This window comes from Flavobacterium sp. GCM10023249 (assembly GCF_042653365.1).
Classification (GTDB): Bacteria; Bacteroidota; Bacteroidia; order Flavobacteriales; family Flavobacteriaceae; genus Flavobacterium.
Genome location: NZ_JBHSHZ010000015.1, coordinates 1 through 55700, shown reverse-complemented (window position 1 = coordinate 55700; position 55700 = coordinate 1). Strand labels below are relative to the sequence as shown.

65 protein-coding genes and 2 tRNA genes (1 of these 67 running past the window's edge) are annotated in these 55700 nt (G+C 34.4%); 36 read left to right on the top strand and 31 right to left on the bottom strand.

Annotation, left to right across the window (positions count from 1 at the left end; genetic code table 11):
- A protein-coding gene (locus ACFO7M_RS13250) for a cell division protein ZapA (RefSeq protein ID WP_379715704.1) crosses the window boundary here: on the bottom strand, window positions 1-227 show its 5' portion. Its footprint begins 67 nt before the window's first position; the window shows 227 of its 294 coding nt (coding positions 1-227); it begins with the start codon at window positions 225-227; the stop codon falls past the left edge of the window.
- A gap of 8 nt (window positions 228-235) precedes the next feature.
- On the bottom strand, window positions 236-526 hold the full coding sequence (locus tag ACFO7M_RS13245) for a hypothetical protein (protein ID WP_379715701.1): 291 nt from the start codon (window positions 524-526) through the stop codon (window positions 236-238).
- A 188-nt stretch (window positions 527-714) separates the two neighbouring features.
- Between ACFO7M_RS13245 and ACFO7M_RS13240 the strand changes: the two genes are divergently transcribed.
- From ACFO7M_RS13240 to ACFO7M_RS13225, 4 genes are read left to right on the top strand one after another with little or no spacing between them, the layout of a single operon-like run.
- Complete coding sequence (locus tag ACFO7M_RS13240; protein WP_379736124.1) at window positions 715-2406, top strand: M23 family metallopeptidase; 1692 nt, start codon at window positions 715-717, stop codon at window positions 2404-2406.
- Between the two features lie 6 nt (window positions 2407-2412).
- Window positions 2413-4872, top strand: a complete 2460-nt coding sequence (locus tag ACFO7M_RS13235) for a TonB-dependent receptor (protein ID WP_379736122.1) — start codon at window positions 2413-2415, stop codon at window positions 4870-4872.
- A gap of 40 nt (window positions 4873-4912) precedes the next feature.
- Complete coding sequence (locus ACFO7M_RS13230) at window positions 4913-5623, top strand: hypothetical protein (RefSeq protein WP_379736120.1); 711 nt, start codon at window positions 4913-4915, stop codon at window positions 5621-5623.
- 20 nt (window positions 5624-5643) lie between these two features.
- The gene (locus tag ACFO7M_RS13225; RefSeq protein ID WP_379736118.1) at window positions 5644-6078 is read left to right on the top strand and encodes a hypothetical protein; all 435 of its coding nucleotides are present in this window, start codon (window positions 5644-5646) and stop codon (window positions 6076-6078) included.
- On the opposite strand, the gene ACFO7M_RS13220 is transcribed toward ACFO7M_RS13225, so the two are convergent.
- The 5 genes from ACFO7M_RS13220 to ACFO7M_RS13200 form a co-directional block, all read right to left on the bottom strand.
- Window positions 6071-6772: a hypothetical protein gene (locus ACFO7M_RS13220; protein WP_379715686.1), complete on the bottom strand. Its 702-nt coding sequence runs from the start codon at window positions 6770-6772 to the stop codon at window positions 6071-6073. The genes ACFO7M_RS13225 and ACFO7M_RS13220 overlap by 8 nt on opposite strands.
- Before the next feature lie 63 nt (window positions 6773-6835).
- Window positions 6836-8665, bottom strand: coding sequence for an ABC transporter ATP-binding protein (locus ACFO7M_RS13215; RefSeq protein ID WP_379736117.1), 1830 nt, complete (start codon window positions 8663-8665; stop codon window positions 6836-6838).
- Entirely contained in the window at window positions 8665-10392 is a 1728-nt protein-coding gene (locus ACFO7M_RS13210) for a phospho-sugar mutase (protein WP_379736115.1), read from the bottom strand. The genes ACFO7M_RS13215 and ACFO7M_RS13210 overlap by 1 nt, the downstream gene beginning before the upstream one ends.
- A gap of 29 nt (window positions 10393-10421) precedes the next feature.
- On the bottom strand, window positions 10422-11381 hold the full coding sequence (locus ACFO7M_RS13205) for a glycosyltransferase family 2 protein (RefSeq protein WP_379736113.1): 960 nt from the start codon (window positions 11379-11381) through the stop codon (window positions 10422-10424).
- Complete coding sequence (locus ACFO7M_RS13200) at window positions 11381-11902, bottom strand: DUF4199 family protein (RefSeq protein WP_379715674.1); 522 nt, start codon at window positions 11900-11902, stop codon at window positions 11381-11383. The genes ACFO7M_RS13205 and ACFO7M_RS13200 overlap by 1 nt, the downstream gene beginning before the upstream one ends.
- 218 nt (window positions 11903-12120) lie before the next feature.
- On the opposite strand from ACFO7M_RS13200, the gene ACFO7M_RS13195 reads away from it, so the two are divergent.
- The 3 genes from ACFO7M_RS13195 to mtaB all read left to right on the top strand — a co-directional run bounded on the left by ACFO7M_RS13195 (window position 12121) and on the right by mtaB (window position 15226).
- Window positions 12121-12372, top strand: coding sequence for a type B 50S ribosomal protein L31 (locus ACFO7M_RS13195; RefSeq protein ID WP_379715671.1), 252 nt, complete (start codon window positions 12121-12123; stop codon window positions 12370-12372).
- A gap of 120 nt (window positions 12373-12492) precedes the next feature.
- Entirely contained in the window at window positions 12493-13665 is a 1173-nt protein-coding gene (locus ACFO7M_RS13190; protein WP_379715668.1) for a GlmU family protein, read from the top strand.
- A gap of 232 nt (window positions 13666-13897) precedes the next feature.
- Entirely contained in the window at window positions 13898-15226 is a 1329-nt protein-coding gene (gene mtaB, locus ACFO7M_RS13185) for a tRNA (N(6)-L-threonylcarbamoyladenosine(37)-C(2))-methylthiotransferase MtaB (protein WP_379736111.1), read from the top strand.
- 72 nt (window positions 15227-15298) lie between these two features.
- Here the strand turns inward: mtaB and ACFO7M_RS13180 are convergent, their stop codons facing one another.
- Complete coding sequence (locus ACFO7M_RS13180; RefSeq protein ID WP_379715662.1) at window positions 15299-15640, bottom strand: hypothetical protein; 342 nt, start codon at window positions 15638-15640, stop codon at window positions 15299-15301.
- Between the two features lie 44 nt (window positions 15641-15684).
- Complete coding sequence (locus ACFO7M_RS13175) at window positions 15685-15969, bottom strand: GNAT family N-acetyltransferase (RefSeq protein ID WP_379715659.1); 285 nt, start codon at window positions 15967-15969, stop codon at window positions 15685-15687.
- A gap of 133 nt (window positions 15970-16102) precedes the next feature.
- On the opposite strand from ACFO7M_RS13175, the gene ACFO7M_RS13170 reads away from it, so the two are divergent.
- Genes ACFO7M_RS13170 through ACFO7M_RS13160 form a run of 3 tightly spaced genes read left to right on the top strand, consistent with a single transcriptional unit; the run spans window position 16103 to window position 18001 of the window.
- A complete protein-coding gene (locus tag ACFO7M_RS13170) occupies window positions 16103-16762 on the top strand; it encodes an alpha/beta hydrolase (protein ID WP_379736109.1) in 660 nt (219 codons plus the stop codon).
- Between the two features lie 10 nt (window positions 16763-16772).
- Entirely contained in the window at window positions 16773-17618 is an 846-nt protein-coding gene (locus ACFO7M_RS13165; RefSeq protein ID WP_379736107.1) for a lytic transglycosylase domain-containing protein, read from the top strand.
- Between the two features lie 11 nt (window positions 17619-17629).
- Complete coding sequence (locus tag ACFO7M_RS13160; protein WP_379736105.1) at window positions 17630-18001, top strand: sulfite exporter TauE/SafE family protein; 372 nt, start codon at window positions 17630-17632, stop codon at window positions 17999-18001.
- On the opposite strand, the gene ACFO7M_RS13155 is transcribed toward ACFO7M_RS13160, so the two are convergent.
- Entirely contained in the window at window positions 17998-18693 is a 696-nt protein-coding gene (locus tag ACFO7M_RS13155; RefSeq protein ID WP_379715647.1) for a TlpA family protein disulfide reductase, read from the bottom strand. The two genes, ACFO7M_RS13160 and ACFO7M_RS13155, sit on opposite strands and share 4 nt — an antisense overlap.
- Window positions 18694-18844: 151 nt before the next feature.
- The gene (locus ACFO7M_RS13150; protein WP_379715644.1) at window positions 18845-19360 is read right to left on the bottom strand and encodes a DUF2892 domain-containing protein; all 516 of its coding nucleotides are present in this window, start codon (window positions 19358-19360) and stop codon (window positions 18845-18847) included.
- A gap of 250 nt (window positions 19361-19610) precedes the next feature.
- Between ACFO7M_RS13150 and rpmH the strand changes: the two genes are divergently transcribed.
- Window positions 19611-19772: a 50S ribosomal protein L34 gene (gene rpmH, locus ACFO7M_RS13145; protein ID WP_007136275.1), complete on the top strand. Its 162-nt coding sequence runs from the start codon at window positions 19611-19613 to the stop codon at window positions 19770-19772.
- 187 nt (window positions 19773-19959) lie between these two features.
- Window positions 19960-22812, top strand: coding sequence for a carbamoyl-phosphate synthase large subunit (carB, locus tag ACFO7M_RS13140; RefSeq protein WP_379718974.1), 2853 nt, complete (start codon window positions 19960-19962; stop codon window positions 22810-22812).
- A 51-nt stretch (window positions 22813-22863) separates the two neighbouring features.
- Here the strand turns inward: carB and ACFO7M_RS13135 are convergent, their stop codons facing one another.
- Window positions 22864-23241 (bottom strand): hypothetical protein, encoded by a 378-nt coding sequence (locus ACFO7M_RS13135; RefSeq protein WP_379715634.1) that lies wholly within the window; start codon window positions 23239-23241, stop codon window positions 22864-22866.
- A 190-nt stretch (window positions 23242-23431) separates the two neighbouring features.
- Between ACFO7M_RS13135 and idi the strand changes: the two genes are divergently transcribed.
- The 7 genes from idi (at window position 23432) to ACFO7M_RS13100 (ending at window position 26366) form a co-directional block, all read left to right on the top strand.
- The gene (gene idi / locus ACFO7M_RS13130) at window positions 23432-23959 is read left to right on the top strand and encodes an isopentenyl-diphosphate Delta-isomerase (RefSeq protein WP_379715631.1); all 528 of its coding nucleotides are present in this window, start codon (window positions 23432-23434) and stop codon (window positions 23957-23959) included.
- The gene (locus ACFO7M_RS13125; protein WP_379715629.1) at window positions 23956-24366 is read left to right on the top strand and encodes a 6-pyruvoyl trahydropterin synthase family protein; all 411 of its coding nucleotides are present in this window, start codon (window positions 23956-23958) and stop codon (window positions 24364-24366) included. Before idi ends, ACFO7M_RS13125 begins: the two co-directional genes overlap by 4 nt.
- A complete protein-coding gene (locus ACFO7M_RS13120; protein ID WP_379715626.1) occupies window positions 24366-24827 on the top strand; it encodes a peroxiredoxin in 462 nt (153 codons plus the stop codon). The genes ACFO7M_RS13125 and ACFO7M_RS13120 overlap by 1 nt, the downstream gene beginning before the upstream one ends.
- Window positions 24827-25789 carry a type I phosphomannose isomerase catalytic subunit gene (locus tag ACFO7M_RS13115; protein WP_379715623.1) on the top strand — a complete coding sequence of 321 codons (963 nt, stop codon included), beginning with the start codon at window positions 24827-24829 and terminating at the stop codon, window positions 25787-25789. Before ACFO7M_RS13120 ends, ACFO7M_RS13115 begins: the two co-directional genes overlap by 1 nt.
- A 52-nt stretch (window positions 25790-25841) precedes the next feature.
- Window positions 25842-26108 carry a hypothetical protein gene (locus ACFO7M_RS13110; protein WP_379715620.1) on the top strand — a complete coding sequence of 89 codons (267 nt, stop codon included), beginning with the start codon at window positions 25842-25844 and terminating at the stop codon, window positions 26106-26108.
- Between the two features lie 79 nt (window positions 26109-26187).
- Window positions 26188-26261: transfer RNA gene (locus tag ACFO7M_RS13105), tRNA-Thr, on the top strand.
- A gap of 31 nt (window positions 26262-26292) precedes the next feature.
- Window positions 26293-26366, top strand: a tRNA-Thr gene (locus ACFO7M_RS13100).
- 94 nt (window positions 26367-26460) lie between these two features.
- Here the strand turns inward: ACFO7M_RS13100 and ACFO7M_RS13095 are convergent.
- Genes ACFO7M_RS13095 through ACFO7M_RS13085 form a run of 3 tightly spaced genes read right to left on the bottom strand, consistent with a single transcriptional unit; the run spans window position 26461 to window position 28401 of the window.
- Window positions 26461-27054 carry a hypothetical protein gene (locus ACFO7M_RS13095; protein ID WP_379715617.1) on the bottom strand — a complete coding sequence of 198 codons (594 nt, stop codon included), beginning with the start codon at window positions 27052-27054 and terminating at the stop codon, window positions 26461-26463.
- Window positions 27041-27535: an RNA polymerase sigma factor gene (locus ACFO7M_RS13090; protein ID WP_379715614.1), complete on the bottom strand. Its 495-nt coding sequence runs from the start codon at window positions 27533-27535 to the stop codon at window positions 27041-27043. Before ACFO7M_RS13090 ends, ACFO7M_RS13095 begins: the two co-directional genes overlap by 14 nt.
- Before the next feature lie 8 nt (window positions 27536-27543).
- The gene (locus ACFO7M_RS13085; protein WP_379715611.1) at window positions 27544-28401 is read right to left on the bottom strand and encodes an alpha/beta fold hydrolase; all 858 of its coding nucleotides are present in this window, start codon (window positions 28399-28401) and stop codon (window positions 27544-27546) included.
- Window positions 28402-28661: 260 nt separating this feature from the next.
- Between ACFO7M_RS13085 and ACFO7M_RS13080 the strand changes: the two genes are divergently transcribed.
- Entirely contained in the window at window positions 28662-29165 is a 504-nt protein-coding gene (locus ACFO7M_RS13080; protein WP_379715608.1) for a CAP domain-containing protein, read from the top strand.
- A gap of 76 nt (window positions 29166-29241) precedes the next feature.
- On the opposite strand, the gene ACFO7M_RS13075 is transcribed toward ACFO7M_RS13080, so the two are convergent.
- Window positions 29242-29685: a DUF4268 domain-containing protein gene (locus ACFO7M_RS13075; protein ID WP_379715605.1), complete on the bottom strand. Its 444-nt coding sequence runs from the start codon at window positions 29683-29685 to the stop codon at window positions 29242-29244.
- A 107-nt stretch (window positions 29686-29792) separates the two neighbouring features.
- Between ACFO7M_RS13075 and ACFO7M_RS13070 the strand changes: the two genes are divergently transcribed.
- Both ACFO7M_RS13070 and ACFO7M_RS13065 read left to right on the top strand, forming a co-directional pair.
- Window positions 29793-30431 carry an NUDIX hydrolase gene (locus ACFO7M_RS13070; protein WP_379715602.1) on the top strand — a complete coding sequence of 213 codons (639 nt, stop codon included), beginning with the start codon at window positions 29793-29795 and terminating at the stop codon, window positions 30429-30431.
- Window positions 30432-30470: 39 nt separating this feature from the next.
- Window positions 30471-31289, top strand: a complete 819-nt coding sequence (locus ACFO7M_RS13065) for a lysophospholipid acyltransferase family protein (RefSeq protein WP_379715599.1) — start codon at window positions 30471-30473, stop codon at window positions 31287-31289.
- A gap of 32 nt (window positions 31290-31321) precedes the next feature.
- Here ACFO7M_RS13065 and ACFO7M_RS13060 read toward each other — a convergent pair whose 3' ends face one another.
- Window positions 31322-31963 carry a hypothetical protein gene (locus tag ACFO7M_RS13060; protein WP_379715596.1) on the bottom strand — a complete coding sequence of 214 codons (642 nt, stop codon included), beginning with the start codon at window positions 31961-31963 and terminating at the stop codon, window positions 31322-31324.
- A 15-nt stretch (window positions 31964-31978) separates the two neighbouring features.
- On the bottom strand, window positions 31979-32473 hold the full coding sequence (locus tag ACFO7M_RS13055) for an RNA polymerase sigma factor (protein WP_379715593.1): 495 nt from the start codon (window positions 32471-32473) through the stop codon (window positions 31979-31981).
- Window positions 32474-32686: 213 nt separating this feature from the next.
- On the opposite strand from ACFO7M_RS13055, the gene ACFO7M_RS13050 reads away from it, so the two are divergent.
- Window positions 32687-33991, top strand: coding sequence for an NAD(P)/FAD-dependent oxidoreductase (locus ACFO7M_RS13050; RefSeq protein WP_379736104.1), 1305 nt, complete (start codon window positions 32687-32689; stop codon window positions 33989-33991).
- A 223-nt stretch (window positions 33992-34214) separates the two neighbouring features.
- Window positions 34215-34580, top strand: coding sequence for a cupin domain-containing protein (locus tag ACFO7M_RS13045; RefSeq protein WP_379715587.1), 366 nt, complete (start codon window positions 34215-34217; stop codon window positions 34578-34580).
- 14 nt (window positions 34581-34594) lie between these two features.
- Here the strand turns inward: ACFO7M_RS13045 and ACFO7M_RS13040 are convergent, their stop codons facing one another.
- Window positions 34595-35650, bottom strand: a complete 1056-nt coding sequence (locus ACFO7M_RS13040; RefSeq protein WP_379736102.1) for a DUF3810 domain-containing protein — start codon at window positions 35648-35650, stop codon at window positions 34595-34597.
- A gap of 131 nt (window positions 35651-35781) precedes the next feature.
- Between ACFO7M_RS13040 and ACFO7M_RS13035 the strand changes: the two genes are divergently transcribed.
- Both ACFO7M_RS13035 and ACFO7M_RS13030 read left to right on the top strand, forming a co-directional pair.
- Window positions 35782-37248: an aminoacyl-histidine dipeptidase gene (locus tag ACFO7M_RS13035; RefSeq protein ID WP_379715581.1), complete on the top strand. Its 1467-nt coding sequence runs from the start codon at window positions 35782-35784 to the stop codon at window positions 37246-37248.
- Window positions 37249-37406: 158 nt separating this feature from the next.
- The gene (locus tag ACFO7M_RS13030; RefSeq protein WP_379715578.1) at window positions 37407-37553 is read left to right on the top strand and encodes a hypothetical protein; all 147 of its coding nucleotides are present in this window, start codon (window positions 37407-37409) and stop codon (window positions 37551-37553) included.
- 110 nt (window positions 37554-37663) lie between these two features.
- Here the strand turns inward: ACFO7M_RS13030 and ACFO7M_RS13025 are convergent, their stop codons facing one another.
- From ACFO7M_RS13025 to ACFO7M_RS12970, 12 genes are all read right to left on the bottom strand, one after another.
- Window positions 37664-38392 carry a DUF4369 domain-containing protein gene (locus ACFO7M_RS13025; protein WP_379715575.1) on the bottom strand — a complete coding sequence of 243 codons (729 nt, stop codon included), beginning with the start codon at window positions 38390-38392 and terminating at the stop codon, window positions 37664-37666.
- 99 nt (window positions 38393-38491) lie between these two features.
- Window positions 38492-40351, bottom strand: a complete 1860-nt coding sequence (locus ACFO7M_RS13020) for a peptidase M61 (RefSeq protein ID WP_379736100.1) — start codon at window positions 40349-40351, stop codon at window positions 38492-38494.
- An 84-nt stretch (window positions 40352-40435) separates the two neighbouring features.
- Entirely contained in the window at window positions 40436-40714 is a 279-nt protein-coding gene (locus ACFO7M_RS13015; RefSeq protein WP_379715569.1) for a TIGR03643 family protein, read from the bottom strand.
- 77 nt (window positions 40715-40791) lie between these two features.
- A complete protein-coding gene (locus tag ACFO7M_RS13010; RefSeq protein ID WP_379718971.1) occupies window positions 40792-41616 on the bottom strand; it encodes a sterol desaturase family protein in 825 nt (274 codons plus the stop codon).
- Between the two features lie 39 nt (window positions 41617-41655).
- Window positions 41656-42252, bottom strand: a complete 597-nt coding sequence (locus ACFO7M_RS13005) for an alpha-ketoglutarate-dependent dioxygenase AlkB family protein (protein ID WP_379736098.1) — start codon at window positions 42250-42252, stop codon at window positions 41656-41658.
- A gap of 56 nt (window positions 42253-42308) precedes the next feature.
- Window positions 42309-43013: an aquaporin Z gene (gene aqpZ / locus ACFO7M_RS13000; protein WP_379736096.1), complete on the bottom strand. Its 705-nt coding sequence runs from the start codon at window positions 43011-43013 to the stop codon at window positions 42309-42311.
- A 22-nt stretch (window positions 43014-43035) separates the two neighbouring features.
- Complete coding sequence (locus tag ACFO7M_RS12995; protein WP_379715559.1) at window positions 43036-43389, bottom strand: MauE/DoxX family redox-associated membrane protein; 354 nt, start codon at window positions 43387-43389, stop codon at window positions 43036-43038.
- Window positions 43390-43444: 55 nt separating this feature from the next.
- Window positions 43445-44338 carry an EamA family transporter gene (locus ACFO7M_RS12990; RefSeq protein WP_379736094.1) on the bottom strand — a complete coding sequence of 298 codons (894 nt, stop codon included), beginning with the start codon at window positions 44336-44338 and terminating at the stop codon, window positions 43445-43447.
- Window positions 44339-44408: 70 nt separating this feature from the next.
- A complete protein-coding gene (locus tag ACFO7M_RS12985; protein ID WP_379736092.1) occupies window positions 44409-45575 on the bottom strand; it encodes a DUF1501 domain-containing protein in 1167 nt (388 codons plus the stop codon).
- An 11-nt stretch (window positions 45576-45586) separates the two neighbouring features.
- Entirely contained in the window at window positions 45587-46969 is a 1383-nt protein-coding gene (locus tag ACFO7M_RS12980; protein ID WP_379736090.1) for a DUF1800 domain-containing protein, read from the bottom strand.
- 143 nt (window positions 46970-47112) lie between these two features.
- Window positions 47113-47907 carry a hypothetical protein gene (locus ACFO7M_RS12975; RefSeq protein ID WP_379736088.1) on the bottom strand — a complete coding sequence of 265 codons (795 nt, stop codon included), beginning with the start codon at window positions 47905-47907 and terminating at the stop codon, window positions 47113-47115.
- 102 nt (window positions 47908-48009) lie between these two features.
- Window positions 48010-48414, bottom strand: coding sequence for a DUF2721 domain-containing protein (locus tag ACFO7M_RS12970; protein ID WP_379736086.1), 405 nt, complete (start codon window positions 48412-48414; stop codon window positions 48010-48012).
- A gap of 684 nt (window positions 48415-49098) precedes the next feature.
- Here ACFO7M_RS12970 and ACFO7M_RS12965 point away from each other — a divergent pair.
- The 10 genes from ACFO7M_RS12965 (at window position 49099) to ACFO7M_RS12920 (ending at window position 55630) form a co-directional block, all read left to right on the top strand.
- The gene (locus ACFO7M_RS12965; RefSeq protein WP_379736084.1) at window positions 49099-49569 is read left to right on the top strand and encodes a hypothetical protein; all 471 of its coding nucleotides are present in this window, start codon (window positions 49099-49101) and stop codon (window positions 49567-49569) included.
- A gap of 317 nt (window positions 49570-49886) precedes the next feature.
- Complete coding sequence (locus ACFO7M_RS12960; RefSeq protein ID WP_379736082.1) at window positions 49887-50390, top strand: hypothetical protein; 504 nt, start codon at window positions 49887-49889, stop codon at window positions 50388-50390.
- 340 nt (window positions 50391-50730) lie between these two features.
- Window positions 50731-51285, top strand: coding sequence for a hypothetical protein (locus tag ACFO7M_RS12955; protein WP_379736080.1), 555 nt, complete (start codon window positions 50731-50733; stop codon window positions 51283-51285).
- Between the two features lie 376 nt (window positions 51286-51661).
- Window positions 51662-52099 carry a hypothetical protein gene (locus ACFO7M_RS12950; RefSeq protein ID WP_379736078.1) on the top strand — a complete coding sequence of 146 codons (438 nt, stop codon included), beginning with the start codon at window positions 51662-51664 and terminating at the stop codon, window positions 52097-52099.
- A gap of 272 nt (window positions 52100-52371) precedes the next feature.
- Window positions 52372-52680, top strand: a complete 309-nt coding sequence (locus tag ACFO7M_RS12945; protein WP_379736076.1) for a hypothetical protein — start codon at window positions 52372-52374, stop codon at window positions 52678-52680.
- A 143-nt stretch (window positions 52681-52823) separates the two neighbouring features.
- Window positions 52824-53366: a hypothetical protein gene (locus tag ACFO7M_RS12940; protein ID WP_379736074.1), complete on the top strand. Its 543-nt coding sequence runs from the start codon at window positions 52824-52826 to the stop codon at window positions 53364-53366.
- Between the two features lie 398 nt (window positions 53367-53764).
- Window positions 53765-54325 (top strand): hypothetical protein, encoded by a 561-nt coding sequence (locus tag ACFO7M_RS12935; RefSeq protein WP_379736072.1) that lies wholly within the window; start codon window positions 53765-53767, stop codon window positions 54323-54325.
- A 153-nt stretch (window positions 54326-54478) separates the two neighbouring features.
- A complete protein-coding gene (locus ACFO7M_RS12930; protein ID WP_379736070.1) occupies window positions 54479-55033 on the top strand; it encodes an REP-associated tyrosine transposase in 555 nt (184 codons plus the stop codon).
- 1 nt (window position 55034) lies between these two features.
- Entirely contained in the window at window positions 55035-55268 is a 234-nt protein-coding gene (locus ACFO7M_RS12925) for a hypothetical protein (protein ID WP_379736068.1), read from the top strand.
- On the top strand, window positions 55268-55630 hold the full coding sequence (locus ACFO7M_RS12920; RefSeq protein WP_379736066.1) for a hypothetical protein: 363 nt from the start codon (window positions 55268-55270) through the stop codon (window positions 55628-55630). Before ACFO7M_RS12925 ends, ACFO7M_RS12920 begins: the two co-directional genes overlap by 1 nt.
- Window positions 55631-55700 lie beyond the last annotated feature (70 nt).

Sequence of the window (55700 nt, the reverse complement as noted above, 5' to 3'; positions counted from 1 at the left end):
ATTGTTGATTTATCGATTTGTTTTTGTTCAACCTGAGCCGCAAATTGTAAAGCACACATCGCTAGAACGTCTTGTTTGTCGCGAACGGCATAATTTTGTTCAAACTGCTTGATCATTGCATCAATCTTTTTAGAAGCACTTCGCAATCCTTCTTCTTGACTTGGATCTACTGTTAAAGGGTAGATTCTGTCTGCAATTGATATTTTAATTTTTAGTTTCTCACTCATTATGCTTTCTAATCAGAAAGTTGGGCAATACAATAGTCTATTTCTCTTATTAATGAATTTATTTTCAGCTTTGTATCTCGTTTGTATTCGTCACTACCAAGTAATGAATTTGTGATTTTTATTGAGTCGAAATCCGCTTTCAATGTCTTGATTTCCTGACTTTGGCTATGTATTATTTTCTCTGACTGGCTCAGTTTTATCAGCAAACCTTCGTTAGTATGCTGCAGACTTTCCAGCTTTTTGATAAGTTTTTGAAACTTAACTTCAAGAGAATCAACCATTCCTCCAATGTCACTCATGGCAATAAAAAATTCATTACGTACTTTACAAAGTTAGTATTCCTATTTAATTATACCAATATGTTTCTTAAAAAAATTGATTTTTATCATTTTTATTTCATAATCGCTTAAATTTTAATAAGTTATCAATAAGTGTTGTGCGTAATTATTTATTAAACAATTTCGTTATATTAGCACAAATGTTTTTTATGAGATTTTTAGGTTTCTTTTTATTGTTTATAACTTCGGTTTTTAGCCAAGATAAGTACCCCAAAGACTATTTCGGTTCTCCTTTAGATATTTCTTTGAGTATTGCGGGTTCTTTCGGAGAATTAAGGCCCAATCATTTTCATACGGGCATCGATTTTAGAACGCAGAAAAAAGAAGGCTTTCCAGTATATGCTACCGCTGACGGTTTTATTTCGAGAATAAACATTTCCACTTATGGATATGGGAAATGCATTTACATCGATCACCCCAATGGTTATACCACTGTTTATGCTCACCTACAGTCATTATCGCCTGCCGTGCATAAGTTAGTCAATGAAGAGCAGTATATTCAAAAAAAATATACAGTTGAAATTAGACCCAATTCAGATGTTTTACCTGTAAAAAAAGGTGAGTTAATCGGCTATTCAGGGAATACCGGTGGTTCATCTGGTCCGCATTTGCATTTTGAAATTCGTGATACTAAAACCGAGTTTGCTATCAACCCGTTTTTTTTTGGATATGATGAAAAAGTTAAAGATACTAAAGCGCCTATAGTAAATGGACTTTTAGTATATCCCATTGGTAATGATTCTAGTGTAAATGGTTCTGAAAATCCTTTGAACGTAGCATTGACGCTACAAAAAGACGGAACCTATCTGGCCAATAGAGTGGAAGGTAAGGGAAAAATTGGTTTTGGATTGAATGCTCATGATATTTCCGATTTTAATTATGGAAAGAACGGGATTTTTAAAGCCGATGTTTTTTTGAATGGAATGCCTCATTATAGCTATGAGTTTGATTCTTTTTCTTTTGATGAAATGCATCATGTCAACTGTTTTATAGATTATCCGAGATACAAATTGACGCATCAACGTTTTCAAAAATTGTTCATAGGAAGTGTATATCCTACAAATATTGTCAAATTGATGCGGGAAGAAGGTATTGTTAATCTGGCTTTAAATTTTACTTTGAACTATAAAATTGTACTTCAGGATTTTCATGGTAATAAAACCATAATTAACGTTCCGATTTCCTATAAAAATACTCCCGTTACACAGCCTGTTAAGGAATATAAAACACCTTATTTTCTGAAAGCTCGAAATGATAATAGTTATGCGAAAGATGCTATTTCGGTCTTTTTTCCTGAAAATACGTTTTATGATGATTTTTATTTGAAGTTTGAAGTTGTGAATAATGAATTACTTTTGCACAGCGAATCCATTGCAGTCAACAATCCTTTTCAGATTACTTTTGATGTTTCCAAAATACCGGTAGCTGAACGTGAAAAAATGTTTATTGCGAATCTGGATGGCAATCAAACGGAATACAATTCGACCTTTAAAAAAGACGACATATTCTCTATACGTACTAAAAAGCTAGGGAAATTCTTTTTAAAGAAAGATGATGTAATGCCAAAGATTTTCAATCCTAATTTTAAAGAAGGTGATACGCTTGATGTACAAAAACATCTAAGAATATCGATATCCGATGATATGTCAGGGATTAAAGAATATAACGCTTATCTCAATGGAAAATGGATTTTGATGGAATATGAAACAAAATCGAATCGTTTGACGCATCATTTTTCTGATGATAAGTTTGATAACGGACGAAATGATTTTAAAATAGAAGTGAAAGACAATATGGGGAATATTGCAGCATTTGAATCGCATTTTTATAAAACCAAATAATACATTTTGAAAACTAATTTTTTTATACTTTTTTTCTTTTTTTCTCTTTTTACGTTCGCTCAAACAGCCAGAGTTAAGGGGATTGTGTTTGATGAAAACAAAAAGCCGGTTGAAGGAGTAAACGTTTCCTTTCAAGATAAAAAAACAACAACGAACGAAAATGGTTTCTATGTTTTAACTGTTGAACCTAATGTAAAATCCAATTTAAAATTTTCTCATGTTTCGCTAAAACCAACAGTAGTTGCCTTGGAGTTACGAAAAAATGAAGATTATGAATTCAATTTGGTGATGAAAAACACGGTTGAGGAAATCGGAGAAGTAGTCATAGACAATAACAGAAGAAAACGAGTGGAAGGTGTTACTACAATTTCACCGCAAGCAGTTCGTTTAATCCCTGGCGCCAATGCCGGTGTTGAAAATATTTTAAAATTATTACCAGGTGTAAGTTCAAATAATGAATTGAGTACTCAATATGCTGTACGTGGAGGGAATTATGATGAAAACTTAGTATATGTAAACGAAATTGAAGTTTATCGTCCTTTTTTGATTCGCTCGGGTCAACAAGAAGGATTAAGCTTTGCCAATAAAGATTTGGTTAAAAATATTGATTTTTCTTCGGGTGGTTTTCAAGCAAGATTCGGTGATAAACTGTCTTCGGTTTTGGATATTACGTATCGACGTCCTTCAAAGTTTGGTGTAGCTTTAGAAGCTAGTTACTTAGGCGTGAATTTGGCGGTTGAAAATGCTTCGAAAGACCAGAAATGGACTCAGATTACTGGAATCCGCTATCGTGACAATAGTATGTTGGTGAAAAGTCAACAAACGGAAGTAGATTTCAGACCTCGTTTTGTCGATGTACAGTCGTATGTAACTTTTACGCCTAATACCAAGTGGCAGCATAGTTTTTTAGGTAATATTTCTCAAAATAAATACGATTATCGACCTTTAGTACGCCAAACTAATTTTGGAACAATCAATGAACCCATTGCTTTGTTGGTGTATTATGAAGGACAAGAAAAAGATAAGTATACCACTGTATTCGGTGCATATAAAAGTGTTTTTGAACCCAATGAAAATTTTACATTGAAGCTTATTGGTTCTGCTTACCATACACAAGAAAAGGAATATTTTGATATTATGGGACAGTACCGATTGGGAGAAGTAAATGGTAATTTAGGCGATGAAAATTTTGGGGAAGTTGAATATACACGAGGTATCGGCTCACAGTTAACTCATGCTCGAAATGATTTGGATGCGTTGATTTTTAATGTTGAAGTGAAAGGAACACATAAAAAGAATCAAAATCAAATCGATTGGGGACTAAAATATACCAAAGAGAGCATCCGTGATCGTATTAGAGAATGGGAAGTGATTGATTCGGCTGGATTTTCATTGAATAATCCAATTTTAGACACTCCGGTTAATGATCAACCGTATAATCCTTATGTTGGACCATTGGCGCCTTATAGTAATGTTAGAGCAATTAATTTTGCTGATATCGATCGAATTTCTGGGTATGTACAATGGAATCGTCGTTCTTTTTGGAATGAGCATGAAATTTTCACCAATCTTGGGGTAAGAGCACACCAATGGCAGGTGAGTGGAGAGGATATCTCTGGTAAAAGCCAAGTGACTTTCAGTCCGAGAGCTCAATTTGCTATTAAGCCGGCATGGGAAAAGGATATGTTATTCCGTGTTTCGGGTGGTTTTTATCATCAACCACCATTTTATCGTGAGTTAAGAGATGAAAACGGAGTGGTGCAACCTAATGTAAAAGCGCAACAGTCAATTCATGTGGTGTTGGGTAATGATTATAGCTTTAAAATGTGGGACAGACCTTTTAAATTGGTATCCGAAGTTTATTACAAATCATTAACGGATGTTAATCCGTATACTTTGGATAATGTCAGGATTCGCTATGAAGCCAAAAATAATGCAACAGCGTATGCGCAAGGGATAGATTTGCGATTGAATGGTGAATTTGTTCCAGGAACTGAATCGTGGTTGAGTTTCGGCTATTTGAAAACTGAGGAAAATATCGACAATAGAGGTTTTATAGCTAGGCCAACAGATCAGCGTTTGAAGTTTGGTATTCTTTTTCAAGACTATATTCCAAATATTCCAGCATGTAAAGTGTACTTGAATTTGGTATACAATACAGGTTTGCCTGGTGGTTCGCCTTCTTATGCTGATCCGTATGATTATCAGTTGCGATTACGTGATTATCGTCGTGCAGACATTGGTTTTTCTTATGTTTTTACAGATAGAGCCAGAGCGAAAGAAGAAGGAAGTTGGTTGCGCAAATTCAAAGATTTGTCGGTTGGTTTGGAAATATTCAACATGTTCAATAACCAAAATGCCATCACAAATACTTGGGTGAGAGACGTGTATACTAAATCACAGTATGGGGTGCCGAATTATCTTACTTCGCGTGTTTTCAGTTTCAAGCTGAATATGAAGTTGTAATCCAAAAAGTAGTATATTTGATACAAAATCAGTTATAATAATGAAAAAGCTGTTATATATTTTGCCTCTAGTATCTTTGTTGGCAAGCTGTAAGGAAGAAGAAAAGCCAAAAGTAATTTATGAAGATTCTAAAGTTCAAGTGGTTAAAAAGGATTCTTCTCAAATTAAAGTAGCTGATTTACCCATTCATATGCAAGGCACAAAATATTTGTTACATGCTATAGGTGATGTGCAAGTGGCTTATGAACGCGGAGGAACTTACGGATCAGCTAAAACCAACATGGGTAGCTATGCTTTGTCCAATTACAATAGTTTCGAACTTACGGGTTACTTTCAGAATATTAAATTCCAACACATTGATTCTACTGCGCTACGTCCGTTGACAGATAAAAATGTGCAAATCCAAACAGCGACGTTTTTAAATACTATTGCTGCTAAAACTAAAAAGCAAATTTTAGTATATTCTTTAGTGGATTCCGATACTAATCGTGATGGTAAAATTGATGCAAATGATATCAAATCGTTGTATATAAGTGATTTTAGTGGATTGCGTCTTCAAAAACTTTCAGGGGAACTTCACGAGTTGATTGATTGGAATTTGATTGAATCATTAAATCGTTTGTATTTTAGAACAATTGAAGATATCAACAAAAACGGTGCTTTTGATAAAAAGGATAAAGTGCATTACCATTTTGTCAATTTGGCTGCTGATGAATGGAAAGTAGAAGATTATTCGCCAATTGAAGAATAAATTAAAAACAGATACTAGTTATGAAAATTACAATTACCTGCTTTATATTAGTATTGATGAGTATTACTTCTGCAGTAGCTCAAGAGAAATATTTTGCATCATCAAAAGAAGCTAAAGACTTTTCTGTGAAATGTTCCACTCTTTTTAAGGAAAACAAATTGAATGATTTCTTTAAAGAGTTAAGAGCATATTGGCCTCTGCCCGAAAATGAAATTGGAAGTTTAGAGGACAAAACGATTCAGTATATGAATTTATTAAAAGATCGATTTGGTGCTACAGAAGGCGTTGTTAAAATTAAAGAAGAGGTAATCAGCGATTTTGCTATAAAGGAAACATATATACTGCGTTTTGAAAATTCGGCTGTCCGTTTAATTTATGTTTACTATAAAAACAAAAAAGGATGGGTAATTAATATGTTCAAGTGGGACGATAGTTTTACGGAAGAGTTTAAATAAGAATATCGCTTTCCAAATCGGATTTTTCAATTTCAAATCCGAATCCTAATTTTTCAACCAATTCAATAACCAATTTTTTATACCAGTTCTCACTTTTAGGGTGAATGTAGATTTTATCAATTAGTTTATTGATGTCTACATTGATTTTCAATCCTTCGTTTATAGTAATCTGATGTGAAGTTACATCGGTTATGATGCGTATCTCACGTTCGTATTGGAAACTTTTCCTTTTGAAAAGAAACGGGAAAAAATCATCTTCAAAAGGGATGTATTCTTTTTTATAGTCGATGTAATTGACTTCTCCAATATGTTGCACAAAAATTTCTTCGGGTAGTAATGCTTCTTTGAGACGTCCAATAGTGGATTGAATAGCTAAACCTTCGTTGTTTTTGGTGAAAATCTGCCACATGGCAAAACTTTCGTATTCGTTAGTGTGCCAACTACTGATGACTACTTTTTCACGATGGGATTTGTAGTAATCCAAAAAATCAGGTTTGTTTTCGGCTATTCGGCGTATTTCTTCAAAAGTGGGCTCGCTGAAAGTCCCCTCGTATTGGTCTTCAAATTTATCGGACCGCGACATAAACATCTTTCCTGAGAGTAAAATATCCAAGAATTTCGATAAATCAAGATATTTCCAAACAATAGTGTTCGGATCTTCAGGAAGATGTATTTGTGAATTTTCAATATACATTTGAAAATGAAGATACGAATTTTAATTCAAATCTGTTTTAAATCTTCACTACCAAAATGTAAACTATTCGAAAGACTGCATCATGACTAATTTAGAATAAGAGCCGTTTTTAGCCAATAATTCATCATGCGTACCTTGTTCTACAATTTCTCCTTTTTGCATCACAATGATATTGTCTGCTTTCTGGATGGTTGATAAACGGTGTGCAATCACGATAGATGTGCGGTTTTGCATCATGTTTTCCAATGCTACTTGTACAAATTTTTCACTTTCTGTATCCAATGCCGAAGTAGCTTCATCCAAAATCATTATCGGTGGGTTTTTTAATACTGCACGAGCTATAGATAAGCGTTGCTTTTGGCCACCTGAAAGTTTACTTCCAGAGTCACCAATATTCGTTTCAATGCCTTCAGGTAAGTCTTTTACAAATTCGTAGGCATTAGCTATTTTTAATGCTTCGATAATTTCTTCATCTGAGGCATTCGGTTTTCCAATCAATAAATTATTTTTAATCGAATCGTTAAACAAAATCGAATCTTGTGTTACCAATCCCATTAAACTTCTTAGCGAATGCATATCCATATCTTTGATGTCAATGCCATCAATGGTAATTTTTCCTTCTTGGACATCATAAAAGCGAGTCAGTAAATTGGCGATGGTACTTTTTCCAGAGCCGGATTGACCAACCAATGCCACGGTCTTTCCTTTAGGGATTTCGATCGAAAAGTTGGTTAATACATTTTCTTCCTGATAAGCAAAATTGATGTTTTCTAACTTAATGTTTCGCTCAAAGCTTTCTTTTACAATGGCATCAGGTTTGTTTTGTAAGGTGTTTTCTTCTTCCAGAACACTGAAAACTCTTTCGGCTGCTGCTAAACCGCCTCTTACCTGATAAGAAGCTTTCGAAATGGCTTTGGCTGGAGTTAAAATGGTATAAGCCAATGCAATGTAAGCGATAAATGTTGTTGGTGCGAGCGATTTATCTACGATTACCAATTGGCCGCCGTACCATAATAAAATCGCTATGGTTACAATTCCTAAAAATTCACTTAAAGGAGAAGCTAGGTTGTTTTTATTTCCGATACTGTTTGATAATCGCAATAAACGTTGCAAAGAATCATTGAATTTTGTAATGAATTTTCCTTCTGCATTGAATCCTTTGACTACTTTTAAACCACTCAATGTCTCGTCCAAAATAGATATTTGTATTCCGTTTTGTTCCTGTGCTTTGGTTGATTTCGCTTTTAAATTTTTACCCACTCTAGAAATGATTATTCCAGAAATGGGAATGAATAAAAATACAAACAACGTTAGTTTCGCACTAATCAAAAACATAGTAATAATGGAGAATAATATGGTCAAAGGTTCCCTTACTACGAGTTCCAATACTTGGAAGAAGGAATTTTTAACTTCATTAACATCGCCAAGCATTCTGGACATAACATCTCCTTTTCTCTTTTCAGAATAATAAGAAACGGGTAAATGAATGATTACTTCATACAGTTTTTCCCTGATATCTTTCAAAACTCCGTTACGTAATCTTGTTACATGGTAAGAAGCAAAGTAATTGGTGATGTTTTTTAAGAAAGCTGTGGCAATTATAATAGAAATAACAAAAAGAATTGCGAATTCAAATCCATTACTTTCGGTCAATTGAGTCACTTTGTAATTCAAGTAGTCTTCCGCAAACGATTTAATACCTGCTATACCATTAAAAGTTGGAGCGGAGGTAATTTTTTTGTTCAGACCAAAAATTACATTTAAGGTTGGAATCATTGAAACCATCAACAAAGTAGAAAAAAAGGCGTAAAAAATATTATAAACAATATTCAATACTATGTCTTTTTTATAGACTAAGGCAAAAGGGATTAATTTTTTGAGATTACTATCCATTAGTTCAATTGCATTTCAGCAATAATGTTTTTGATTTTGGTATCTAATTGTAGTTCTGCTGCAGGAACATCTGCAATGTTATCAATGGCGCAGTTCACACTGAAGTAGAATTTTATCTTAGGTTCTGTACCGCTTGGGCGAGCACAGATTTTACTTCCGTCTTCCAAATAATAAATTAACACGTTTGATTTTGGAACCATAATATCAAATTCTTCACCGTTCATGAAATCTTTTCCTTTGGATGATTGATAGTCTTCCACGCAAACTACGCGTTCTCCGTTGATTTCTTTTAAAGGGTTCTGACGTAAATCCACCATCATTTGTTTGATTTCGTTGGCGCCTTCAATACCTTTTTTAGTAATGGAAATTAAATGTTCTTTATAGAACCCGAAGTCTACATACATTTGTAATAATTCTTGGTATAAAGTACTGTTTTTTTCTTTGGCTTGGGCAGCAATTTCACAAACTAATAAAATAGCAGCTACGGCATCCTTATCGCGTACGGCATCGCCAACCATGAATCCGAAACTTTCTTCACCACCGCCAATGTAGGTTTGGTTAGGAAAATCTTTGATAAATTTTGCAATCCATTTGAAACCGGTTAAACCTACTTTGCATTCCACTTCATAAGCAGATGCCAATTCCAGCATCATTGGAGTTGAAACGATTGTAGAGCCAATGAATTCATTACCGGTCAATTTACCTTGTTTTTTCCATTGTTCCAATAGGAAAGCGGTCATAACTACCATCGTTTGGTTGCCATTCAAAAGCATCATTTTGCCTTCGCTATTGCGAACTGCTACTCCTAAACGGTCTGAATCGGGATCGGTTCCAACCACAATGTCAGCATTAATTTTGTCGGCCAATTCCATTGCCATTGCCAATGCTTCCGGTTCTTCCGGGTTAGGAGAGACAACAGTTGGGAAATTTCCGTTAGGTTCGGCTTGTTCAGCAACAATATTGACGTCGGTATAACCAGCTTTGGCTAAAACACCAGGTATTGCTTTTATAGAAGTTCCGTGTAGGGAAGTGTATACAATTTTTAAATTCTTTTTGGCTTCGGTTGAAGTGTTGAAACTTGCATTTTTGATTGTTGAATCTCTGAATGCTTCGTCAATAGCAGTGTCTATATATTCAATTAAAGTTTCATCAGCATTGAAATTGATGTCGCTGTATTCCAGACTTTCAATCTCGGCAATTACTTCTGCATCTTGAGGTGGAACAATCTGTCCACCATCTTGCCAATACACTTTGTATCCGTTGTATTCGGGTGGATTGTGTGATGCAGTTAATACGATACCGGTATGGCAATTCAAATGACGTACTGCGAAAGATAGCTCTGGAGTTGGGCGCATTTCTGAGAATAGATACACTTTAATTCCATTGGCTGAAAATACATCGGCCACTACTTTAGCTAACGTATCGCTATTGTGACGGCAGTCATAAGCAATAGCGACTTTGATTGATTCATTAGGGAAACTTCTTTTTAAATAATTGGCTAAACCTTGAGTATTTTTTCCTAAAGTGTATTTGTTGATACGGTTAGTTCCTACGCCCATAACGCCACGCATTCCACCTGTACCGAATTCCAAATTTTTATAGAAACTCTCTTCCAATTCTTTTGGAGAAGAGGTCATCATTTCTATGATGTTTTTTTGTGTTTCTTCGTCAAATGTTGGGGTCAGCCAAATATTAACCTTATCTAAAATTGTCTTTTCGATATGCATTTCTTAAATTTTAGAATTAAAAAATAAATTTACAGATTAATTTCTTTCGAAATTTTATAACGTTCCTCATTGTTTTTTGTGCGAAGAATGATTTCGCCTAAAAAGCCAGCTAAGAAAAGTTGTGTTCCGATAATCATTGTTGTTAATGATATATAGAACCATGGGTTTTCAGTTACCAAGATGGTTTCTTGATGCGTAAAATATAATTTCCATAACTTCATTATGCCAATATAACCAGCTGCAATGAAGCCAATCATAAACATAATAGTGCCTAATAGACCAAATAAGTGCATGGGTCTTTTGCCGAATTTGGATAAAAACCAAATGGTAATTAAATCCAGGAATCCATTTATAAAACGGTTCATTCCGAATTTCGATTCGCCATACTTTCTCGCTTGGTGAATTACTACTTTTTCGCCAATTTTTTTGAAACCTGCATTTTTAGCCAATACAGGGATGTAACGATGCATTTCTCCCGATACTTCTATGTTTTTGACAACATTGTTTCGGTAAGCCTTTAAACCACAGTTGAAATCATTCAATTGTACACCGGAAGTTTTTCTAGCTGCCCAATTGAATAGTTTTGAAGGTAGATTTTTAGCAACAACACTATCGTATCGTTTTTTCTTCCAACCTGAAACTAAATCCAAACCATCTTTGGTAATCATATTGTATAATCCAGGAATCTCATCCGGACTGTCTTGTAAATCGGCATCCATTGTGATAATGACATCGCCTTGAGCTTTGGCAAAGCCTGCGTGTAATGCTTGTGACTTTCCATAATTGCTTAAAAATCGAATACCTTTAAAACTTTCGTTTTCTTTGGATAAAGATTCAATAATGTCCCATGAATTGTCACTGCTTCCGTCATCTATGAAAATAACTTCATAACTGAAATTATTTGCAGTCATGACTTTGGTAATCCAAGTGCTTAATTCGGGTAACGATTCTTGTTCGTTAAGTAAAGGGATGATTACAGAAATATTCACTATAATTGATTTGATGTTTTTGATTTGAAAATAGCTGCCAAAATTAAATTAAAAATGGAACTAAATAAAATAGAAAATACCGCACCTCTCAGTAAAATTGAAATTTCGAAGTTATCGGTTCCCATTATCATTTGCTTGTCTATTTTTCCTTTGTTGAATACCTGCTGAATTTCAACTTGTTTTAGGTTCATGAATTCATTCAGGTCAATTTTAAGTTCGGTTGCGATAAAATTATAAAATACATAATTAAAGCCGGTAGAAATGATGATACCTATTGTAGTAGAGATCAATAAAGTAGTGAAAATATCTTTAAGACTAACCGTTTGGTTTCCTAGATCTTTTTTAGTTTTATTGGCTTGAATTATTCGGATGGTCCAATAAACAACATAAACAGAAGCACCCAAATAACCATTTTTATAAAGAGGTTGACCGCTTGCATATGTTATTATCGGTAAAAGAATAGCAAAGAGGCCAATGATGAAGCCGAATTGGACGCCATTCTTTTTAAGGATTTCATTCATTTTAATTTTATTTAGGCTACAAATATACTAATTAATAAAGTTATGGTAATTAGTGTAGGAAATCAAAAAATGTTACGCAATTATTTGATATTAAAAAAATAGTTGTAAATTTGCACCCTAAAATAAATAGTAGTACAACAAAAGTTGCCGTAAATCGATACCTTTTTTAAGTAAAAAGCATCAAGATCAAAAGCAACAAAACATAAAAAGATTTTATCATGAAAAAAGGAATCCACCCGGAAAATTACAGATTAGTAGCATTCAAAGACATGTCAAATGATGATGTTTTTATTACTAAATCTACAGTAGATACTAAAGAAACAATTGTTCACGAAGGAGTAGAATACCCAGTATTCAAAATGGAGATCTCTAGAACTTCTCACCCTTTTTACACTGGTAAATCTAAATTGGTTGATACAGCTGGTCGTATTGACAAATTCAAAAACAAATACGCAAAATTCCAAAAGTAATTTTAGAATTTTAATCTATATAAAGCCTTTCCATTCGGAAAGGCTTTTTTTATTTTTGGGTTGATGGTTTTAGTTGCAAACTTTGTAACTTAGCGTCTCATAAATTCAATAGTAAAACAAATGAACTACATATTATTCGACGGAACCGTTCGTAATGCATTGCTTCCGTTCACTTTCACAAGACCTGTTGCTGATATCCGTGTCGGAATTCTGACGATTCGCGAAAAATGGGAAAAACACTTGGGGTACACTACAACGACAATAACGGAAGAGTATTTGATGGAAAAATATCCTATGGTGGAAATGGAAGAGAATATTATGATTAATGCCTCTTTTTTGCCGAATGATATTTTAACCGAAATGATTAAAAGTCTAGAGGAAAATCAAGCCATTTTTTTTAAAGACGAAGTGGTTGCTTTTTACAGTAAGGACAATCAGGAAGTGGATTTCGATACTTTTGAAATTATTGAATTTACGGATGAATGTTTACGTATCGAGCACACTTGGGATATCTTTGCTAAGAATGATGCGGCTTTACGTGAAGATTTCGAATTGATAACCGAAGGAAGACATTCACAGCCAATTCCTAAATCGGTTAATGTATTGTCTCCAGAAAATATTTTTATTGAAGAAGGAGCAAAAATGGAATTTGTAACTTTAAATGCTTCTACCGGACCAATTTACATTGGTAAGAATGCCGAAATCATGGAAGGCTCTGTGATCCGAGGACCATTCGCACTATGTGATAACGGAAGAGTGAAGTTAGCGACTAAAGTGTATGGAGCTACTACGGTTGGACCACATTCCGTAATCGGAGGAGAAGTGAATAATTCGGTGTTATTCGGTTATTCAAATAAAGGACATGACGGTTTTTTAGGGAACTCTGTTTTAGGTGAATGGTGTAATATTGGTGCCGATAGTAATAATTCTAATTTGAAGAATAATTACGAAGAAGTAAAACTTTGGAGCTATGAAACTGAAGGTTTTGCTAAAACGGGATTGCAGTTTTGCGGATTGATGATGGGTGATCATAGTAAATGTGGCATCAATACCATGTTTAATACCGGAACGGTTGTTGGTGTGAGTGCCAATATTTTCGGGAGCGGTTTTCCACGCAATTTTGTGCCAAGTTTCTCGTGGGGTGGAGCTTCAGGTTTTACAACCTATATGACTAATAAAGCGTTTCAAACGGCAAAAATTGTAATGGCAAGAAGACAAGTGGAATTTACAGAGGAAGATGCTAAAATTTTAGAACACGTTTTTGAAGAAACTAAAAAATATAGAAAAGAGTAATAGTTATAAGTTAATCATATTGAAATTTTACTTTTTTTGCTGTGTTTCATAGTATAAAAGAATGGAAAAGGAAAAATAAATAGTTCAGGGTTGCCATAAATGTTGGTAAAGTATAACTGTTGGAAAGTAATTGATTTGTAATTTATTGAATATCAAGTTTATTTTTTTGAGAAATGTACGTACCTTTGCACCCTCAATTTTTTGACAACGATTTCATTGATTGAGTTATTTTATGGAAAACAAAAAGAAAGTAGCCTTCTATACTTTAGGCTGTAAATTGAATTTTTCTGAAACATCAACGATTGCCAGAAACTTTCAAAGTGAAGGTTTTGATCGTGTTGATTTCGAGGAGGTTGCAGACATCTACGTGATTAATACTTGTTCGGTTACAGAAAACGCCGACAAACAATTCAAGCAAATTGTAAAAAAAGCCATGAAGCTCAACGATAAAGCATTCGTTGCGGCAGTTGGTTGTTATGCGCAATTGAAACCGGAAGAATTGGCTTCGGTTGATGGCGTGGATCTTGTTTTAGGAGCTACCGAAAAATTTAAAATCACCGATTATATCAATGATCTTTCAAAAAATGACATGGGTGAAGTGCACTCCTGTGAAATTGTAGAGGCGGATTTTTACGTAGGTAGTTATTCCATTGGCGATAGAACGCGTGCTTTTTTGAAAGTGCAAGACGGTTGTGACTATAAATGTACTTATTGTACAATTCCTTTGGCACGTGGGATTTCTCGTAGTGATACTATGGAAAATGTGATGAGAAATGCCAAAGAAATTTCTGAAAAAGGAATTAAGGAAATCGTTTTGACGGGTGTAAATATTGGTGATTACGGTAAAGGTGAATTCGGAAATAAAAAACACGAACATACCTTCTTGGAATTGGTTCAGGCTTTAGATAAAGTTGAAGGTATTGAACGTCTACGAATTTCATCTATTGAACCGAATTTGCTGAAAAACGAAACTATTGAATTCGTTTCTAAAAGCCGCACTTTTGTTCCGCATTTTCATATTCCATTGCAATCGGGGAGTAATACCATCCTAAAAAAAATGAAACGCCGCTATTTGCGTGAATTGTATTCGGACCGTGTTGCTAAAATTCGTGAAGTAATGCCGAATGCATGCATTGGTGTTGATGTGATTGTTGGTTTTCCTGGAGAAACAGATGAATTGTTTTTAGAAACCTACAATTTTCTGAATGAATTAGATATCTCATATCTGCATGTGTTTACGTATTCTGAACGTGATAATACCGAGGCAGCAGTAATGGATGGTGTGGTTCCTGCCAATGTTAGAGCTAAACGTAGTAAAATGTTGCGCGGTCTTTCAGTGAAAAAAAGACGTGCATTCTATGAAAGTCAAATCGGATCCAACAGAACGGTTTTGTTTGAAGGAGAAAATAAAGAAGGATATATTCATGGATTTACCGAAAATTATGTAAAAGTAAAAACACCATGGAATCCAGAATTGGTGAATACGCTTCATGATATTCACCTGACTAAAATCGATGAAGATGGAGCCGTGAGAATGGAGTTTGTGAATGTTTTAACCTAATTCTTTATTGTGATATATAGGAATCCAAATAGTAGTCTTTTGATTGGTATTTGGATTTTTTATTTTAAAGATTTAGTATTTGTAATGAAAACGAAGTTTGGTGATACGATAAATATTGTCGCCTAGTTTTTCAATAAATTCAAATTTATTTCTTCCAGGTTGAGTTAATGAAACGATGCTTTTTGCGTCTATTTCATAGTACATGCCGGCTCCTTCCATCATAAATCGGTCGCCAATATTTCGATAGGCTGAACGTACTAATTCGAATTCAAATAAATTCCAAGTAGTGAACTCGGCATTGAAATCACCAGAAGAACAACAAATCCCTTCGGTAAGTTCGGTTTTGCAACCGTAATATTTTTCTATTGCTTCGAAAAATTCTAGAATGTGGTGATTGTTTTCTTCAGAGCTCATGCCATAAAAATACAAATATTTTAGAAACAATACTTTGGATCTGTTTAAATTCGGATGCCAGGAGGTAGCATACTTTTGTAAGCCGGATTCTTTCTGAAAAAGCTTGCTATTCTTGGAAAAATGGGAACAACTCTCCATTTCTTTTCTTCTGCAATGGTTAGAATTTGCCTTATAATTTCATCAAGGTATGGTTCATTATCAAAATGTTCAGGTGTGTTGATGCGGGTTAGGAATATTTTTCGTTCCTGAAGTGAATACTCAACAGTGATTACGCCTTCTGTTGCGAGGATTTCAAATTGTCTTGAGAATGTATTGTCTTTAATTTCCATAGTGATGCGTTGAAGAAGGTTTTTTAAATGAATTATAAAAAAATGGTAATTTTAGGTTCTGACCACTTCATTCCGAGGGGAAATAATTACTTTTATACAAATTTCGGTAAAATCTAGTTATAAGTTACTTTTTATGTCTAAAATTCATGTTTATTTCATGCCGGGTATGGCGGCAAGTTCATTGATTTTTGAAAAAATAAAATTGCCAGAAGATACTTTTGAAATGCATTTGTTAGAATGGTTTCTTCCTGAAAAAGGAGAGTCATTGAAAGATTATGCGAAAAGAATGGCCAAAGAAGTCAAGCATGAAGATGCTGTTTTAATCGGTGTTTCATTTGGTGGGATATTGGTTCAGGAAATGAAACAGTTTTTGCATCCTAAAAAAGTCATTATTATTTCGAGTGTTAAATCTAATAAGGAATTACCTCGCCGAATGAAAATTGCAAAAACAACCAAAGCCTACAAGCTTTTACCTACAAGTTTAGCGCAAAATGTGGAAGCTTTGGCGAAGTATGCATTTGGTTCAGGAATTGTCAAACAACGTTTGGAATTGTACAAGATTTTGATGACCCGAAGGGAAAAAGAATATCTTGATTGGGCTATTGAACAAATTATCAATTGGGAACGAGTTGAAATTGATCCGGATGTTATTCATATCCATGGAGATAATGATGAGGTTTTTCCGGCTAAGAACATTAAAGAATTTATTAATATTAAAGGAGGAACGCATATAATGATCATTATGCGATATCGTTGGCTAAACGCTAATTTGCCTGAGATTATTCTAAAATAAAAATTGGATCATGAAAAAGATAGTTTTGTTGTTTGTTGGTGTTACTGCCTTAGGATTGTTTGTAAATGCAAAAATGAAAAGTAATTTTCCTGGAAAAATTGATTTTGCAGGAGAAGAAGCGCCTTTGCATATTCCAGATGTTAGGGAAAGAATGGATAGGGAATTGGTGGTAAATGAATACATGCATGGTTCAACAATATTGATTTTAAAACGCGCAAATAAAGTTTTTCCTATTATAGAACCTATTTTGGCAAAATACAATGTTCCTGATGATTTTAAATATTTGGCAGTAATTGAAAGTTCACTTACCAATGCGGTTTCAAGTGCTGGGGCTAGAGGTGTTTGGCAATTTATGCCGCTGACAGCTAAGGAGAAAGGATTAGAAGTCTCTGAAACAGTGGATGAGCGTTATCATCTCGAAAAGGCTACAGAGGCAGCTTGTAAATATTTGGTGTCAGCCAAAGAACGATTTGGATCATGGACTTTAGCTGCTGCATCTTACAATGGTGGGTTGAATGGTTTGCAGAACCAGATTGATTTTCAAGGTGTGACAAATTATTATGATTTGCTTTTAAACGAAGAAACTTCGCGTTATGTTTTTAGGATTCTTGCGTTGAAAGAAATTATGAAGAATCCAATAAAATATAATTTTGTCTTATCTCAAGAAGATTTGTATCAAAAAATACCAACCAAAAAAATACAAGTCGATAGTACAGTTAAGGATTTGGCGGTCTTTTCAAAATTGCAGGGAATTAATTATAAGATTTTGAAATATCATAATCCATGGTTGCGAGATAGAAAATTAGATAATCCTACTAAAAAGGTTTATGAAATTGAAATTCCTGAAGTAAAATAAAAATGAAAAAAATGACTTTAGAAGTAGTGTTGTTGCTTGCGTTGATCGGTGTTATTGCTGGAATGTTAAGCGGTTTGGTTGGTGTGGGTGGAGGAATAGTTATGGTTCCTTTACTCATTTATTTAATGGGATTCAATCAACACCAAGCACAAGGAACAAGTTTAACGGTACTGGTAGTTCCGGTTACAGCAGCAGCTGTGTATAATTACTATAAAGAAGGTTATATCGATTGGAGATATGCCGGAATTATAGCTTTGTTTTTTCTTGTAGGAGGTTACTTTGGAAGTAAAATGGCAATCAGTATCGACCAAAAAATGCTAAAGAAAATTTTTGCAGTTGTACTTTTATTTGTTGCGGGTAAGATGCTTTTGTCTAAGAGTTAGTTTGTTGTTAGCTGCTCCTTAGTAATATCTTTGTCAATTAATAAGCTACCTAATCCTTCTCTGAAAACATTGTAATTCATAGTGTATGCTTTAACGTAGCTGCTTTTCTTGTCAGGTTGAGCGCCGCCTCGCTTAATATTAACCACTTTTAAGTTTTGATCTAAGAAATAAGAGGTAGGAAAGCCTAAGGTGTGTTTTAAGTGAGAAACAATTACAGCATCATTTTTGTAGCTTTCATGCGCATAACAAACTGTAATGTTGTGGTTGAATTTTCGTGAAATCTTTTTTACCTGATACTTTTTATCCCAAAATAAAATCACAAACTGAACGTCCTTGGCATATTTTTGGGCTAATTTGTTCAAAGCGGGTATTTCTCCTTTACTTGGAATACACCATGAAGCATAGGTTAAAATAAACAAAGGTTTCTTGAAAGAGCTAAGTTTTACTTTTCTTTTTTCGAAACTTTTTAAAGTGTAATCTTCAAATTGAGTACCGACTAAATGGTGTGATACTAATGAGTCAAAAAGTGTATGACCTTTTTGGATGTCATAGTTGTTGAAAGCGATGTCGCTCTGAATATTATATTTTTTCAAGTGCGCTCTTAAAGCTTCTGGAAAATTCAATTCTGCATCCTGACTAAAGGATGGTAGTGAAAAAAACAGGTATGATAATGCTAAGTAAAGTTTCTTCATGTTAAAATTACAATAAAACAAAACTAATCCATTGATTATAAACTTAATAATTTTCCCGACAAACATATAAATTAATCGTTTAATTACACTTTAAAACGCAAAAAACCGTACTTATTGTACGGTTTTTTTTATTTTTTTTATTAAAAATCAATTAAATTTTCTTCAATTGTTCTTTCATCATGGTGATTTGTTCCTTCAACATATTGTGTTTATCGAGCTTTTTAGCTTCGTTTAATAGTGTTGTCGCTTCTAATTTTCTTCGACGGCTCATTGCGATACCAGCTAAATTTAATTTTGCCAAAGCTAAATCCTGATCCATTGATAAACCTAAACTAATGGCTTTTTTAAAGAATTTTTCTGCTTGATTCAAATTCGTTTGAGAAACCATTAATCCATTTAAGTAATTATAATACCCTTGTTGTTTTTGAATTAATGCGGCTTCCGGGTTTTTGATTTTATCCAACCATTTTTTAGCACCTGCAAAATCCTGATTTCTAAGTTTTAGGAAGGCTAATAAAATAAATTCGTTTCTGAAATATAAAAATACAGGGATGATTGTTAATAATGTTACGAAAATTCCGTTTCCGATATTTCCTTCAGTAAATTGCCAAACCCCAACAATAAAAAGTAATCCAGCTATAATTAATTTGATGTTTTTATGAAACATAAAGATGTTTTTAATAATGAGCTGCAAATATAAAAAAGAAATTGCTATAAGCAACTGCTTTACTAAAAGCTAATAGAGGTAAAAAGGGAAGAGTGTAACTGTGAATTGAAAGACAATTGCTAAACTTAAAAAGAATTGAAATTATTTTTTAAAACCACTTGCAAGAAAAAAAAATCGTTGTATATTTGCACTCGGTTTTACAAAAACCCAAAAGTTAGATATTTATACAAGATTTTAAAGATACAAAGTTATGAGTAAAAGAACGTTTCAACCATCGAAAAGAAAAAGAAGAAATAAGCACGGTTTTATGGACAGAATGGCTTCTGCGAATGGAAGAAAAGTCCTTGCTCGTCGTCGTGCTAAAGGAAGACACAAATTGACTGTTTCTTGCGAACCAAGACACAAAAAATAATGATTGAATTTCAATCAAATACTAAGGCGTTACTTTTATCAGTAACGCCTTTTTTTTAAAAAGTTCATACATTACTGATATTATTAGGAGCTATTTCCTGCTGTTCGCTGTATCTTTTTAAATTATGCAATTTAAAAAGGATGCCGCTTCCATCAGGGCTAATTACAACAAACAACAACACAATACAATGCCTAAAGACACTTCAATCAAATCGGTTTTAATTATCGGGTCTGGACCCATCATCATTGGTCAAGCCTGCGAATTTGACTATGCAGGATCACAATCAGCACGTTCTCTACGTGAGGAAGGAATCGAGGTTATTTTAATTAATTCGAATCCGGCAACCATTATGACCGACCCTTCCATGGCGGATCATGTTTACTTAAAACCCTTAACTACTAAATCAATTATCGAAATCTTAAAAGCGCATCCGCAAATCGATGCCGTTTTACCAACTATGGGTGGGCAAACTGCTTTGAATCTTTGTTTGGAAGCTGAGGAAAAAGGAATTTGGCAAGATTTCAATGTGAAATTGATTGGTGTGGATATCAATGCGATCAATATCACTGAAGATAGGGATCAGTTTAAAAAGTTACTTACCGAAATTAATATTCCTTACGCACCAGCTAAAACGGCTAATTCGTTTTTAAAAGGAAAAGAAATTGCACAAGAATTTGGTTTCCCTTTAGTAATCCGTCCTTCATTTACATTAGGCGGTACTGGAGCTGCTTTCGTTCATAAAAAAGAAGACTTCGACGAATTGTTAACTCGTGGTTTAGAGGCTTCTCCAATTCATGAAGTGTTGATTGATAAAGCGCTTTTAGGTTGGAAAGAATATGAATTGGAATTACTACGTGATAAAAATGATAATGTTGTAATTATTTGTACTATTGAGAATATGGATCCAATGGGAATTCATACCGGAGATAGTATCACAGTTGCACCAGCAATGACGTTGTCGGATACGACTTTCCAAAAAATGCGTGATATGGCGATTCATATGATGCGAAGTATCGGAAATTTTGCTGGAGGTTGTAATGTTCAGTTTGCTGTTTCTCCTGATGATAAAGAGGATATTGTGGCAATCGAAATTAATCCTCGCGTGTCGCGTTCATCTGCCTTAGCGTCAAAAGCAACGGGTTATCCAATTGCAAAAATTGCATCTAAATTGGCGCTTGGTTATAACTTGGATGAATTGCAAAACCAAATTACAAAATCAACTTCGGCTTTGTTTGAGCCAACTTTGGATTATGTAATCGTTAAGATCCCACGCTGGAACTTTGATAAATTCGAAGGTTCGGATCGTACTTTAGGATTGCAAATGAAATCAGTAGGTGAAGTAATGGGTATTGGGCGTTCGTTCCAAGAAGCATTGCATAAAGCTACTCAATCTTTAGAAATCAAACGTAATGGTTTGGGTGCCGATGGTAAAGGCTATAAAAATTACGAACAAATTATAGAAAAATTGACTTTCGCTAGTTGGGATCGTGTTTTCGTAATTTACGATGCTATTGCGATGGGAATTCCGTTGTCTAGAATTCATGAAATTACAAAAATCGATATGTGGTTCCTGAAACAGTATGAGGAATTGTATTTCATTGAAAAAGAGATTTCAAAATATACTATCGATACCCTTCCGAAAGACTTATTGCTTGAGGCAAAACAAAAAGGATACGGAGACAGACAGATAGCGCATATGTTGGGTTGTTTGGAAAGTCAAGTGCATACACTTCGCGATAATCAAGGAATTCAAAGGGTTTATAAACTGGTTGATACTTGTGCTGCCGAATTTAAAGCGCAAACTCCTTATTATTATTCAACTTTCGAAGCTGCAATTGAGAAAGCTGACGGTACAAAATATGTACATAACGAAAGTATTGTTACAGATAAGAAGAAAATTGTAGTTCTGGGTTCCGGTCCAAACCGAATTGGTCAAGGAATCGAGTTTGATTATTCTTGTGTACACGGCGTATTGGCTGCAAGAGAATGTGGTTATGAGACGATTATGATCAATTGTAATCCTGAAACGGTTTCGACCGATTTCGATACGGCTGATAAATTATATTTCGAGCCTGTTTTCTGGGAACACATCTATGATATCATTCAGCATGAAAAGCCGGAAGGTGTTATTGTTCAGTTGGGTGGGCAAACCGCATTGAAATTGGCTGAAAAATTATCAAAATACGGCATCAAAATTATCGGAACGAGCTTTGATGCTTTAGATTTGGCTGAAGATAGAGGGCGTTTCTCTGAGTTGTTGACGGAATTGAATATTCCGTTCCCTAAATTCGGTGTGGCTGAAAATGCGGAACAAGCCGTTAAGTTGGCAGATGATTTGGATTTTCCGTTATTAGTTCGTCCGTCTTATGTATTGGGTGGTCAGGGAATGAAAATTGTAATCAATAAGCAAGAGTTAGAAGAGCATGTAATTGAAATTCTTAAACATATTCCGAATAATAAACTACTATTGGATCATTATTTGGATGGGGCGATTGAAGCAGAAGCTGATGCGATTTGTGATGGTGAAAATGTCTACATAATCGGAATCATGGAGCATATCGAACCTTGTGGTGTGCATTCGGGAGATAGTAATGCAACATTGCCTCCTTTTAACTTAGGTGAATTTGTAATGCAGCAAATTAAGGATCATACGCATAAAATTGCTTTGGCTTTAAAAACGGTAGGGTTAATCAATATTCAATTTGCTATAAAAGACGATACCGTTTATATTATTGAAGCGAATCCGAGAGCATCACGTACGGTGCCATTCATTGCAAAAGCTTATGGAGAGCCTTATGTGAATTATGCGACTAAAGTAATGTTGGGTGAAAATAAAGTAACCGATTTTACGTTTAATCCACAATTAAATGGATATGCAATTAAGCAACCGGTTTTCTCTTTCAGTAAATTTCCTAATGTAAATAAAGCGCTAGGTCCAGAAATGAAATCAACGGGAGAAAGTATCTTGTTTATTGATGATTTGAAAGATGATCAATTCTATGAATTGTATTCAAGAAGAAAAATGTATTTGACTAAATAATTTAGAAATAATATTGAATTGAAAAGAGCGCTTTAAGCGCTCTTTTTTGCTTTAAAAAACAATTGGAGATGTTCCAATTAGAATAGAGCCATTGGAAGTTGCTGTTCCTTCATGGGTTGATATAAGTTCGTCGTCTTGATATACTTCTACAGTCAGTGTTTGCCCTTGAATGCCACCGCTGCCTGATACCGCCATTACGGCTGAAGGTACTTGCTTTTCAAATAGGATAAGCATGCTCCAGGGAAGATCTGAAAATTCTTCAATACCTGTTCCTCCTGAATGGGTAGTGTAACTTGTGCTCATTGTTCCGGTATAATTTCCGTCAACTTGATATCTTATGGTTCTGGAGTCGTCATAGCCTCCGGAATCATCATTACTGCAAGAAGAAAGTGATATTGCAGTTAGGATGAATAAAAATAATTTTTTCATACGTACGTTTTTATTTGTTTGAATGATTTTGGATTGCAATTTATTAAAGAGTTGATATTGTGAAAAATTATGCGCTTGTTGTTTGTACTTTTTTGTAAGTTGTTTGTAGATTTCTTGTGGTCAGATGACATCCTAAGTTTAAACTTTTATTTAGTATAGTTTTCGTATTTTTACCAAGCAATAAAAAGGTATGATTGAAGAGAAAGTAATTTTAGTAAACGAAAATGACGAACCAATAGGGTTGATGCCTAAGTTGGAAGCGCATGAAAAGGCTTTGTTGCATAGAGCTTTTTCGGTTTTTATATTGAATGAAAAAAATGAGTTAATGTTGCAGCAAAGAGCGCATCATAAATACCATTCACCTTTATTATGGACCAATACATGCTGTAGCCATCAAAGAGAAGGGGAAAGTAATATAGAAGCCGGAACCCGACGTCTCTTTGAAGAGATGGGTTTTACTACAGAGTTGAAAGAATTGTTTCACTTTATATATAAAGCCCCTTTTGATAATGGTTTAACCGAACATGAATTAGATCATGTTATGATTGGTTACTATAATGATGAGCCTAAAATCAATAATGATGAGGTGGAAAGTTGGAAATGGATGGCAATTGATGATGTGAAAAACGACATGGAGCAAAATCCTGAAACTTATACGGTTTGGTTCAAAATTATTTTTGATGAATTTTATCATTTTCTTGAAGATCATAAGCTATGAGAGTAACTGTTAGTAGAAAAGCACATTTTAATGCAGCGCATCGTTTGTATCGAAAAGATTGGTCAGATGAGCAAAATCAGTCGGTTTTCGGGAAATGTAATAACCCCAATTTTCACGGACATAATTATGAATTGATTGTAAGTGTTACTGGGAATATTAATCCGGAAACGGGTTATGTAATTGATATTAAAGATTTGGCGGATATTATTTTTGAAGAAGTAGAGTCGAAATTTGACCACAAAAACCTAAATCTAGATGTTCCGGAATTTGAAAACTTAAATCCTACAGCAGAAAATATAGTTGTGGTTATTTGGAATAAGATTAGAAAAAGAATTGCTTCGGGAAATAACCTGGAAGTAACTTTGTACGAAACACCACGTAATTTTGTAACATATAAAGGAGAATAATGCATAAAGGTTTACAAGTAGAAGATAAATTGCCTTTGTTTGCTGGGAAAGACCAAAATGGCAACGAATTTAACATTGCATCGGTTTTGGGTGAAAAAGTGTTGGTAATTTATTTCTACCCCAAAGATGATACTCCAGGCTGTACCAAACAAGCTTGTTTTTTTCGAGATCAATACGAAGAGTTTAAAGATTTGGGCGCTGAGGTAATAGGTATTAGTGGCGATAGTATTTCGGCACATAAAAAGTTTGTGCACAAATATGATTTGCCTTTTATTCTTTTGTCAGACAATGATAAAACTATTCGGAAATTGTTTGGTGTACCCACTAATTTTTTAGGACTAATTCCTGGTAGGGTTACTTACATTGTGGATAAAAAGGGAATAGTTAAAATGGTTTATGATAGTATGAATGCTGAAAGTCATTTTCCAAAAGTGATCGAAGCAGTTAAAAGTTTGGTTTAATGCAAGTATATCCTCTGGTTTTTAAGCCTATATTAAAAGATCGAATTTGGGGAGGAACTAAATTAGCTTCCTATTTAAATAAAGAAATCCCTTCGCCAACTACAGGTGAAAGTTGGGAAATTTCTACTGTGCCAGGTGATGTAAGTGTAATTGCGAATGGGATTTATGCTGGAATGAATTTCAATGATTTAATTTCCCAATATACATCAGAGCTTTTAGGAACTAAAGTTTTTGAACGTTTTGGCTATGATTTTCCATTGCTTTTCAAATTTTTGGATGCCAAAGAAGATTTGTCTATTCAATTACATCCTAACGATGAGTTGGCTAAAAAACGTCATAATTCGTTTGGAAAAACAGAAATGTGGTATGTCATGCAGGCGGATGAGAATGCACGTTTGATAGTTGGTTTTAAGGAAAAATCTTCTCCGGAGGAATACCTAAAACATTTGAATGATAAAACATTGGTTTCAATCCTGGAGCAAATTCCTATAAAGCAAGGTGATGTTTTTTTTCTGGAAACAGGTACGATTCATGCTATCGGTGCAGGAATAGTTATTGCTGAAATACAGCAAACATCAGATATTACCTATCGAGTTTATGATTTCGATCGTAAAGATGCAAATGGTAATTTACGTGAATTACATGTCGATTTAGCTTTAGAGGCAATTAATTATAATAGGGTGGAAGCTAAAAAAGAATACAGTAATATAAATAACCAGAGTAACCTTGTAGTGGATTGTCCCTATTTTACAACAAATGTATTTCCGCTCAATGGTCAGGTTGTCAAAACGAATACATCTGATTCTTTCATAGTTTATATGTGTACGGAAGGAAATTTTGAAATATCTATCGGTAAAGAGGTGTATTCGTTTCAAAAAGGAGAGACTTTTTTGCTTCCAGCATTAGTGACTGATTATCAATTAATTGGTTCTGCAACTCTTTTGGAAATATTTATTTCATAGTAGGATATATCAAGATAAATAGTACCTTTGCAAAAATTTTAAATAGGAAACTATGGCAAGTGTAAAAAACTTAAAGAAAGACATCAACTATGTAATTGGTGATATCATTGAAGCAGTTTATTTGTATGAAATGACTACTACTGGTAGACCAACTGAAGCTACTAACGCTATTATCGAAGAAGCTATCGGAACATTTGATGGATTGATCAAAAAAGTGAACGAGAAAAAAGTAGACAACAGAAAATCTCACTTAAAGCAAGTAAATAAAGATTTAGAAAATGCTGCTAACCAATTAGTTGAAAAAATCAACTCATTATAGTAGAAAAAACAGATAAAATTTAGGGTGTAAGTTTTTGGAAGTTTAAAAAACTCCACTATATTTGCACCCGAAATGAGTCGCCGGTGTAGCTCAGCTGGCTAGAGCAGCTGATTTGTAATCAGCAGGTCGTGGGTTCGAGTCCCTCCATCGGCTCAAATTTTCTAAAATATTGTAAATACACTTTGCCGGTGTAGCTCAGCTGGCTAGAGCAGCTGATTTGTAATCAGCAGGTCGTGGGTTCGAGTCCCTCCATCGGCTCAAAAAGGTCTTCATTTGAAGACCTTTTTTGTTTTTATGAATTGTATGAATAGTGTTTATATAGTAAAAAAGGGTTTCAATTGAAACCCTTTTTTTATTTGTCATAACCTGATTCCAATTCTTTTATAGAATCAATGATTTTTTGAATTCGATCATTTTCTTTTTTCTTCTGTTTCTTTCCTAAATAGAAATAGGCGAAAAGCATCCAAGCGATATAAGTTGTCAAACAAATGGTTTTTAGTTGGAATGACATAGGATGCATTACTTCTATGAAATAGAATACAAAAGCGATGTTAAGTACTATAAAATAGGCAAGGGTGATTTTAGTACTTACTATTTGCTGAAAAGAAAAATACTCATCCAATTGTTTTAAAGTTGCAGATGGTTTTTGGGTCAAATCTATTCTTTTTAATGTTATCATTTGATACAAGCGAACTGCCGAGAAAGCAGCAATACACAATAACATTAAACCTAAACCGATATATGTCGTTGTCTTTTTAAAATCAATGCTCGAACCGATCCAAACTAAAGCTATCATGGTTATAGCTAGGATGGCTACTTGAAAAAGTAGTTTATTTGTGTAGAAGGTTCGTTCTTTTTTTATTTTTTTTATTATTTCGAAAACATCTGGAAGTTTTGTTTCTTCTTGTTGTTTCCATAAGTCTTTTAAATTATCAAAGTCTTTCATATTTTGAATAAATTGTGCTTAATTGTTGTTTGATACGATGAATTTTGACTCTTAAATTGCCCTCTGATATCGAGGTTACTGCTGCAATTTCTTCATACGGAACTTCTTCTAATAGTAAGGTGATTATTAGTCTGTCGGTTTCATTCAGTTCACTAATACATTTGTATAAAAGCTGAATTTGATTTTCTTTCTCGTTAGTGTCATCACTTATTTTTAAATTGGTTTTGTCAAAATCGACCTTTGTTTGCTTTTTGTTGGATCTGATATGAAGCAAGCATGTATTGACTGTTATTCTGTATATCCAAGTGCTAACTTGTGATTCGCCTCTGAACTTTTCCAGATTTTCCCAAACTTTGATGAATACTTCCTGAAGTAAATCATCGGCCTGCATGGTGTCTCCGGTATATCCAAGACACAAACGATGCACTTTTTTTGAATAATTGGAGTAAATGTCTTTGAATTGATTTTCTGTTGAACTCACAGTGTTGATTAGGATTTAGAATTTAAAAATAAGTCAATTTCATTATAAAACCATTCTGGTGTGTCATACATGATGAAATGTTTTGCATTGGCTACTTTTATTGTTTTATTTTTTAATTTGGCATATTGGATGCCATATTCTTTTTCGCTGGCTTCTTTGTTTCCCCAAAGACTAGTTAAGACAAGGATTGGTGCTTTAATTTTTTCAATTTCTTGTCTTAAATCTGTTGTTGACATTTCTACAATTGTACTGCCCAACGTAGTTCGGTCGCTTTTAAAACTCCACTCGGCAATTTGTTTGGCACGTACGCTATCATTTACCTGGTATAGCATTGCTTTAGTCATATTTTTAACATAATTCTCGGTCGGAAGTGCTTTGAAATTTTCAATAACGGCTGCTTTATTGAATTGCGGGTTGTTTTTTAGTAATTCAACTGTAGTTTCTGGTTTGCCAACTGCCGAAACAAATGGAAGTCCATCTACACAAATGCTTTTTCCAAATAAATCGGGTTCGACACTTTGTAACCATAACGTCATGAAAGCACCAAGACTGTGTCCTATTAACATTGGCTTTTGTAATTTTCTGTCTTTGGTATATTGAATGATTTCGTTGCGGACAGTTTTAAGGATTTCATCATTTTGTATGGGTTTAACACCGCCAAAACCAGCAATTGTTATTACATGTAGCTCATAGTTGTTTTTTAAATGATCTACCGTTTCGTTCCAAACCTCTCCATTGCACGAATAGCCTGGGATTAAAATTACGGGCTTTCCTTTACCATAGATTTTTACTTCAAAGGAAGTGTTTTGTGCTGTAATGATGTTTGTATACAGTAATGCAAATGCGAATAAAAGTAAGTTTTTCATAAATATTGTTTTTTAGTTTTTTCTTTTGGATACATCAAGAAGTGATTTGTTACAAAAAAAATTCAAAATATTTTTTAACTGATTTAAAATCAGTTGTTTACTCTTTTAATATGTAAGAATAATTGTGCAAAACAATAAAATTCATGCATTTCATCGATTTTATTTTGTAGTTTATCGATTTTGTTTGTAATGTTGTCCTGTCAATATGAAGTGGTAATCATTTGACAATCAAAAAGTAACACAATCTAAAAAAAAGAATTATGATCAGAAAAACTTTGTCCCAAGTCCTACTAGTAACTTTATTGTCAATCTCATTTGTTTCTTGTTCAAAGGAAGAAATAGCCTCAGATCAAAATAATAATAATACACCTACTAATGTAACATATACTTACTCTCAAGATGAATTGGAGTTAATGAATATCATAAATGATTATAGAGTAAGTATCGGTAAAAACAGACTTGAAAAAGTTGATTTTATCTCGGTTAAATCAGAAGAACACGATTTATATATGATTTCTAAAGGAGGAATCTCCCACGATTATTTTCAAGACAGATACGAAGCGTTGGTAAAAAACCTTGGAGCTGTTAACGTAAGTGAGAATTTAGCTTATAATTATTCAACTCCTCAAGGTGTGTTTAACGCTTGGTTGAATAGTGCTGGACACAAAGCAAATATTGAAGGCGATTTTTCACACTTTGGTATTGCAATCAGAACCAATTCGGAAGGAAAGAAATTTTATACTAACCTATTTATGAAGAAATAAGAATTTTGATTAGTTTATTAGTTTGTTTTTTTATTTGATTTTTAAAAATGCCTTAGCCCCCCAACTAAGGCATTTTTTATGTGTTGATTTCAAGGTCTTTAATGTAGTCTTCATTCTCATAAAAGAAACGCTCAAAAGCATCCATTTTTTCATAAAAGAAATCATAAATCGTATTCCAAGTAGCTTTATTGTTCAAGCTGATTCCTGTTAATTCGACCCAAATTCTACTGATGATTTTTCCGTTCTCCAAATAAAAATTTCTCTCAAAAATGGCATCTTCAATGAAGTCTTCGAGTATAATGGTTTTGAGAGATTCTACTTTTTCAAAATAAATTTTACGCTTTTCTTCGTCTTTTGGTTCAATATCCAACAAGACCTGTGCTTTTTTGTTGTCTACATAAAACTTGAAGGTAACATCTTTTATTTTAGTGTTGTATAATAGCCATTTACGAGGGTAGGCGTCGGCAAATTGGGTCCAAAATTCTTTTTTAATACGGAGGCTTTCTTCTTTACTGTACATAAGAAACAGACTTTTAAATTGTTCAATTCGTTTTTTTACATTAACTTTATAGTTGGGTCTGTTTAAAACAGATAAGATAACTATTGTTAAAACTTAGCTTAAAAAAAATGGAGTTTTCTGAATTTTTGAAATATGTGCCAAAAATAACAAAAGAAACGCTACCAGCCTCTGATGCGCACGCAAAAATGATACCTCCAGAAAGGATTGATTTTTTACGCAATCATTCTTTTGCCAATTTGGTGCCTAAAAGAGCAGCAGTTTTAATGCTTTTGTACCCAAAGAAAAACACTACACATCTAGCGCTAATTGTCAGAAATTCTTATCCGGGTATTCATGCTTCCCAAATCGCTTTTCCTGGTGGAAAAGTTGAAGTTTTTGATGCGGACCTCTCGCAAACTGCTTTGAGAGAAACTCATGAAGAAATTGGGATTCCATCCGATAGGATCAATTTAGTAAAAGCTTTTAGTGAAGTGTATATACCACCCAGTAATTATTTGGTTTCTCCATTCTTGGGGTTTTCAGAAAACGAACTATCTTTTACTCCTAATCCCGAAGAAGTTTCTGGAATTATCGAGTTGCCAATGTGTGAATTTCTTGATGATAGTTTGGTTGTAAATGTCAATATGTCAACTTCTTATGCTACGGACATAATGGTTCCTGCCTTTCAAATTAATGAGCATCTGGTTTGGGGCGCCACTGCAATGATGATGAGTGAATTGAAAGAAATTTTTAAAAAAGTGATATAATTTTTTTTTTATAAATTCGCACCCTTAAAAAAACATACTATGGGATTGTTTAAAAGAAATCCTTTCGGACATATACTTTTCATTAAAAGATGGTTGATTTTAGTTTTCGGTACGCTAACACATCGAAGATATCGTGGGTTTAATTCCCTTCAAGTTGACGGATCTGAAATTATCAGAGCTTTGCCAGATAATAATGTTTTGTTTATCTCAAACCATCAAACCTATTTTGCTGATGTTGTTGCTATGTTTCACGTATTCAACGCAAGTTTGAAGGGACGAGAAGATAATATCAAAAATGTGGGTTATTTATGGAAACCGAAATTGAATATTTATTACGTAGCCGCTAAAGAAACTATGCGAGCGGGATTATTGCCTAGAATTCTAGCGTATGTTGGAGCAATTACCGTAGAGCGTACATGGCGTTCCGATGGGAAAGATTTGGCAAAACACGAGCAAAAAGAAGTGAATGTTAACGATACTGAAAATATTGGTATTGCTTTGGAAGACGGTTGGGTGATTACTTTTCCGCAAGGAACTACCAAGTCTTTTAAACCAGTACGTAAAGGAACGGCACATATCATTAAAAATCATAAACCCATAGTGGTTCCAATTGTAATTGATGGTTTCCGACGTTCTTTTGATAAGAAAGGATTGCGTCCTAAGAAAAAAGGTATTCTTCAATCATTTACAATAAAAGAACCTTTGCAAATTGATTACGAAAACGAATCAATCGAAGAAATTGTAGAAAAAATTGAGTATGCTATTGAACAACATCCTTCTTTTTTGAAAGTACTTTCGGTAGAAGAAATACAAGAGCAAGAAGAATTGGATCGCTTACGTCGATGGAATATAGATTAAATAAAAAAGCCTGCTTTTGCAGGCTTTTTTATTTAATAGTCTATTTTTTCTAATTCAGTGTAATTCTTTTTTAGTCGTTGAAGAAGGAATCCGTAAATCAAACGATAAAACAGCCAAAACAATCCGATAAAAACGGTTGTGACAATAATTAAGGCAAATGTAGCTCCAAGATAAAAACTTGTTGTGAGTTCTTTGTGCTGTTCCAATGACATGACATCTAGTGTTTGCTTCATTACAAAAGAATAGATGGTGATCAGAAATATAGCTCCGGCAGATAAATTGAAAATTATATAATTGCTAACAGTTTTGCGGGCACTGATAATGGTCTCCATTAATTTTTTTACACTATCCGTAGTAGAAACTTGTCGATAGGCCAAATAAAATTTATAGATAAAATAAACGGCAACAATCCATATTATGGCTGATCCAATTTGGTAAAACGTGTACACACCGGCTCCTTTTAATAACGCCAAGGTTTCGTCATGACTTTTGGTAAATTGCATACCAATGTTAATTATAATACCAAATAAAAATTCTATAATACTGATCAAAAATATCCATTTTATAGTCGAAGAAGAATTTTTATGCAGCATCGCATAAATTTTTTCTTCCGTGACTTTCGGAAAATTTTCTTTCTGATTCCAGACTTTTTTTAATAAATCCAATTCTTCCATTATCTGTCTTAATCGTTACGGATTAATAATTTGTTTTAATTTTGTTTTGATACGATTCATCTTCACACGAGCGTTAACTTCGCTAATTCCAAGGGTTTCTGCAATCTCTACATAGTCTTTGTCTTCCAAGTACATAAAAACTAACGCTTTCTCAATATCATTAAGCTGTTGAACCGCTTTGTATAACAATTTAATATGTTCTTCTTCTTCGTAATTGTACTCTTCCTGCAATACAAAATGCCTGCCTGTCTCAAATTCAATTGTGTTTACAGATTTGGTGTTCTTTCTGTATAAAGTGATTGCAGTATTAAGGGCAACTCGGTAAGCCCACGTAGAAAATTTACTTTCTCCTCTAAATTTTGGAAAAGCTTTCCATAATTGGATGGTGATTTCCTGAAATAAATCGTTATGCTCGTCTTCATTTTGAGTATATAGCCGACAAATCTTGTGAACAATGTTCTGATTTTCTTTTAGTTGCGATACAAACGACTGCTCTAGTGCATTACTCATATTCTATTAGTAGGTAACAGCTTTATTATGTTACAAAATAATCAAAATTTTTAGGAGCACAGAAATCTCTTTTTTAGGAAGTCTCGTCCTGCTTTCGCCTTTATCTGCCCATGCCTGATTGGCATTGTCAGGATATCGGCTCTATCAGGGCTATTTTAGAACATTCGATTTCGAAACAAACTTTGTATCTTTGGAATATTGAAATTCTGAATAATGAATATACCTCAGTCGGATAAAAAACGAATTGTGATCATCGGTGGTGGATTTGCAGGAATCGCCTTAGCTAAAAAGCTTAAAAACAAAAATGTTCAAGTGGTATTGTTGGACAAACACAATTACCATACTTTCCAGCCTTTATTGTATCAGGTGGCAACGGGAGGTTTGGAAGCGGGATCGATTGCATATCCGATCCGAAAAGTAATTCAGGGATGTCGTGATTTTTATTTCAGGCTAACTACGGTAAAAGAAATCGATACGGCAAACCAAAAAATTATTTCTGAAATAGGGGATTTGCATTACGATTATCTGGTTATTGCCACTGGGTCAAAAACGAATTATTTCGGAAATAAAGAAATCGAACGAAATTCGATGTCAATGAAAACCATTCCGCAATCATTGAATATCCGCAGTTTGATTCTTGAAAATTTTGAACAAGCTGTTCTAACTAAAGATACTGTTGATAGAAATGCTTTGATGAATTTTGTTTTGGTGGGTGGCGGACCGACAGGTGTTGAACTTGCCGGTGCCTTGGCTGAAATGAAGAAAGCCATATTGCAAAAAGATTATCCAGATTTGGACATTCAGAAAATGCAAATCAATTTGATTCAAAGTGGTGATCGCATTCTTAACACCATGAGTGAAGAATCTTCAAGCGCCTCAGAAGCTTTTCTAGAGAATTTAGGCGTTAAAATCTGGAAGAATGTTCGGGTGACGAATTATGACGGTAGAACGGTAACGACCAATTCCGATTTAAGTTTTGAAACCGCTACTGTAATTTGGACAGCCGGTGTGCAAGGTGCTGCAGTACACGGATTAAGTTCTGATGCTTTGATTCAGAAAGTAGAACGTATTCGCGTGAACGAATTCAATCAGGTGAAAGGTTATGATAATATCTTTGCCATTGGAGATATTGCTTGCATGGAATCAGAATTATTTCCACAAGGTCATCCTATGATGGCACAACCTGCATTGCAAATGGGGAACTTACTAGGTGAGAATATCATCAAACATTTTCAAAATCAACCCATGAAACGCTTTGAGTATAATGATAAAGGCTCAATGGCAACTATTGGACGTAATAAAGCTGTGGTCGATTTGCCAAAATACCACTTCAACGGTGTTTTTGCGTGGTTTGTTTGGATGTTTGTGCATTTGTTTTCTTTAATTGGGTTCAAGAATAAAGCCGTGGTTTTCTTGAATTGGGTATACAATTATATTCGCTTTGACCGAGAAGGGCGCTTAATTATTCGACCTTATAAAAAGAAAAGTTTTACCACTTTTACTTCCGATGAAATCTAAATTTGTACGAACTAAAACCGTACAATCAATAGAATTTATGAACTAATGTAATTTTGGCTCATGCCTGTATTTCTTATTGCTTTTATAAACTTATATAGGCTTATTTTTTCGTAACTTTAATAGACTTTTCTGCAAGGCTATGTATTTCCTTAAACACTACCCATCTGTTTAAAAAGGGAAGCCGAAAACACATAGAGTAGGCGTAAATTCAATTGGAGTGAATATGAAAAAATTAGTAAAGACAATACTGTTGACTTTTGTGTTTGTAGTATTTGTCAGTGTAGCAAATGCACAAGAACAAAAAGAACCGTGGCCAGGTGTAACCGCCAAAGTATTAACAGAGAGCGATAAATTGATTGTAACACAGGTAACCTTTGCACCTGGGGCTGTGGCCGATTGGCACTCGCATAAATTGCATGCGGTTTATGCAATAACCGATTTAAAAATGAAGGCAGAAGAAAAGGGGAAAGAACCGGTTACTGTCGAATTAAAAGCAGGGGATGCTGTTTCTTTACCAGCGGTTAAGCATAAAACAACGAATATCGGGGATGCTGCATTTACGGTGATAGTTACCGAAATGAAGAAATAAAAAACGAAGTTGGATTATAACGTTTTTTTATCGTAATAATTAACCAGTAAATCAACGAATTTACTGTAGCTTTCCATGCCGTCTTTTTGCTGGTTCATCTTTAGAAAATTATCATAGATGACTTCAAAAAAGTCGTCTATGATGGTTTTGTATTTTTTTCGGTGTTCTTCACTTTCCTTGAAGTTTTTTAAAATGCCCGGATGAAGGGTAGACAGTAATTCTTTGAAGGTTCGCTCATCTTTCATGCCAATATTCGATAAACAATAGCGTAAAGCATAAGTATAACCCGAATATTTAAAATATAAATCGTCGTTTTGTGTTGAAGATAAAAAACCAATAAAATTACATTCGCTTTCACTACCGTATCCTAATTGATGTGCCATTTCGTGGCAAGTTGTCGCAGGGATGTTATATGCGGGAATTTTATTATTTACTTGTGCTTCATTGGTAAAGGGATTCAAATAGCCTCCAAAACCCATGTAGGTTAATGGATAACTTAGGAGAGATTCTTTTTGGCTGGGTAGCCTATAATTGAAAAGCGAATACTGTTTATTTAGTTTTTGATATCCATTGAGTGATTTTTCGAAAATTTCTCTTTGAGAAAATGGGACAATCACTTTTTTGGCCGTGTCTTGGGTAATTTGAAACTGGATTTCGTTGGTTTTAGCGATTAGTTTTTTGGTAAAATTCACCAGTTGTTCATGTGTATATTCCTTTTTTAGGCTCATTTTTTCTGAAAGTGGCAATCGGTAGTAATTCAAAGCCCATAAAAAATGGAAGAAAAAATACACTATTGATAGAAGGTTTAATGCTGCTATTGACCTTTCTTTGAGTGTAGTTGTTTTCCAATTTTTCTTCAGCCAAAAAATAATCCATACAATCAGTATTGCATATAAAATATCTCCCACAGAAAAGGGAACCCAACCTAGAAGAGTTCTCAAGAATCCAGAAATAGTAGGATATAAACCGTTACTGTAATTGCTTTCAACGAATTCAGGGAAATTGGAAAGGATTTTCAATAGGATGAATTGAACAACAAAGAATAGCGGTAAAAGGTATTTTCGGCTCACAAAAAAACGGTTTAAAGGGTAAATATAAACATTATCAAGTATAGAAAAAGTGTTTAAACTTTGTAACTTTGACACTTTGTAACTTACATCCTAGCCAATTGGCTAATGGAGCATAATTAAACGAACTAAAAATGAGTCAGGAAATAAGAAATTTGGAGCCAAAAGCGCTTTGGAACAAGTTTGCCGATTTAAACGAAGTGCCACGTCCGTCAAAGAAAGAAGAACGTGTAATTGAATTCATGAAAAATTTCGGAAATAGTCTGGGTTTAGAGACTTTTGAGGACGAAATTAGAAATGTAATCATTCGTAAACCGGCAACCCCGGGTATGGAAAACAGAAAAACCATCGTAATGCAAGGACATTTGGATATGGTACACCAAAAAAATAATGATACAGTGTTTGATTTTGATAAACAAGGTATTGATATGTATGTAGATGGTGACTGGGTTCGTGCCAAAGGAACTACGCTTGGTGCCGATAACGGTTTAGGTGTTGCAGCTATTATGGCCATTTTAGAAAGTAAAGATATTCCACATCCAGCCATTGATGCGTTGTTTACCATTGATGAAGAAACAGGTATGACTGGTGCTTTGAATCTGAAAGGTGGAATTTTAAAAGGGGAAATTCTTTTGAATTTAGATACAGAAGAAGATGATGAAATTGATATAGGATGTGCAGGTGGAGTTGATGTAACTGCCGTACGCGGTTATAATGAAGAAGAAACCCCTGAAGGATCTGTAGGTTATACAATTACTGTAAAAGGGTTGAATGGAGGACACTCCGGAATGGATATTCATAAAGGATTGGGTAATGCCAATAAAATAATGAATCGTCTATTGTTCGACGGTTTTGAGAATTTTGGACTACAGATTGCCGAAATTTCCGGAGGTAGTTTGCGTAATGCAATTCCAAGAGAAAGTGTTGCAAAAGTAATTATTGCTGGAATGTACGATGAGGCGTTTGTGTTTGATATGCAAGAAGTAATCAATGATATTAAAGCAGAATTCAAAACGACAGAACCAAAACTGGAAATCCTGATTGAAAAATCAAAAGCAACTCCTGCCAAAGTGATGGATTTGGGAGTGCAGGAAGGTTTATTACGTGCAATATACGCTGCGCATAACGGTGTGTACCGAATGAGTGCTGATATGGAGGATTTAGTTGAAACTTCTAATAATATTGCAAGAGTAGTGGTTAAAGAAGGCGAAATATCAATCCAAAACTTGACACGTTCTTCTGTAGAATCTTCAAAATTTGATTTGGCCAATGCATTGCGTTCCGCTTATGAATTGTTTGGATGTGAAGTGACTTTTTCAGGTTCTTATCCTGGTTGGACTCCTAACGTACAATCGGAGATATTAGATACTTTAGTTACTATCTATGAAAAACAAAATAATGAAAAGCCTAAAGTAGTTGCATGTCACGCCGGATTGGAGTGTGGTATACTGGGTACCAATTACCCTGGAATGGATATGATTTCTTTTGGGCCTACTATCCATGGTGCGCACAGCCCTGATGAAAGGGCTTCGATTAAATCTTCACAGAAATTCTGGAAGTTCTTGTTGGAAATCTTAGCCAATATTCCTTCAAAAAATTAAAAAGAAAACCCGTCTTAAGTAGGACGGGTTTTTTTTAACTTGAAATTTAAGATTTTTTGAGGAAAAACCTTACAAATTTTAATTATGTTTCACTTAGTTTTACTACCGTAATAATTAATTAAAAAACTAAAAAAAACATGATTAAAAATCTTTCAAATTTGTCTGGCGCAGAAGAACTGAGCAAGGCAGAACAAAAAGCTATTGTTGGAGCAGCACCTATCAGAAGATGTTGTGAGTGGGATTACAACGCAAATGGTGTACGTGTTTGTACACTATGGGTAAGCGGAACACAATATTGCCCATAAGTAATTTTTGAAATTGTCTTGTTTAGAGATGATTTATTTTTTTAGCGAAATAAAAAACCCCATTCGGTATACTGAATGGGGTTTTTATATGAGATGTATTTGTATTAAAATTATTCAATTTCTTTTGCAGGAGGTGTCTTTTTAATTTCCTTTAAATACTCAGTGAATTTTTTACCGTATTTTGATTTAGCAACCTCTGGAGTCATTGCTTTGTGTATTCTGTCCAGAAATTTAGGTTGCATGTCATAAATGTCGGTTAGAGCAATATAGGGTGCGATTTCTTTATCCGCATTGGTTAATGCAAAGTTACCGGCATATAAATAACGTTTCTTTAATAATGCTTCTTGTTTCTTTTGGTTTGCTTCTTCAGAATAGTTTTTATTGCCTTTCAATCCCATTAGCTGTTCTTTTAAAAGTACGAGCTGTTGATCATTGAACTTAGAAATGATATCCTTGTATTTGTCATACAACTCATGGTTTTTTGAACCGGTGATTTTAGCATCTGCCAAAAAGAAGTCCAAATCTGTATCGATATTTATTTTTCCTGGTTCAGCAAAGAAAAGTAAGTTGTTATCGATTGAATTGGTTACACCACGGTCTACGAAAAGATATAGCATTTCAGGAGATTCAAGATTGATGTGGCTTTTAAAGGCAGAACTACCATTTAGAATGATGGTGTCTAAAGCAATCAAAGTGGTGTCTTCAACTTTTTGGATATATAATTTTCCTTTTTTTAGTCCTTTAATATTTCCTGTGATTTCAAGGTTTCCTTCTGCTTTTTTCTCGCCGCAAGAAATCAATACAGTCAATGATAATACTGCAATAAATAATTTATACATAGCTTTTTGAAATTTGCCGCAAAATAATAAAAAAATCCTCAATTTAATGTTTAAACTGAGGATTTATATTTTTGATTTTAAAAGCTGTTATTGTTTAAATTAGCCTTTTAACCATGCTTCGCGTATAGTTTTTTTGGAATCGTCTGTAGATTTGTAACCTTCCACTTCTTCAAATGGTAATTTTACTTTTCCTTTTAATTCCTGTTCTTTTCCATCACGTTTGATTTTAACAGCGATAGCATCGTCTTCTTTCCAGCCTTGACTTTCCATAATCATATCGTAGATATTGTCAAGATTGTAGTTTTTACCATTAACGCTGGTTATTATATCTCCGGGTTTAATTCCTAATGCTGGATAGAACTCAGGTAGTTCAATTCCAGGAATAACAACGATTTCTTTTGTTTGTGGATTTACCGTAATAAAAGGTGCCTGTTGTTTGTAGAATGGATTTCCTGCTACTTTGGTTTTTGCAGCTGTTACACCCATTCTGCTGAAAAATTGATCGTAAGGAATTGGTGTTGGACCTTCGACATAGGTTTTGAAAAACTCACCTACTTTAGGATAGGTTAAAGCAACAATTTTATCGAATAACTCTTCGTCTTTAAAAGGTTTTTTGATTCCGTATTCGTTATTTAATTTTTGCATTAAATCCAAAATACCTCTTTGACCATTGCTTTCTTCACGAATAATCATATCAATACACATACCTATTAGTGCTCCTTTTTGGTATACATTAAGGTATTGGTCTTTGTAAGGTTGTTCTAATACGTTCGCACTCATTTGAGTAAACGGCATGGTGTCATTCATAGTTGAAGCCTGACGGATTTTGTCTGACATTCTTTCGAAGAATTCCTCTTCAGTGATTAACCCTTGGTTTACTTGAAACAAGTTGGCAAAATATTCAGTTACCCCTTCATACATCCATAAGTGTTTTGACATTTTTGGTGCATTGAAATCAAAATAGTGAATTTCGTTAGCATGAATACCCAGAGGTGTAACAATGTGGAAGAATTCGTGCGATACAATATCTTTTAATTGCTCGTCCATTTGATCGGCTTGCATTACTTCTGGCATTACAACAGTAGTTGAAGTAGTGTGTTCTAGTGCGCCAAATCCTTTTGCATCTTTTTTAGAAACGTCAGACAAATAAATTAGGACAGCATATTTTTTAGTGTTATTAATTGGGCCAAGGAATTTCTTTTGGGCTTTCATCATTTTCTCCATGTTTGGAGTGATGTCGGCTGCTTTGAATTTTCCGGTTGGAGAATATACACTGATAATAATGTCCATATCTTCTACTTTGAACGTAGTGTAATCAGGTTTTGTATACATGATTGGATGATCCACTAATTCAGCATATCGAGATGATTTGAATGTATCTGAAGTAGCACTTGCATCGGTATCTACCAATGCGGTTGCTCCGTATAAGGTTTCAGGATGAGCAATTGTTAAGGTATAAGGAACTTCTTTTTTGTCGGAGAAATAGCCCACAAATCCGTGCGTATTAATCATAAAACAGTTGGGATCGATGTTGGTTCCTGCAGGAGAGAATACATCTTTTCCGCCTAAACCACCTTGAACTTCTTGGTCGTAGGTATCGTTAACCCAATAGGTTACTTTGCTTAGTTTTTTTGCACCTTTGATACGCCAAGTATTATCATCAATTTTTGCCGCTTCTAAAGTTTTTCCTTTGGCATCGAAAGCTTTTAAATTTTCAATGTATTTTCCGTAATTGTCTGTAGAATAAGTTCCCGGAACAGTTTTTGGAATATTAAAGGTAATTACATCTTCGCTTACTTTGGTAGGCATTACAGTTACCATTAATTTGTCATCATTGATTTTATTTAAATCAATACTCACCTGAACTTCAGCGCCTGTTTTGTTTTTAGACTTGCTTTGTCCCGTCATACAGCTTATTGCAAATAAGGCAAAAGAGGCTGCGATAAGTGTTTTTTTCATTTTTTTCGTTGTTAACTGAGTATATGTAGTTATCCTTTCCTTTTTGTTACAAAAAAACTCCTGATTTTAGCAGGAGTTTAACATTTAATCAAATTTATTTTTCAAATAATATTTCCCATCCAAGTCGTCATCAAAATCATCAATATTCACTTGTTTAGGTTTCGGTTTGGAGGCCGTGACCTTCTTCTTCCAAAGTTCAAACTGATCTTTAGATAAGCGTTTGCGCATCAATTCGGTTACATCATTTTCTGTAATACCGAATTCTTCTTTGATTACTTCAAAGGGTTTGCGTTCTTCCTGTGCCACACTGATTAGTCTTTCTAATGTTTCTCTGTCTAAATCAGCTATTTTACTTTTTCTCATTTATAAAATGTTAATTCAAATAAATCTGTGCAATACTTATACCAATATTACTAAAAATTGATTAAGAAAAAAAATTTTTATACATCTGGATTTCGATATTTTTGAAAGGGAATTACTAATAAATTCTTTAAATTATTGTTTTCTTCTGGTTTCATGTGAGTGTCTACACCATAGATTAATTCTTCTCGTGGCATCACCAAAAAAGTACCGAATAGTCGATCCCAAATTGAAAAGATATTGCCATAGTTGCTATCAGTATAAGGCAGTTGGTAATGGTGGTGAATTTTGTGCATATCCGGGGAAACAATTAGATAGCTTATCCATTTGTCTATATTTTTAGGCATCTTCATGTTGGCATGATTGAATTGCGACAAGAAAACAGAAAGTGATTGATATAAATAGAAAAGCCAAATAGGTGCACCAACTATTACTATGGCTAAAATAGTAAAGGTAAAACGAATCAAGCTTTCGCCTGGGTGATGCCTGTTGGCGGAAGTGGTATCTATCCAAGTATCTGTATGATGGATGAGATGGAAACGCCATAATAATTTTGTTTTGTGTTGAACAAGATGTGCGGTGTAGGCTCCAATTAAATCCATAAACAATAAACCGATAATGGCTTGTAACCAAAGATTGTCTAAGTGCAGCCAATAAATAATGCCAAATTGATTCTCACTTACCAAAACGGAACTTTTGTATAACAAGAAAGCCAAAGAAAAGTTAATGAGTATAGTTGTTATGGTAAAGAAAAAATTGATTAAAGCATGCTGCCATTTGTGGTATTTGAATTTAAACAATGGAATGCCACTTTCAATCATCCAAAACAAGGTGATTCCTCCTATTAATATAGCACTTCGATGAGAAGAGGGAATGGTTTCAAAATAATTGATGATTTCGTTGATCATAATTTGGGTTGATTTTAACCAAATTTACTAAAAAAACTATTTGATAATTCGGAAGGTAAGATTTATTCTTGGGCCAATTTCCTTTTTGGTTTTCGGAATCTGATGTTTCCAGAAATGTTGTGTGCTTCCTTTCATAATGAGTAGGCTTCCGTGTTGTAATACGATATTCTGTTTGATCTCTTTTGTATTGTGTTTAAGCTGGAAGGTTCTCTCTGTTCCAAAACTAACTGAGGCAATAATGGGGTTTCTGCCCAATTCTTTTTCATTGTCAGCATGCCAACCGTTACTGTCTTGTCCGTCACGATAATAATTCGCAAGTACTGTAGTAAAATTGACATGGGCATTCTTTTCCACTTCTTCTTTGATGTACATCATAGTGGGAGTCCATTGATGGGGTTGCATTACAATGTTGGAATATCCATAAGGTTTTCCTTCATTACCATACAGACATGTAAGTCGGGGTTGAGGATGTGTTTTTCCAAATACAATAATGTCATCTTGCTGCCAGGGTGTTTCTTGTAATACTTTTTGAAACAAATCATTGGCAACCGATCTGTCTAAAAAAAGAGGGAAATACTCTATTTCGGCATCGGGTAGGTTGAAAACTATTTTTTCATCGGGGAATAAACTCATAGTTCAAAAATAAAAAAAGCGATGGTAATCCATCGCTTGGCTTGTAATTATTTTGATTATTCTGCTATTGTTTCCATTGTTGATTTGTAGATAAAACCTGCAGCTATTGCACCGGCTATAGGTGCTACCCAAAACAACCATAATTGTAGTAAAGGCTCTCCTCCAGCAAATAAAGCTTGAGATAAAGAGCGGGCTGGGTTTACCGATGTATTCGTAATTGGAATGCTCACTAAATGGATCAGTGTTAGTGCCAAACCTATGGCTAGTCCTGCAAATTTACCATTAGCAAAACGATCAGTCGCTCCTAAAATGATAAGTAGAAAGAAAAAGGTGAGTAGGAACTCTGTGAGGAAAGCGGATAGTAAAGGATAACCATCCGGTGAAAAAGCGCCATATCCATTGGAAGCAAAGGCACCGGCTTTGGAATTGTCTATGGCAAAGCCTTCTTTGCCGGATAGAATGAGGTACAAACAACCCGCTGCTACTAATGCACCAACACACTGTGCGAGAATGTATGGCAGCAAATCTTTGCCGTCAAATCTTTTACCTGCCCATAGTCCGAGAGAAACTGCCGGATTGAAATGGCCTCCAGAGATGTGTCCTACGGCATAAGCCATGGTTACTACTGTAAGTCCGAATGCTAGTGATACTCCTGCATAGCCAATACCTACATTTGGTATGCCTGCTGCAAATAAAGCACTTCCACATCCGCAAAAAACTAACCAAAAGGTTCCGAAAAATTCTGCTGTAACATTTTTCATAGACGTATATTTAGTTGATTATTCAAGTGTATTGAAAAGCCCAATATATCAGTAAAAGTTGTAAGGGAAGACGAAGCAGTCGCATCCATTTGGGTAAACCCAAACTCGCTTTGTCATTCTTGTACATGTGAAGATTGGCAGGGAAGATAGCGATTAGTAAAGCGATTATACCCCAAGCAGCATATTGAGAAAGTAGCGGGATGCAAAGGCAAATCCCTAAAATAATTTCAGCCAAGCCACTCATCCAATTGATTTGGTTGGGGTTGGAAAAGTAAGGAGGAATTATTTTGAGATACACTCTCGGGTTCCTAAAATGGTTAATTCCCGCAACGACATAGAGCAATGCCATTACATACAAATGCCAAGGTAAACTCATAAGTAAAGTTATTTCTTACGAATTTACCTAAAATAAATGGATATAGAGTTTTTTTTTACCTTTTTCTGAACTGGATATTCATAATGATAATCGCTAGGATAATCAGAACGATACCAATCCATTGTGAGAAGATAACCGTTTCATTTAAAATGATAAATGCCATCATTACCGAAACAGGTAATTCCAATGAAGAAACAATACTTCCCAATCCGATTCCTGTATACGGGAAACCTGCATTCATTAATATTGGAGGGATGATTGTTCCAAATAATGCCAAAACTATTCCCCATTTTGTGAAAATAGCCATATTGAAGGGTGTTACTTGAGTCGCAATTGAAAATCCGAAGACAATAACAGCACCACCCAACAACATATACAAACTACGTTGCGCAGATGAAATACCCAAAGCAATTCTATTAGCGGTAAACATAGTAGTAGTAAAAGATGCGGCTGCCAATAATCCCCACATGATTCCTCTCCAGTCCAATTCGATGTTGCTATTGAATAAATTGGTAGCTAAAGCAGTTCCGATCAATACAATAGAAACCGAAGCAATTTTTTGCATGGAAGGGGCTTTTTTATCTAAGAACCATTCCAATAACACACCCATCCATACGGTTTGCATTAAGAGCACAATACCAATTGAAACGGGGATGTATTTCACGGCTAAATAATAAAAAACGCTGGTCATTCCTAGTGAAGTTCCTGCTAACATCAAGTGAGTGATGTTTTTAAGAGAAGCTTTGACTACGTCGTCTTTCTTTTTGAATTTCTGGAATCCGTTAATAAGTAACATTCCTAAAATTCCTAGGATGAACTGTGAAGAAGTGACTTCAGCAGTAGTAAAATTTTCCTTATACGCCAGCTTTACAAAAGTGGCTAACATTCCATAACTCGTTGCACCTAATCCTACAAGGAAAACTCCTTTCAACATACTGTTCTTTGTCATTTTTTCATTTTTAAAAAGCCGGCAAATATAATTCATAGTTATGAGTTATACGTTATTTCTACCGTTTTTTTTAAAATAGACCGGATAACGGAGCATTTGAAATGCCTATTTTTCGATAGTCAAATTGGAGCTTTTCTTGCAGTAAACTTGCGTAAACACTACGGAAGTCGGTTTCGAATTGTAAATCCCCTTGATCCAGTTGCAGGAGGTTGGGATTGTTGCCTATGACTTTACCTTTGGTATTACCTCCAATAATGAACATCGGGGCTGCTGTACCGTGATCGGTGCCATTTCCATTGTCTTTGACTCTTCTTCCGAATTCAGAGAAAACCACGATGGTAACTTTCTCTAGAACATTGGCTGTTTTTAGATCGGTATAGAATGAAAACAGCGCATCGTTTAGCTCAGTGAGTTTGTTTTTGTGAATGGCCAATTGGTTATCGTGTGTATCAAAACCGCCCAGTGAAGTATAGTATACTTTAGAGTTGAGGTTTCCTTTGATCAAACGAGCAATCCATTCCAGGTTTTTAGACAACCCGGTTTTAGGGTAAGTAATGTCCTGTTTGGATTGTGCCAGCGCTTTTTGGATTTCTTCGGAACCTTCAGTAACCGAATTGGCAATCTTTCTTACGAAATCCAATTGCGGATTGTTGGATAGTTGTACCTGTTCCGGTTCTTCAGCTTTTGATTTGAAGCGGTTGGGATCTTTTACAGTAATAGCATTCGGTTCTTCGCCTTTGAGTGCTAAATTGTCTATCGAATCCAGATTGATACCTGCTGTTGGGGTATGTTCGTTGCATTGGAAGTCCAAGTAACGTCCTAACCAACCGTTATTTTCATAGTGATTGGAGGCGGTGGCAGTTTGCCATATCTCTTGGCTGCGGAAATGCGAACGATTGGGTTCGGGATACCCTACATTCTGAATCACGGATAGGTGCCCATTTTGCTGTATTTGAGCAAATCCTTTTAAAGCGGGATGCCATGCCATGCCTTTATTTTTACCGATTACTTCGTCTTTGGATAACGCTATTTTAGGCCGATTGAAAAAATAGGCTTCATCTTCGATAGGAACGAAGGTATTGAGACCGTCGTTTCCACCATTCAATTGAATAAAAACCAAACATTGTTCACCTACGATCAAATTGGATTGTGTGCCATAGGCAAATAAGAAATCGGGAAGGAGTAAGGCGCCTCCGGTGAAGGTTCCTGTTAACGATAAAAAGCTTCTTCTGTTCATGATGGTTGGTTTTAGATTAACTGGAATTCGGGTGTTTTTACTATGGTGTTGAATAAACGTATGACGGCTTGGTTTGCATTGGCTTCCTCAGGATTGAAGTCGTATTTCAATACAGCTTCAAAATCCTTTTGTGTATTTTCGTCGACTTGAAAAAGGAGTCGGTTAGTAAGGTTATGAATAATTTCTGTATTGGTTTTTCCTTTCCATTGCAGTTGTATCGGTATTTTTTGGATAGCGGCATTTTCTGAATTACTCTCTTTGAGTATTCTTCGATTGATGGTCTTTCCGTTGCAGAATAAATCGGCAACATTGTTACGTTGCAAGTAAATTTGTGAAGTAAGCCATGCCTTTCCACCTTCCCATCCTTTTACATTGGGCTGATTGAACAAATCCATTCCTTGTTCTTTGAGGAAGAAAGACAGCACCTGATTATTGGGCAAATTGATATTGAGTTCCGAAAGCAACTGAAGGCTGTATTCTAGTGGGTTTTTAATTTTGGTACCCGCATTGTTTTTGGCGTATTCTTCGGTGAATAGTTTTTGCAATAAGGGCTGTATTTCGAAGTTTACGCTTCGGAAATAGTCACCGTATTCTTTTACTAAGGTTTCAGAAGGTGTGTCATATAGGAACCATTGCAGTATTTTTCGGGTAAGGAAATACGGCGCGCTTTTCTGTTCGAAGATGATATCCACTAAATCGTCGGCTTTGAAATGACCTGTTTTGCCCAGATAGGTAATGGTTTCATTGTTTTCGAAAATAGGACGGTATACCGCATGCTTTTCACCAATGCCTAATCCTGCCAGCGCTTTAGCGCCATTCTGAATGTCTTTTTCGGAGTAATTACCAATGCCTAAAGTGAACAATTCCAGTAACTCCCTACTCAGGTTTTCGTTGATTTTACCGTTACGGTTGTCGACATTATCCAGATAGCGCACCATAGCATTGGAACGAACAACGGCTTTGGTCAGTTCTTTAAAGTTACCGAACGCATTTTCACGGAGCAACTGATTGTGTTGGAACACCCAGTGATTTACTTTCACCTTCTGGAAAGTAGCTACGAAATGATTGTGCCAGAAGCAGGTCATTTTCTCGCGTAACGGAAATTCTTCCTTTTGCATCTTGTTGATCCACCAGGCTTTCATGGCTACCGAAGTTTTGATTTCCTGATTGAGCATTTTCTTTACCTCGTCAGGATTGTTCTCTTTGAGTTTTTGTCGTGTTTCTCGGAGTTCTTTGAGCGATTTCGGACTATTGTCGAGAAACTCCGGAATGGAAGCGTCAAAAGCAGTGGCAAAGGATTTGGCAAGAAAGGTTTCGAATCCGATGGTATCAATAGAGGCGGCCTGCTTGTTTGAGAAGCCTAAGCGTAAGGACCATAACGTTGATTTGTTCATAGCGTGCGTTTCGAGATTAGACTGTGCAATCGGGAATAGGTTTAAAGTCGTGTTGTTAATTGTTTTATGGTTTATGGATTGTTATAGATTGTTGAGGCTTGGAAGGACATAAAAAAATCCGGAGTAATACCCCGGATTGTGTTTTATCGTCTTCTGACTCTGACTGCTTTTACATTGCCTCTTCGTCCTTTGTGCACTACTGTTGTGCCTCTTTTGCTTTTTACCACCAAAGTAGAAGAATGTCTTCTAGGTCCGTAGGTTTTGTGTACTACCACTCTTCGGGTTGGAGTACGGTGCATATAAGTTTTGTGCACATGGCAGCGCGATACAAACATTGTATGTCGAATAGGTCTCCATGGTCTCCACCAGCGTGGATAGGCTGCCCAGCGTACTGATGAAGTCCAAACACGATAACCGGGCGCATAGATGAAACGTACTGCGGGCCATCCCCAAACATTTACCACTACACGTGAAGTAAGTACTTCGGGCATTGCAGGTCCTTTCTTGTCTTTATCCATAGCGTCTTTTGTATCGAAAGGTTCAGCAATGGTGTTATCGGCATATAAATCTTCATCGCCAATGATTTGAAGCTGTGCTTCTTCTTTTCCTGTTTTTTCAATAGCTATGGTAGCGATATCTTGTTTGTCGTTATTTCCCAAAAGCGCCGTTAGTACAATTACATGTTTGTCGTCTTCCATAATGTCTTCTACGGTGATGTAATCGATATCGCCATCGTTATTCAGGTCTAGATTGTTTACGTCGTTCTTTTCATTATTGATTGCTTCTTCAAACTGTTCCAAGGTATTGGCTTTTTTGAATAAGGACACCGCACCTTCCAGACTGAAGTTTTCTCCAGCAAATTCTGGTGCATCGTTGTCTTGACTAAAGGCAGCTGTTGTTCCGAAAACAACCAACATTGAGGCAAAATACTTTTTCATAGTTTTTATTTTTTGGTTTGACAATAAGACTCGATTGGGTTCAAAAGGTTTAATGGGTTGGTTTTATTTTTTAGCATTTTAATTGGTTAGTGAATTTACTGATTAATCATTTTTGGTAAATTCTTCCAAATCGCTGAGGTGAACACGAAGTGCGTTTACCGAAATGCTGATTTCCCAAAAGGAAGTGGCCAATGAGATCAACAAGCTGAGCATGCTCATTCCGAACAAGTAGATGGCGATGTTTTGAAGATCGATAAACAAAAGCAACATGGCAAATACGGAGAGGAACAGGCAAAGTACTCCCATAAGCTGCATGAAACGAATTAAAGTAAGTCGTTTGTTGAGGTTTTGGATTTCCAGAAGAATGGATTTGTTGTGTACTTCCTTGTAGTTCTTTTTCAAGCTACGGATGATTTGGGCAATGGTTAGGAAACGGTTGGTATATGCCAGCAGAATTAAGGAAGTGGCGGAGAATAATAAAGCGGGCGTTTCTATGGATAACGTCATTGTTGGGATATTGTTTGTGGTTTATGCTTTAAAGTTACGAAGTTTTGTTTTTAGATGGTTACGGAAAAGAGAAGGAATGTCTTCTATTTTTGGGTTTGTGGTAAGGGATGTGTTATGTTGTGTTGATTAGAGTGAGGGTAATTGGGTAGAAATGGGTGTAGCGTGAGGGATGACTTAAAGTATAGTGTAGGTCAAGTTGAACTACTAGAGCACTCCATTAGTACACGTTATAAATACGCCATATATACGCTATATATACGCTATATATACTACTTCTTCAAAAGAGGTTTTGGAGTTGTTGAAGTTGGTAGTAAATGGTTTGTTCCTGTTTTTTTTGTGTGTTATTTGTTGCAGTTGGAATTGATTGTGTTACTTTGGTGCTACAATTGGTTCGTGGGTGTACCGTTGTAGCCGTTCGGAGTCTATTGGAGTTTACTGGGATTGGTGGAATATCTTTGTAATTTATAGCTCAAAGTTAGGAAATCCAAGCTGCGATGGAGTCAAGCTTTGGATGACTGGGGCTCAAAGTCGGAAGAATTTGCGCAGCGTGGAGAAAATACCAGAATGTGAATGTAAAATTAAAAGATTCATAACACTATTTCGTTTTGTTATACTCGGGTGCAAATCACTGCAATCGGAATGGGTATAAGAGGATATGTTTCAGTTGAATAATAAATTTAAGATATGTATAAGGTTTTGTTTTTGTATCTATTCGTATATGGTTATGGAAGTTTTGACTTTCCATTGCATGAAATTTGGATTCCCAAAAGTATAAATTGGAAATCGCCAAGTTTTGCTACTTTCTATTTTTATGACAATAAGTTTATTAAAATTACTTCAACACAAAGTTTGAACAAGGACGGTACAATCAATTTAATTTCTGGAGGTGGTTTTATTTTGAGTGAAGGTTATCTGGAAAAGTCGAAAGAGAATGTTTATGTCTGTTATGAGAGAATTGTTTACCGAAGTATAGAATTGACCAACGAAAAATTACCTCAAGATTATACACAAAGCTTACTTTTAGTAGAAAATAATAAATTTAGGTATCATGGGGAGCAGTATGAAAAGACGAAAAAATATACTGAAGAAAGTAAGGTGCAGCTTGATAAAATAAAAAATAACTTCATTCCAAGTCTGTTGGATAATAGAAATTAGAACGGATTGCTTGGATTTACTTCAATCCCGGAAAATTGGATAGCTCAAAGACGGGAGACTTTGCGCAGCGGGGAATTGAAAAACTCAGATTTGATAATCTTAGATTGTAACGAGCCTAAAGATGTTACGTAGACTTTACAAGGTGGATATATTAGCAATCGACACATGGAAGTGAAAATAATGTGTATGTATAAAATTTTGCTTAATAATGTTGTGTTGAAAAAAAATCAATAAAATAAAAAGCATTTTTTGAAGTAAAAAAAGCCTAATATACCAGCTGGAAAGACATATGAATATTCTACAAAAATCGATTAAACATGAAGAAATTTAATTTTAAAAAGAATGAGATTTATAAAATAAACGTGCCTTCTGAATTTGAAATAGAAACTATTTTAGAAGAATATTGTGATTTTTCAAATTTCAAATCAATGTCACCTATTTTGAATGCGTTTTCATTTGATTCTGAAAAATTCGATCCAATTGTTTTGTCTAAATATACTGAGCAATATGAATTAACTAAAAGCTATTTATATTTCTATGATGAGAAAAAAGACTTGCCAATACGACAACTTTCAGTTAAGCAGAAAATATTTTTAAACATTATGACTGTTTTAAGTAAATACGATTGTATTGCTTTTTCATTTGAATCTCTTAGTGAAAACACAAAAAGAGATTTAATTTATCTTTTCAATTATTTATGTAGTTATAAAGAAGAGAAAACATTTGTAACTTTTGATTATTCAAATACAAATCATGAATATAGAAAATTACAGTTTTGTAAAGTAACACCCACTTGGGGAGAGGAGATTTTGGAGAGTTAACTTCCAACATGAAAAGATTGTTTTGTTAGTATTTCAAAATAAAATACCCCGCTGCGCAAAGTCTCCCGACTTTGCGCAATAATAAACAAAAAGCTATAGCAGCAATGTTGTGGCTTTTTTATTTAAAAAAGTGATTTATTATATTTGAAAAAACGCAAAGTCGGGAGACTTTGTGTGGCTGGTTAATAGAAATTAGAACGGATTGCTCGGATTTACTTCAATCCCGGAAAATTGGATAGCTCAAAGTTAGGAAATCGAAGATTCGATAGAGTCAAACTTTGGGTAGTTAGCTAACATCAGTCCAAATAAAGAGTAAAAAGACATTTTTAAACCCAAAATAATGAAAAAACATCTATTTTTTATCCTTTTGCTACTATTTTCATTGGGTATCACTTCATGTCAATCTCAAAAAATACCTGAAAACAACATAAAATTATTTCAATTTGAGGATTTAAATAATGGTTCTGTTAGATTGAGGAAATATGTGGCTTCAGTTTCAGTTCATAAAGAAGTAGAGAAGGAAAATCCATACACCATTGTAATTTTTAAAAAAATTAAGCAATATACAGTAACCATAAATAGTATTCCAAATGAAGTGGTTTTTGAATTCGGTCAAAGAGAAAAAATTTTTATTACTCAAAATCAGAGTAATGTCAAGGAAATGATTTTGACTGATATGAATAAGGAAGAGTTTATGTCCAAACTATTTGAGCTAAAGATTTCGAATATGAAATTAGAAGATGAATTCAAAAAATTTAAAGAGAATAGATTTTATGGAATTAGAATTTATAAGGAGTATGTGATTTTATACACTAACGTAACCCAAAAAAATAGAAATAAATTCAATGCTTCTCTTGCTTCGTTTACTTTATTATCAGATCAGAGTAGTGAATAGTTTTTTAAATGGGAATAACAGGCCCTATAAAGCGGAAATGTTTTTCACGCCCACTGAGATTAGAAATCCCCACTGCGCAAAGTCTCCCGACTTTGAGCAATAATAAACAAAAAGCTATAGCAGCAATGTTGTGGCTTTTTTTATTTAAAAAGTGATTTATTATATTTGAAAAAACGCAAAGTCGGGAGACTTTGCGCAGCTGGTTTTTACAATACCAAGGGACTATTGTAAAAATTAAATACTCTGACTTAAATACTTCTATTGATAGAATAAACGAGGCAAAATGAAAAAAATAACTTTACTATTTATATCTTTTTTTTTATTGAATTCATGTAAAACCTATATAGATACACAGAATGATATCAAATCGGATTCAATGGAATTTATTTATAAAGAAAAAGAGAATCAATTTCTTTACAAATCAAAACTTTATTCAAAAGCAGGAAATGATATTAAATATTCCAATCATTTCAGTATTAATTTACCGAAAAAAATAAAGAATTGGCATATACTTGGAAATGAGTTTTATTTCGAATATGATTCTAAACAAATGATTTATATTAATTCAGGCTATAAGAATGTTGGTAATGAAGTTGATTGGAGTTTAAATGATTTTCCTGAAAATAAGATTTATAAAACTTTTGGGGATTATTGGGAAGAAAGAAATTATAATGAAAGTAGTTTATATAATAGTTTAAAAGAAAGAATAAATAAATCTTATTCGGATGGGAAGGTTACGATAGTTCTCTGTAATATTAAGCAAGAAAACTATGTAGCATTTTTAGAAAAAATTAAAACTTTTAAATATTTTTAAACCCAATAGCCCCGCTGCGCAAAGTCTCCCGACTTTGAGCAATAATAAACAAAAAGCTATAGCAGTAATGTTGTGGCTTTTTTATTTAAAAAAGTGATTTATTATATTTGAAAAAACGCAAAGTCGGGAGACTTTGTGTGGCGGCTAATAGAACATAATTATGAGATTTTTTATATTCAGTGTTTTCTTTTTTTTAACATCTTGCAACACTAAAAAAAAAAATTGTTGGATTATATTCTTTGGATAAAAAGCCCAATTCATATAATGTAATTTTGAAATTAGATGAAAATAATAGATATTTTTTAAAAACTCTTTCTACTGGAATTAGTGGTCAAACTAATGGTTATTGGAAAAATAATAAAAAGCACATCATACTTTTTCCTGATGGACCAATTTATAGAGAGGTAGATTGGGGAGATTCTATCGAGAAAGTTGAAGTTTTTAGACCATTTGACGATACTCTTAAATTTAGGATTAAAGGGAATAAGCTAATAAAGAAAGACTCTGTAAATTCAATAATATTATTTAAAGAGAAGATAAAACAAAATAGTATCTATTCAATAGATAAAGTATCAATTTAGCGCACACTCGCTGTGTTCGAGTACAAATTCACGCTGTCGGGTAATGATGACAATACGATTCTAGAAATTAATGTCAATTGATTTTGATTAGGTGCACGAGCTAGAAGCTCGCGCCAGCGTGGGGAAAATTTTCAAAATAAGTTATGAGAAAGATTATATATATATCATTTTTGATTTTGGCTTCGTGTACAAAAACACAAAACAATGAGAAGAAAAGTCGAATCGAAATCATTCAAGATTTAAGGATACAGGCAATTACAAATGGTGATGATTATTCATATGGGACATATATTGATTTTGTTAATCAAGAAAATAAATACTTTGACATGTTATCCATTTCATTAATAATGAACCATAGATATAAAAATGAAAAATCATATTATCAAATATATCGTGCTATTGTCTCAATGAACAATAATTCTTCATACCATCCAAAACAGCTTGAGTACGTTCATGAAATCGATAGAAATTACGCACTTTATTATCTCAGAGAAGGAGCGAAAAGGAATGATATAGCTTGTCAAACTACATTAGAGAAAATTTATAGAAATGGATATGGAGTGAAGGTAGACTCTAAAAAATCAGATAGTTTATATACTATTTTAGAAAATAACAAAGCCTTTGGAGATTTCTATAGGAAAAACAGAGAAAATAAAAAAAATGTAGACGAAATTGGTAATGGATAATGTAGGTATTGTAACCCGATAGCCCCGCGCTGGCACCAGCGTCTCGCTGGTGCGCACAACATAAAAACCAAAAATCCCCACGCTGGCGCGAGCTTCTAGCTCGTGCACAAAGTAAAGTTTTATAATCTTTACAAAAGCCCCCGCTGCGCAAAGTTTGACTACGTCGAATCTTCGATTTCCCGACTTTGAGTAAATTAAATATCAAATAAAACTAAAGCTACAGAAGTGATGATGTGGCTTTTTTATTACTATTGCATATGAGAAATTAGTTACACGCCATGAAAGAAGGATATGTTAAAAGAGATCAGGAAAGTTCAATTTTATAGCTGTACGCTGGTGGATTGGATTGCTCAAAGTCGGGAGACTTTGCGCAGCTGGTGTAATATATATTATAGAATATGAGAAGATATAAGTTAACTATACCGATGATGTTGCTTTTAGTATTATTGAATAGCTGTATTTCATTTAAAACTGATTTACTTCAAAATGGAGGAAAAAACGAAGCTATTGCAAATGCAATTTTAGATTTTTCAAATAGGGAGATATTATTCAAAAAACATAATGTTTTTTCAATAAGCATAACAGAATTGGAAAACAATAAAGATTTTTTAATTGTTAGAATAGGTAGAAATAATAAAAGGATTCTTGTTACATCCGAGACCATAGTCGGTAGTAAAGGTAAAATGCCATCTAGATATGTAGAAAAAAATAACAAATTGTTTTATTGGTGGGATGACGATTATCCGCTTACTAAAGATGTAATTGAGACATATCGAAAATATAATTTACTACAAAGTGACGAGGGTGGTTGGATTAAAATGCCTGATTACAAAATTGATGATAGTCAAAAAGCAGTACATTATTATTTTTGTAAAAAAAATCTAAATAAATATAGGAAAGTAATAACAAATATAGGGATTGGTTATTATGCTCTACCTGAATTGAAATGTGAAAAATAATCCCACGCTGGCGCGAGCTTCTAGCTCGTGCACAAAGTAAAGTTTTATAATCTTTACAACCCGATAGCGCGGATTTGCAATCCGTGCCCACAAAGAGAATAAATAAAAACTACAACCCTAAAAAAGTTGTAGTTTTGTTTTTATATACACGCCATGTCAACAAAGTATAAAGCCATAACAACTGAAGATGCCTATTTTATAACCATAACAGTAGTGGGTTGGATAGATGTTTTTACTAGACTCAATCAGAAAACTCTTCTTATAGAGGCATTACAGCATTGTCAACAGAAAAAAGGATTGGAAATATATGCTTATTGTATTATGTCGAGCCATATGCATTTACTTTGTAAAACAACAAATGGATTTATACTTTCAGACGTGATGAGAGATTTTAAAAAATTCACTGCAAAGAAAATAATTCAAACTATTATTGATGAACCTGAAAGCAGACGTGAATGGATGTTAGATTATTTTAAAAAATCTTGTAAACATTTAAAACGAGAACAACAATATAAAGTTTGGCAGGATGGCTACCATGCTGAAATCGTTGAAACGAATTGGTTTATTAAACAAAAAATAAATTACATTCATAACAATCCAGTCAAAGATAAAATCGTAGTTCATCCAGAGGATTATTATTATAGTTCAGCAAGGAATTATGCGGGATTGGAAAATGATTTAGAGATTGTTTTGTTAGATTTGTTTTGAAGTGGATTGCGGGCACGGATTGCAAATCCGCGCTATCGGGTTGCAGAATGTAAGTGATTCCAGTGGTAATAAGATTTATGCCCCAGGAGGTGATTCAAATACGGGAATTGCACCATTGAATACAAATTCAACAAAAGCTGATATACTAAGAGCTTATCCGAATAATCCTGCATTGCAGAGTTTACCAAATAATTTCACCTATAAATCAATATCAACATTAAAGTATAAAAGATAATGAAGAATGTATTTTGTTTCATATTTGTGTCAATTCTATTTGTCTCTTGTAAAGTAGCTAATGTAACCAAAGATTCCATGATTGGAATTTATACGGCTACAGGCAAAGATTACAGTTACCAACTTTCATTGAAAAATAACAATGAGTTCGTACTTAAATTTAAGTCAATGGAAACTAAATCAGGTTGCGAAGGAAAATGGGAATTTAAAAACTCTGATTTGATTATTTTAGATTGTAATGAACCCAAAGATGTTGCTGAAACTTTACAAGGTGGATATATGAGCAATCGACATATGGAAGTGAAGATAAAGTGTAAGGACAAAATTATACTCAATAATGTAGTTCTTAAAAAACAAGAATAAACCCGATAGCGCGGATTTGCAATCCGTGCCCACAAAGAGAATAAATAAAAACTACAACCCTAAAAAAGTT

Coding starts and splice junctions, on each gene's coding strand:
- ACFO7M_RS12975 (WP_379736088.1), bottom strand. CDS start 47,907: ATGAAAAAGTATTTTGCCTCAATGTTGGTTGTTTTCGGAACAACAGCT.
- ACFO7M_RS12955 (WP_379736080.1), top strand. CDS start 50,731: ATGAAAAAACATCTATTTTTTATCCTTTTGCTACTATTTTCATTGGGT.
- ACFO7M_RS13045 (WP_379715587.1), top strand. CDS start 34,215: ATGAAAAAATTAGTAAAGACAATACTGTTGACTTTTGTGTTTGTAGTA.
- ACFO7M_RS13075 (WP_379715605.1), bottom strand. CDS start 29,685: ATGTACAGTAAAGAAGAAAGCCTCCGTATTAAAAAAGAATTTTGGACC.
- ACFO7M_RS13240 (WP_379736124.1), top strand. CDS start 715: ATGAGATTTTTAGGTTTCTTTTTATTGTTTATAACTTCGGTTTTTAGC.
- ACFO7M_RS12960 (WP_379736082.1), top strand. CDS start 49,887: ATGAAGAAATTTAATTTTAAAAAGAATGAGATTTATAAAATAAACGTG.
- ACFO7M_RS13070 (WP_379715602.1), top strand. CDS start 29,793: ATGGAGTTTTCTGAATTTTTGAAATATGTGCCAAAAATAACAAAAGAA.
- ACFO7M_RS13165 (WP_379736107.1), top strand. CDS start 16,773: ATGAAAAAGATAGTTTTGTTGTTTGTTGGTGTTACTGCCTTAGGATTG.
- ACFO7M_RS13220 (WP_379715686.1), bottom strand. CDS start 6,772: ATGTATATTGAAAATTCACAAATACATCTTCCTGAAGATCCGAACACT.
- ACFO7M_RS12995 (WP_379715559.1), bottom strand. CDS start 43,389: ATGAGTTTACCTTGGCATTTGTATGTAATGGCATTGCTCTATGTCGTT.
- ACFO7M_RS13170 (WP_379736109.1), top strand. CDS start 16,103: ATGTCTAAAATTCATGTTTATTTCATGCCGGGTATGGCGGCAAGTTCA.
- ACFO7M_RS13005 (WP_379736098.1), bottom strand. CDS start 42,252: ATGAGTTTATTCCCCGATGAAAAAATAGTTTTCAACCTACCCGATGCC.
- ACFO7M_RS13035 (WP_379715581.1), top strand. CDS start 35,782: ATGAGTCAGGAAATAAGAAATTTGGAGCCAAAAGCGCTTTGGAACAAG.
- ACFO7M_RS13015 (WP_379715569.1), bottom strand. CDS start 40,714: ATGAGAAAAAGTAAAATAGCTGATTTAGACAGAGAAACATTAGAAAGA.
- ACFO7M_RS12940 (WP_379736074.1), top strand. CDS start 52,824: ATGAGAAAGATTATATATATATCATTTTTGATTTTGGCTTCGTGTACA.
- ACFO7M_RS13245 (WP_379715701.1), bottom strand. CDS start 526: ATGAGTGACATTGGAGGAATGGTTGATTCTCTTGAAGTTAAGTTTCAA.
- ACFO7M_RS13155 (WP_379715647.1), bottom strand. CDS start 18,693: ATGAAGAAACTTTACTTAGCATTATCATACCTGTTTTTTTCACTACCA.
- aqpZ (WP_379736096.1), bottom strand. CDS start 43,013: ATGAAAAATGTTACAGCAGAATTTTTCGGAACCTTTTGGTTAGTTTTT.
- ACFO7M_RS13190 (WP_379715668.1), top strand. CDS start 12,493: ATGAACTACATATTATTCGACGGAACCGTTCGTAATGCATTGCTTCCG.
- ACFO7M_RS13115 (WP_379715623.1), top strand. CDS start 24,827: ATGCAAGTATATCCTCTGGTTTTTAAGCCTATATTAAAAGATCGAATT.
- ACFO7M_RS13110 (WP_379715620.1), top strand. CDS start 25,842: ATGGCAAGTGTAAAAAACTTAAAGAAAGACATCAACTATGTAATTGGT.
- ACFO7M_RS13080 (WP_379715608.1), top strand. CDS start 28,662: ATGATCAGAAAAACTTTGTCCCAAGTCCTACTAGTAACTTTATTGTCA.
- ACFO7M_RS13210 (WP_379736115.1), bottom strand. CDS start 10,392: ATGCATATCGAAAAGACAATTTTAGATAAGGTTAATATTTGGCTGACC.
- ACFO7M_RS12980 (WP_379736090.1), bottom strand. CDS start 46,969: ATGAACAAATCAACGTTATGGTCCTTACGCTTAGGCTTCTCAAACAAG.
- mtaB (WP_379736111.1), top strand. CDS start 13,898: ATGGAAAACAAAAAGAAAGTAGCCTTCTATACTTTAGGCTGTAAATTG.
- ACFO7M_RS12935 (WP_379736072.1), top strand. CDS start 53,765: ATGAGAAGATATAAGTTAACTATACCGATGATGTTGCTTTTAGTATTA.
- ACFO7M_RS13230 (WP_379736120.1), top strand. CDS start 4,913: ATGAAAAAGCTGTTATATATTTTGCCTCTAGTATCTTTGTTGGCAAGC.
- ACFO7M_RS13095 (WP_379715617.1), bottom strand. CDS start 27,054: ATGAAAGACTTTGATAATTTAAAAGACTTATGGAAACAACAAGAAGAA.
- ACFO7M_RS13025 (WP_379715575.1), bottom strand. CDS start 38,392: ATGTATAAATTATTTATTGCAGTATTATCATTGACTGTATTGATTTCT.
- ACFO7M_RS13085 (WP_379715611.1), bottom strand. CDS start 28,401: ATGAAAAACTTACTTTTATTCGCATTTGCATTACTGTATACAAACATC.
- ACFO7M_RS12930 (WP_379736070.1), top strand. CDS start 54,479: ATGTCAACAAAGTATAAAGCCATAACAACTGAAGATGCCTATTTTATA.
- ACFO7M_RS12965 (WP_379736084.1), top strand. CDS start 49,099: ATGTATAAGGTTTTGTTTTTGTATCTATTCGTATATGGTTATGGAAGT.
- ACFO7M_RS13225 (WP_379736118.1), top strand. CDS start 5,644: ATGAAAATTACAATTACCTGCTTTATATTAGTATTGATGAGTATTACT.
- ACFO7M_RS13195 (WP_379715671.1), top strand. CDS start 12,121: ATGAAAAAAGGAATCCACCCGGAAAATTACAGATTAGTAGCATTCAAA.
- ACFO7M_RS13180 (WP_379715662.1), bottom strand. CDS start 15,640: ATGAGCTCTGAAGAAAACAATCACCACATTCTAGAATTTTTCGAAGCA.
- ACFO7M_RS13175 (WP_379715659.1), bottom strand. CDS start 15,969: ATGGAAATTAAAGACAATACATTCTCAAGACAATTTGAAATCCTCGCA.
- ACFO7M_RS12950 (WP_379736078.1), top strand. CDS start 51,662: ATGGAATTTATTTATAAAGAAAAAGAGAATCAATTTCTTTACAAATCA.
- ACFO7M_RS13215 (WP_379736117.1), bottom strand. CDS start 8,665: ATGGATAGTAATCTCAAAAAATTAATCCCTTTTGCCTTAGTCTATAAA.
- ACFO7M_RS12985 (WP_379736092.1), bottom strand. CDS start 45,575: ATGAACAGAAGAAGCTTTTTATCGTTAACAGGAACCTTCACCGGAGGC.
- ACFO7M_RS13065 (WP_379715599.1), top strand. CDS start 30,471: ATGGGATTGTTTAAAAGAAATCCTTTCGGACATATACTTTTCATTAAA.
- ACFO7M_RS13060 (WP_379715596.1), bottom strand. CDS start 31,963: ATGGAAGAATTGGATTTATTAAAAAAAGTCTGGAATCAGAAAGAAAAT.
- ACFO7M_RS13050 (WP_379736104.1), top strand. CDS start 32,687: ATGAATATACCTCAGTCGGATAAAAAACGAATTGTGATCATCGGTGGT.
- ACFO7M_RS13135 (WP_379715634.1), bottom strand. CDS start 23,241: ATGAAAAAATTATTTTTATTCATCCTAACTGCAATATCACTTTCTTCT.
- ACFO7M_RS12920 (WP_379736066.1), top strand. CDS start 55,268: ATGAAGAATGTATTTTGTTTCATATTTGTGTCAATTCTATTTGTCTCT.
- ACFO7M_RS13125 (WP_379715629.1), top strand. CDS start 23,956: ATGAGAGTAACTGTTAGTAGAAAAGCACATTTTAATGCAGCGCATCGT.
- ACFO7M_RS13150 (WP_379715644.1), bottom strand. CDS start 19,360: ATGTTTCATAAAAACATCAAATTAATTATAGCTGGATTACTTTTTATT.
- ACFO7M_RS13200 (WP_379715674.1), bottom strand. CDS start 11,902: ATGAATGAAATCCTTAAAAAGAATGGCGTCCAATTCGGCTTCATCATT.
- idi (WP_379715631.1), top strand. CDS start 23,432: ATGATTGAAGAGAAAGTAATTTTAGTAAACGAAAATGACGAACCAATA.
- ACFO7M_RS12990 (WP_379736094.1), bottom strand. CDS start 44,338: ATGACAAAGAACAGTATGTTGAAAGGAGTTTTCCTTGTAGGATTAGGT.
- ACFO7M_RS12970 (WP_379736086.1), bottom strand. CDS start 48,414: ATGACGTTATCCATAGAAACGCCCGCTTTATTATTCTCCGCCACTTCC.
- rpmH (WP_007136275.1), top strand. CDS start 19,611: ATGAGTAAAAGAACGTTTCAACCATCGAAAAGAAAAAGAAGAAATAAG.
- ACFO7M_RS13120 (WP_379715626.1), top strand. CDS start 24,366: ATGCATAAAGGTTTACAAGTAGAAGATAAATTGCCTTTGTTTGCTGGG.
- carB (WP_379718974.1), top strand. CDS start 19,960: ATGCCTAAAGACACTTCAATCAAATCGGTTTTAATTATCGGGTCTGGA.
- ACFO7M_RS13160 (WP_379736105.1), top strand. CDS start 17,630: ATGACTTTAGAAGTAGTGTTGTTGCTTGCGTTGATCGGTGTTATTGCT.
- ACFO7M_RS13055 (WP_379715593.1), bottom strand. CDS start 32,473: ATGAGTAATGCACTAGAGCAGTCGTTTGTATCGCAACTAAAAGAAAAT.
- ACFO7M_RS13020 (WP_379736100.1), bottom strand. CDS start 40,351: ATGAAAAAAACACTTATCGCAGCCTCTTTTGCCTTATTTGCAATAAGC.